Origin of the sequence: Rathayibacter sp. VKM Ac-2759 (assembly GCF_009834225.1) — a bacterium.
Classification (GTDB): domain Bacteria; phylum Actinomycetota; class Actinomycetes; order Actinomycetales; family Microbacteriaceae; genus Rathayibacter.
In genome coordinates, this window is sequence record NZ_CP047176.1 from 904406 (window position 1) to 959212 (window position 54807).

Here is a 54807-nt window from a genome sequence, read left to right on the forward strand (position 1 = left end):
CGAGGACACCGCGGTGCCGACGGCGAAGAGCAGGCCCAGGCCGAGCACCTTGCCCGCGTCGATCGGCGCGGCCTCGCCGAGCTCGAAGCGCCCGCCCGCGAGGTAGCGCGCGACGAGTGCGAGACCGGCGAGCAGGCCGCCCGCGAAGCCTCCGCCCGGGGTGTTGTGGCCGGTGAAGAGCAGGTAGACCGAGACGATCATCGCGGGGTGGAACAGGAGGCGCACCAGCACCTCGAGCACGATCGAGCGGTTCTCGGGGCGCAGCGTCCGCCCGGCGACGAGCCAGGAGCCGCGGTCGCCGCTCTGCGCGGCGTCCTCGGCCGGTGCGGTCAGGTCGAGTGCCCGCTCGGCCCGGTCGGCCGCGCTCTGCGACTCGAGGCGGGGAGCGCCTCCGGCCCTGCTGGAGAGGAAGATCAGGCTCGCGACGCCCGTGGCGACCACGACCAGGACCGAGATCTCGCCCATCGTGTCCCAGGCGCGGATGTCGACGAGCAGGACGTTGACGATGTTGCGGCCCTTGCCCTCCTCGTAGGCGAGGCGGGGGAGCTCGGCCGAGATCGGCACGGCGGTGCGGGCGCCGAGGGCGATCGCCGCGACGACGGCCATCACCGCGCCGACCGCGATCCCGATGACGGCGCGCAGGCGCTTGCGCATCGGCTGGTGCTTCTGCGCGATCCGGGTGGGGAGGCGGCGCAGGACGAGCACGAAGACGACCAGGGTCACCGTCTCGATGAGGGCCTGGGTGAGGGCGAGGTCGGGTGCGCCCTGCAGGGCGAAGAGGGCGACCATCCCGTAGCCGGTGCCGCCGGCGAGCAGCACCGCGGCCACGCGGTTGCGGGCGACGGCGCAGAGGATCGCGGCGACGATCATCACCGCGGCGACGGCCAGCTGGCCGGGGCTGTCCCAGACGACGAGCTCGCTGGGCCAGGTGCGGTTGAACGCGGCCGCGCCGCCGGCGCCGACCACGAAGACGGCGAAGATCACCGTCAGGTAGCGGGGGAGCGAGCCGCGCTGCACGAACTCGGTGACGGTGCTCGAGACGCGGTCGAGCCAGCGGACGGTCGCCCAGTAGCCCTCTGCCGAGTCGATGCGGTTCGGCAGCATCGACTGCGCCTTCGCGACGGCGACCCGCTTGGCGAAGAGGAGCAGGCCGATCGCGATGACGAGCGCGCTGAGGCCCAGGGCCGGCTCGAGACCGTGCCAGAGGGCGAGGTGGTAGGTGCCGTGCTCGGCCAGGGCCTCGGCGGCGAGGGCGGGGTCGGCGTCGGCCGCCGCGAGGGGCAGCGTGTCGGCGTAGACGGCGATGAGCGGGTCGATGGCCGACGCGGCGACGCCTCCGACGAGGCTCGCCGCTGCGAGCACGACGGGAGCGGCGGTGAAGGTCCACGGCTCGGCGTGCAGGTGCGTGTCCTCGAGGCCCTTCTTGCGGGCGAACGCTCCCCAGAAGAAGCGGGCCGAGTAGGCGACGGTGAGGATCGAGCCCAGGATCAGCCCGACCAGGGCGATCCAGCCCCAGACCGAGCCCTGCTCGCCGGCCTCGAGGAGGCTCGTGAAGACGGCCTCCTTGGCGACGAACCCGAGCAGCGGAGGGATGCCCGCCATCGAGAGCACGCCGAGCAGCGCGGCGGCCGCGAGCACCGGGGCCCGACGGCCGATCCCGCTGAGCTTGCGGAGGTCGCGGGTGCCGGCGCGGTGGTCGACGATGCCGACGACGAGGAAGAGCAGGGCCTTGAAGAGCGCGTGGCCGAGCAGGAGCGTGAGGCCCGCGAGGGCGGCGTCGCGCGAGCCGAAGCCGACGGCGACCGTGAGGAAGCCGAGCTGGCTGACGGTGCCGTAGGCCAGCACGAGCTTGAGGTCGTACTGCCGCAGCGAGCGCCAGCCGCCGACGAGCATCGTCCACACTCCGACGGAGACGATGACGGGCAGCCAGACGGAGTCGTCGGCGAAGCCGGGCGCGAGGCGGGCCACGAGGTAGATGCCGGCCTTCACCATCGCCGCCGCGTGCAGATAGGCGCTGACCGGGGTGGGCGCGGCCATCGCGGCCGGGAGCCAGAAGTGGAACGGCACGAGAGCCGACTTCGAGAACGCCCCGAGCAGCACCAGCACGAGGGCGACCGACACGATCGGGCCGGACGGGGCGGCGGCGATGATGCCCTCGAGGCTCGTGGTGCCCGCCTGGACGATCAGGATCACGATGCCGACGAGCATCGCGAGCCCGCCGAGGGTCGTGACGAGCAGCGCCTGGAGGCCGGCTCCGCGACTCTCCTTGCGGCCGCTGTAGTGGCCGATGAGCAGGTAGGAGAGGACGCTCGTGGCCTCCCAGAAGACGAAGAGGATGATCACGTCGTCGGCGGTGACCAGCCCGTACATGACGCCGGCGAAGGCGAAGAGCAGGGCGGCGAACCGCCCGAGCGACGGCTCGTCGCGGCGGAAGTAGCTCGCGCAGTAGGCCAGGACGAGGGCGCCCACTCCGCTGACCACGAGGGCGAGCACCATCGAGAGCGCGTCGAGCCGGAACGAGAGGGCGATGTCGAGAGAGGGGATCCACTCCACCCGCTCGCGGATCTCGCCGCCCTCGAGGACCGTGGGCAGCGCGGCGGCCGTGGCGACGAAGGTGCCGGCGGGGACGAGGGCGAGGCCGTAGAAGGCCTTCGGCCCGACGCGGTCGACGATCCAGGGCGTGACGACCGCGAGCGCGAACGTGATCGTGAGGATGAGGAGCATCACATGTTCCTCTCAAGTCGTACCCAGCGCAGTCGTGAGTAAAGGGTACTGGAGGCCCCACAGGGAGAACCTGAGTGGCGGCAGGCTTGACGACGTACTTTTGACGCATGGCCCGATCGCTCCTGCCCCGTCAGCTCTGCCGTCTCCGAGTGCACGACGTCGCCACCGGGGTCGCGACCACAGTGTTCGAGTCGGACACCCTGCTCGTCGAGGCGCCGAACTGGTCGCCCGACGGCTCGTCCCTCGTGGTCAACGGCGACGGCGGGCTCTTCCGCCTCCCGCTCGACGGCGCGGGAGCGCTGGAGCCGATCGCCCTCGACGGCGTGCCCGAGGAGCTGAACAACGACCACGTGCTCGCCCCGGAGGGCGGCACCGCGTACGTCTCGGCCCGTGACGGGCACCTCTACGCCGTCGCGCTCGACGGATCGGCGCCCGCCCGGCGCCTGACCGAGGAGCCTCGTGGCGCCCGCTTCAAGCACTACCTGCACGGCGTCTCGCCCGACGGCTCGCTGCTCGCGCTGATCGGCGGCGGCGAGGACGCCTCCGGTGAGTGGCGGACGAACGTCTACACGATGCCGGCCCAGGGCGGACCGCTCACCGCCCTCACCGACGACGAGCACCCCGACGACGGGGTCGACTTCGCACCCGACGGGCGGTCCGTGTACTTCAACTCCGAGCGCGGGGGCGGGGCTGCGCAGATCTTCCGGATGTCCGTGGACGGCTCCGGGCTCGAGCGCGTCGTCGAGTCGGACACCGTCGACTGGTTCCCGCACGTGTCGCCCGACGGTGCGCACCTGCTCTACCTGGCGTACCCCTCCGGGACCACCGGTCACCCCGAGAACCTGCCGGTCGAGCTGCGGCTGATCGACCTCCCCGCCGGCACCGCGCCCGGCCGGGTGGTGCAGCGCCTCGTCGGCGGGCAGGGCACGATCAACGTCGCCGGCTGGTCTCCCGACTCGACGAAGTTCGCCTACGCCGACTATCCGCTGGCCGACTGACGCGCTCGGGACGACCCCGGCTCGTCGGATCGAGTCGTGGTGGCACCTTCGGCTCGTCGGATCGTGCTCGGCTCGCAGAATCCGCGGGATCTCGCGAGCCGGAGGTGATTCTGCGAGCCGGAGGTGCATGCACCTGAGTGCTTGCCGCACATGACGGGGACGGGGGTCTCGCGCGCCTGCGCTCAGGGGTTGAATCGGACGATGACGATCGACAGCGCAGCCCCGGCCCACGACTCCTCCACCCGCGCACCGCTCGGCGACTCCGGGATCGAGGTGTTCCCGCTCTCGCTCGGCGGCAACGTCTTCGGCTGGACCTCGGGCCGGCAGACCTCGTTCGACGTGCTCGACGGCTACGTCGCCGCGGGCGGGAACTTCGTCGACACCGCCGACTCCTACTCGGCGTGGGTGCCCGGCAACAGGGGCGGCGAGTCCGAGACGATCATCGGCGAGTGGCTGAGCCGCCCCGGGACCTCGCGCGATGACGTCGTGATCGCGACGAAGGTGAGCCGCCACCCGCAGTTCACCGGTCTCGCCCCCGCGAACGTCCGTGCCGCGGCGCGCGCCTCGCTCGAGCGCCTGCAGACCGATCGCATCGACCTCTACTACGCGCACTTCGACGACGACGCCGTGGCGCTCGAGGACATCGCGCGCGTCTTCTCCGAGCTCGTCGACGAGGGGCTCGTGCGTGCGATCGGCGTCTCGAACTTCAGCGCCGAGCGCATCTCGGGCTGGCTGCGGATCGCCGCGGAGGAGGGGCTGCACGCCCCCGTCGCGCTCCAGCCGCACTACAACCTGGTCGAGCGCGGCATCGAGGCCGACCTGCTGCCGCTCGCGCGCGAGGCGGGCCTCGCCGTGGTGCCGTACTACGCGCTGGCGTCCGGCTTCCTGACCGGCAAGTACCGCGACGGAGCGACTCCCGACAGCCCCCGCGCCTCCGGAGCCGCGCAGTACCTCGACGCCCGCGGCCGCCGGGTGCTCGCCGCGCTCGATGCGGTCGCCGAGGCCCACGGGGCCGAGGTCGCGACCGTCGCGCTCGCGTGGCTCCGCTCGCAGCCCGGTGTCGTCGCTCCGATCGCGAGCGCCCGCGTGATGGAGCAGCTGCCGGCGCTCGTGGCCTCGGCGTCGCTCGAGCTCGACGCCGACGAGCTCGCATCGCTCGACACGGCGAGCCGCTCGTAGGCGGCAGGCGGCGAGCGGCAGGCGGCGAGCGGCGGCGTGCACCGCGCAGGCCGGCGCTCCCGCACCCCGCCCCGACCGCGGTCGGTGACGCCCCTGCGGGGTGCTATTGTCTAACGGTGCCAAATCGCGGGCACGCCCCGAGAGGGGCGACGAAGACCCGCAGGTGCGCCCCCTTAGCTCATTGGTAGAGCACTTCCTTGGTAAGGAAGAGGTAGTGGGTCCGATTCCCACAGGGGGCTCCGTTCCCGGCAGGCCAGGCCTCCGGAGACGCGCGGCGGGGTAGCTCAGGTGGTTAGAGCACACGGCTCATAATCGTGGTGTCGCGGGTTCAAGTCCCGCTCCCGCTACATCAGGCCCGGATCTCCACGGATGTCCGGGCCTTCGCCGTCCCCCTCGAGAGCGGGCCAGGGCCGCGGCGCGGTCGCCTCAGTCCGCCTCCGTCACGAGGGCCGGCGAGTGGCGACGGGCGACTCGCCGGGCAGCGGCAGCGAGCCGCACGTTGCCCGATCGGTCGGCGGCGTCGATCGCTGCCGCGAGCGCGGCGCGCATCTCCTCCGTCCTCCCCTTCGCCGCGGCGACCCGTGCCCGCGCGAGATCGAGCGAGGCCTCCGAGTGCGGTTCACCGCTCGCCTCGACGACGGCCGCACCCGCGGCGAGCAGCGCCTCGACCTGCGGAACGGGACGGCCTGCGATCAGCAGCGCCTCGACCTGCGCGTCCACGAGTGCGCCGTAGGCGGTCCTCGCTCCGAGCGCCGTGTAGCGGGCGAGCCCGTCGTCCATGTCGGCGAGTCCGGTGTCAGGATCGCCCGATACCGCCGCGGCCCAGCCGGAGTAGAAGGTCGACGACGCGGCGAACATCCCCAGGCGTTCCTCCACGCGCCCGGAGAACCCGTGGCGCGCGTTCCAGGCGAGGAGCCGGGGAGCGTCGCCGGCGACGAGCGACGAGTAGCCCTGGAAGTTCCGCACCGCCACGGCGGCGTCGCTCCCGGGGAAGCAATCGATCAGTCGGTCGAACCGGTCGTCGGCGTCGTCGACGGCGCCGGCGAGGTCGAGGACGTGCGTGGCGAACGCGCCGAAGAGCGCCGGGCAGTCGTAGGCGCCGAGGCGCTCGAACTCCTCGTCCGTGAACCGCTCCAGCAGCGACCACGACTCGCACATCTCTGCCGCTCCCTCGCGCAGTCTCGCGAGGTGCCAGCACTGCACGCCCCACGCATGGTGCGCGACCACCCTCACCACCGGATCCCGGTCGCTCCGGCCGAGCGCGAGCATGCGGCCCGCGACGGCCGTCGCCTCGGCCACGTCGCCGCCCGTCGCCGCCGCGCCCCACTGCAGATGGAGGAGCGCCATCACCAGATCCGACCGGTCGAGCGTCGCGGCCACCTGCTGCGCCCGCTCGAACGGCACGCTCTCGAACGCCGCGCGGTACCCGAACCGAGGCCGGAGCAGGCCCGCCATCCGCAGGATCGTGCCGACCTCCGCCTCACGAGCCCCCGGGCGCAGGGACTCGCTCGCGGACCGGCGAGCCGCCACGGCCCGCTCGAGGAGCACGTCCGCCCGTTCGTACGCGGTGCGCGCCGACGCGACGGCCGCCGCGCGCTCGAGTGTGTCGGCGACCTCGCCCGGATCGACGACGACGCTCGCCGACCAGAGGTGGCCGGCGATCGCCTCGATCTCCCCGCCCGCGGCCTGGAGCGCGCGCGCCACGCGCAGGTGGATCCGGGCCGCCCTCAGGGACGAGCACTCCGCGATCGCCGCCTCGTCGACCAGCGCATGCGCGAAGCGGAAGCGACCGGGGACCTCGGGGTCATCGAGCAGCACCCGGTGGACGAGCGCTGGTTCCAGTGCGTCGAGGCAGTCCTCCGCAGGCTGATCGGACGCGGCGATGAGGAGCGGCAGATCGACCGCCCTCCCGATCACCGACGCGACCTCCAGCAGCGATCTGGTCGCGGGCGGGAGGGCGGACAACCGGCGACGGACCACGTCGCGCACCGCCGTCGGCACGCGCGCCGTCTCGACCGCCGCCGGATCGTCGAGGAGCCCGTCGGCGGCCAGCAGGCGGGCGAGCTCACCCATGCAGAACGGGTTCCCCCCGCCCCGGCGGTGGATCGCCTCCGCCACCGCCGGATCGACAGCGCGGTCGGCGACCTCGGCCAGCAGCGCCTCGGACGCGGCGGGTGGCAGCGGGCGCAGGACGATCCGTCGGCTCCCGGCCCGCCGGACGATCGCCGACACCGCGGAGGCGACGGCGTCTGCGCGTCCGAGCGCGAGCTCCCGCATCGTCACCACCACGAGCACCGGGACGTCCTGCAGGCGCGCAGTGAGATGCGTCAGCAGCTCCGCCGTCGCCGTGTCGGCCCAGTGCAGGTCCTCGAGCAGGATGACCAACGAGGAGTTCTGCGCCGCCGAGGCGACGGCGTCCGCGGCCCGGTCGAACACGCGGAACCGCCGCTCGGCCGACGCCTCCTCCTCGAGCACGGAGCGCGACGGCGGGGAGTGGGCGGGATCCGCCGGGATCGCCGTGCCGCGTCGTTCGAGCTGCCGGAGCAGGTCGGTCCAGGGTGCGTAGGCGGGGACGGACTCCGCGTCCGCGCACCGCCCCCACACCGTCGCCGTGCCGATGGACGCGCACCACTCGGCGAGCGTCTCGAGCAGACGCGTCTTCCCGATGCCGGGCTCGCCCTCGATCACGGCGAAGCGGGGGTGCCCTCCCTCGATCTCCGTCGCGAGTGCCCGGAGCTGCGCGAACTCGGCGTCGCGGGCGATCGGGACGGACGCCGTCCGCTCCGTCCGGACCAGGGGAGGCGCAGGCGGGGGCAGGAGGCGGCCGTCCTGGTCGAGCATCGCCGTCTCGAGCTGCTGCAGCGCCGCCGACGGGTCGATGCCGAGCTCGTCGGCGAGCGTCCGCCGCGCTCGGCGGAGCAGCGCCAGAGCCTCTGCCTGCCGCCCGTCGCGGTACTGCGCGAGCGCGCCGAGCACCCACAGCCGTTCGCGGAAGGGGTGCGCCTCGATCAGCGGGGGGACCTCTCCGGCGACGATCGCGTGGCGCCCGAGGGCGAGCAGCGCGTCCGCGCGCGTCTCGATCGCGACCAGTCGCAGCTGCTCCAGCCGTTCCCGCTCTGCGGCGATGTCCTCGGCGTCCGGCGCGCCGGCGTACGCCCCGCCCCGCCACAGCGCGATCGCCGCGTCGGCGTGGGCGAGCGCGTCCTCCGCGCGGTCCGACGAGAGCGCGGCGACGGCGTCGTCCGTGGTGCGCTCGAACACCTCGGCATCGAGCGCGTCCACGTCGGGGTGGAGGGCGTAGCCGAGACCGGTGGTGACGAGCAGCCGGGAGACGCCCCGCGGTCCGCGGCCGGGGTCCAGCTGGCTGCGGAGGCGCGAGATCGCGACCTGCAGGGAGGGGGCGGCCGTGGCGGCCGCGTCGACGCCCCACACCGCCTCGAGCAGGCGCTCCGCGGGCACGGCCTGCCGACGCGCGGCGAGCAGCATCGCCAGCACCGCTCGTTCGCGTCGCCCGCGGATCTGCACCGCACGCCCGCCGACGAGCGCGCCGATCTCTCCGAGCACGACGAAGGCGGTCCCTACCACGGTGCCGAGGCTAGGAGGGGCGTCGCCGGCGGGGGAGGGCCGAAGGTCCCGTGAAAGTCGGCGGCAACCCGCGCGATCCGTCCGGTAGGTGCGCGGGAAGAGGTGTCCAGCAGGATCGCTCCATCACCCCGATCCGACGACTGGAGACCCCATGACCATCACCTCGCAGGCCGGTTCTGCGACCTCGCTCAGGAGCCTCTGCGGGGGCTCCGTCCACCTGCCGGGCGACCCCGGCTACGACGCCGCGCGGATGCCGTGGAACGTCGCCGTCGACCAGCGGCCGGCGGCCGTCGCGTACCCGGCCGACACGGCGGAGGTCGCGGAGCTGGTGCGCGCCGCCGCGAAGGCGGGCCTCCGCGTCGCCGCCCAGGGCACCGGCCACAATGCAGGGCCCCTCACCGGACTCGGCGACGCCGTCCTCCTGCGCACCGATGCCATGACGGGCGTCACCCTGGGCGAGGGCACGGCCACCGCACGCGGTGGAACGCTCTGGCTCCCGGTCGTGGAGGCGGCCGCGGCGGCGGGGGTCTCCGTGCTGCACGGCTCGTCGCCGGACGTGGGCGTCCTCGGGTACTCCCTCGGCGGTGGCGTCGGCTGGTACGCCCGCCGGCTCGGCCTGCAGTCCACCAGCATCGTGTCGGCGGAGGTCGTGCTCGCCGACGGGTCCGTCGTGCGAGCGGACGCCGACCACGAGGAGGACCTGTTCTGGGCGCTGCGCGGCGGTGGCGGGAACTTCGGCGTCGTCACCGAGCTCGAGTTCCGCACCTACCCGTTCACGTCGGCCTACGCCGGGATGCTCCTGTGGGACTGGACCCGCGCGCCCGAGGTGCTCCGCCGCTGGACCGACTGGGCCGCGACGGCGCCGGACGAGGTGACGACGGCGTTCCGCATCCTGCAGCTGCCGCCCCTGCCCGAGCTCCCGGAGTTCCTCCGCGGCCGCTCACTGGTGGTGATCGACGGGGCGGTGCTCGCCGAGGACGACCGGGCCGAGGCGATCCTGCGACCGTTGCGGGAGCTGCGCCCCGAGATCGACACGTTCGGCCGCACCCCGTCCTCCGCCCTCGCCCGCCTGCACATGGATCCGGAGCAGCCGACGCCGGGGCTGTCGGCCACGACGATGCTTGACGAGCTGCCCGATGCCGGCATCGAGAAGCTGCTCGAGGCCGTGGGACCGGGCTCCGGCTCCGTGCTGCTCTCGGCGGAGCTGCGGCAGCTCGGCGGCGCGCTCTCGAGGCGGGCGGAGGGGGCCGGAGCTCTGGCCTCGCTTCCGGGCGCGTACCTCGCCTTCGGGGTCGGGATCCCGTTCGCGCCGGACGCGCCGGTCCAGCAGCACGCCGACCGGATGATCGCCGCGCTCGAGCCGTGGTCGATCCCTGGTCGCTACCTCAACTTCGTCGAGCAGCGTCACGACGCCTCGGCCGGCTTCGACCCGGACACGTGGGACCGCCTGCGCTCGATCCGACGGGCGGTCGATCCGGCCGGCGTCTTCCTGGCCAACCACGAGATCCCGGTGTGAGTCGCGCGGCGGCTGCACGATCGCTCCGTCTCCCGCTCGTCGATCGAGCGTGGAGCGCCGGGTCGATCGTGCCGTCGCCCGCTCAGACGGCGCAGCCCGCGAAGAGCACGTCGTCGGAGGAGACGAGGTCCTCCAGGGTCAGGAGCCGATCGAGGTCGTGGCCGGCCGCCAGGGCGTTCGCGCGCTCGAGGGCGGTCTGCGGCGCGAGCCGCCCCTCCATCACGCCGCCGAGGGCGCGCACCGCGCAGGCGGCGACGACTCCCTCCGGGGTGCCGCCGATGCCGAGCACGAGGTCGACCCGGCCGGAGGGGTCCGCGGCCTCGATCGCGACCGACACGTCGCCCTCGCCGCGAAGCTCGAGCGCGACCCCCGCGGCCCGCAGCGCCGCGACGAGCCCGGCGTGCCGCGGCTTGTCGAGGACGGCGACGACGAGCTCTCCGAGAGGCTTGCCGAGCGCCCGCGCCAGCCGCTCCGCGTTCTCGGCGGGCGCGAGATCGAGCGAGACGACTCCGGCGCCCGCGGCCGAGCAGACGAGCTTGTCCATGTAGAACACGTCGCGCGGGTCGAGCATCGTGCCGCGCGGCGCGAGCGCGATGACGCAGACCGAGCCGGGGATCCCCTCCGCCGTCAGCCGCGTGCCGTCGAGCGGGTCGACGGCGACATCGCACGCCGGCGATGTCGCCCGGCCGAGCCGCTCGCCGTTCGCGAGCATGGGCGCGTCGTCCTTCTCGCCCTCGCCGATCACGACGACGCCGTCGAACGGCGCGTCGGCGAGCACCGCCCGCATCGCCGCGACTGAGGCCGCATCGGCCGCGACCTTGTCGCCCCGGCCGTACCAGCCGCGCGCCGCCTCCGCCGCCGCGCGGACGCTCGCGGCCACCGCCTCCCGCAGCTCGGCGGAGTAGGAGGGCGACGCGATCAGGCGGACGTCGCTCACGCGCGGGCCGGCTGCGAGGTCGCCGTGCGCACGAGGCGCTCGAGCGTCCGCAGCCCGTCCGAGGACAGCACCGACTCCAGGTGCCCCTGCACCGAGGCGATCCCCTCGCCGCGGAGCGCGTTCACGACTCCGGTCGCCGGGTCGCCCGACACCTCGAGATCGAGCAGCGGCGTGCGCGTCGTGCCCTCGCCGGCGACGGAGGAGAAGGTGTTGTAGAAGCCGATCGCCGCGTCCTCGCCGAACACGTCGACCGCCAGGCGCACTCCCTGGCGCGGCGCGGGCAGCGGCTCGACCGGGAGGCCCGCGAGCAGCGACAGCATCTGGTGGCTGAGGCAGACGGCCAGCATCGGGCGCTCGGAGTCGAGCCGCTCGGTCATCAGGGCGCGCAGGCGCGCGATCCGCGGCTCGGAGTCGTCGCGCGGGTCGCCGGGACCGGGGCCGAACACGACGAGGTCGTCGCTCAGCACGTCCTCGACGCTCGACCAGCGCTCGACCCGGGCGTCCATGCCGAGGTGGCGCAGCTGGTGGGCGAGCATCGTCGTGAACTGGTCCTCGTTGTCGACGATGAGGGCGGTGTGCCCGGCGAGGCCCTCGATGTGCTCGGGGGCCTGCGGCCGCAGCCAGAACGAGGCGAGGCGCTCGTTGCGCGCCTCGAGTGCCTCCTGGACGCCCGGCTGTGCATTGAGGTCGATCGCCGGCGGGATGTCCCGGCCCGGCAGGAGCCCCAGCGCCGAGAGCACGCCCGACGCCTTCGCGCGCGTCTCGGCGACCTCGCCCTCGGGGGTCGAGTGGCGCACGAGGGTGGCGCCGGCGGGGACCGTCAGCCGACCGTCCTCGCGGAGGTAGGCGGTGCGGATGAGGATCGGCGCGTCGACCGTGTAGCCGTGCTCCTCGGGCTCGAACAGGGCGAGCACTCCCGAGTAGTAGCCGCGCGGCTCCTTCTCGTACTCGGCGATGACGGCGCACGCGTTCTCCATCGGCGAGCCGGTGACGGTCGGCGCGAACATCGTCAGGCGCAGCACCTCGCGCACGTCGAGGTCGGTGCGGCCCTCGAGCAGGTACTCGGTGTGGCTCAGGCGCGACATCTGCTTGAGGAAGGGCCCGAGGATGCGTCCGCCGTTCGGGCAGACCGCGCTCATCATCTTCATCTCCTCGTCCACCACCATGAAGAGCTCCTCGCTCTCCTTCACATCGGCGAGGAACGCGAGCACCCCCTCGCCGGTGGGGCCGGTCGCCGGGTGGCGGAAGGTGCCGCTGATCGGGTTCATCATCGCCACGCCGTCCCGCACCGAGACGTGCCGCTCGGGGGTGGCTCCGACCGCCGTGACCGTCGGGGCGCCGCCGGTGCCGGGGGTGTGGATCGCGAAGGTCCAGTAGGCGCCCGACTCGTCGGTCAGCAGGCGGCGGAACCAGGCCAGCACGGCCTCGACGGCCGGGGCGTCGGTCTGCGCGACGAAGGCGCGGTTGATGACGAAGTTGGCGCCCTCGCCGCGGCCGATCTCGTCGTCGATCACGCGGCGGACGATCTCGGCGTACTCCTCGTCGGGCACGTCGAAGCCGCGCTCCTCGACCGGGATCTCGCGCTCGGGCAGCAGCGCCAGCACCTCGGCGAGCGGCACGCTCTCGCGCTCGCGGACGACCAGGTTGCGCAGCGGCGCTCCGTCGTCCTTCGCCGCGAAGCCGCGCTCGCGCACCTGGCGGTAGGGCACGAGGGTGAGCACGTCGTCGCCGTGGAGCGGGATGTCGGCGAGCCCGTCGACGTCGACGACGTCGCCGGTGAAGACGTCGACCTCGGCCCGGCCCTGACGGAGGACGACCGCGAACGGCAGCGAGCCGTCGGAGGCGAGGATGCGGGAGAGGAGCGAGGTCATCGTGGTCCTTGGGTCGGGGTGTCCCTCACCCGGGCCCCGACATGCAGAACGACCGCCCGGTCGAGGCGGTCGTGTGCGAGAGGAGTCTGCGCGTCGGCCTGCCTAGGAGGCGGGCCACCAGGAGCGGCGGAGGGTCGACGGGCGCATGGGGGGAGTCTAGGGGACGCGCCGTCAGGGGGCCAAGGTCGTCGCGACCCGCTCGGTCGACTCGCCGCGCAGGGTCCGGAGCAGGAGGGTCGCGCCGGCCGTCGCGGCGGGGGTCGCGACCACCGCGCCTCCCGGCACGAGGAAGGCCAGGTAGACCGCGATGCCGAAGCCGAGAGACACCGCGCGGTGCTCGCCGAGGAGCCGGCGGCGCTCGCCGAGGCTCATCCCGCGCGCGTCGCCGGCGAACCCGGTGAGCTCGAGGGCGAGAGCGCGGCCGCCGACGAGGGCGCCGGCGATCAGGCCGACGATCTGCCCGACGACGGGAACGAAGCCGAGCAGCACGAGGACGACACCGAGGGCGAGCGAGGTGGCCACCAGCACTCCGGAGTCGCGGACGCCGCGTCCGAGTCCGCGCCAGAACCCCGTCTCGTGCTCGTCGGGCACGCCGCCGAGCTCGTCCTCGACCCCGCGCCAGATCCGCTCGTAGAAGGGATCGCCGACCAGCAGGGTGACCGCGGCGAAGAGCACGACCCCGAGCGCGACGAGCGCGCCGACCGCCGCGATCGCGAGCAGGAGGCGCGCGGTCGAGGCCGCCGCGTGGCTCCAGCCGTCGAGGAACGGCGTCAGCGCCACCACCACCCCGTCGATCCGGGTGATCACGAGGACGAGGACGGCGACGAAGACCGCGCCGACGATCAGCGGCGGGATCGCGCCGAGGAGCATCGCCCGGGGCGAGCGGCCCCAGGCGCCGAAGCCCCGCCCGAACAGCCGTGCACCGAGCGCCAGGTCGCGGAGGATCGCCATTCCTCGATCCTCGCAGACCTGCCGGCGGCTCAGGCGAGCTCGAACGGAGCGAGCATCCCCGCCATGGCCTTGGTGCGCGGCCGCGCGAACTCGTCGCGGCGCGACGTCGTGACGCCCATCGCCACGAGGCCCTCGACCAGCCGGACCGCCGAGACGACCCCGTCGATCACGGGCACGCCGAGCTCGCGCGAGAGGTCCCGGCAGAGATCGGCCATGCCCGCGCAGCCGAGCACGATCGAGTCGGCACCGTCCTCGGCCAGCGCGACCCGGCATTCCGCGAGGATCAGACGGCGCGCGTCGGAGCGGGGGTCGTCGAGCTCGAGGACGGGCACGTCGCAGGCGCGCACCTCGCGGCACGCCTCCCCGAACCCGGCCCGCCGGGCGATGTCCCACGCGCGACCGCTGGTGCGCGACAGCGTGGTGACCACGCTGAAGCCCCGGCCGACCAGCGTCGCCATGTGCATCGCCGCCTCCGCGATGCCGATCACCGGACCGCTCGCCACCTCGCGGGCGGCGTCGACCCCCGGGTCGCCGAAGCAGGCGATGACGGCGCCGTCGCTCCCCGCCGCCTCTGCCCGCGCGATCTCGTGCAGCACCCCGGGCACCGCGAGGGCCTCGTCGTAGTGGCTCTCGATCGAGACCGGGCCCATCGGGGGCGTCACCGCGGCGATCTCCGTCCCGACCGAGGCGACCGAGCGCGCGGCGCGCCCGATCGTCTCGGTCATCGAGGCGCTGGTGTTGGGATTGATGACGGTGATGAGCACGGTGTCCTCGATCGGGGTGGGGGAAGAGAGGGGAGGGGCCCCTCCGGGATCAGACGAGCGCGCCGTCGCTGACGTTCTCGAGGTCGTCCTCGAGCCGCCCGATGCGGGGCGCCCGGCGCTCGAGCGCCGCCATCGCGACGAAGCCGAGCCCGCAGCCGATGAACCAGCTGTAGTCGCCGAGCCAGGTGAACGAGGCGCCGCCCGCCTCCTCCACCCAGCGCGGCAGGAGGACCGAGAGGACGGAGGGGACGCCGCCGATGACGGTCGCCCAGACGGCGTTGGGGTTGAACCCCTTCGAGAACCAGTAGCGGCCCGTCTCGCTCATCGAGTAGAGGTCGTCGACCCAGACGCGCTGGCGGCTGATCAGGTAGTAGCCGGCGATGAGCACGCCGAACAGCGGGCCGATCAGGGCGCCGAGGATGCCGAGCGTGTAGTGGATCGCGGTGTCGTTCGAGTACCAGTTCCACGGGGTGAGCAGCACTGAGCCGACGGCGGCGATCATGCCGCCCATCCGCCAGCTGATCTTCTTCGGGTTCACGTTCGAGAAGTCGAAGGCCGGCGAGATGAAGTTGGCGACGATGTTGATGCCGATCGTGGCGATCACGAAGGTGAGCCCGCCCAAAAGGACGGCGAACCAGGTGTCGATCCGCTCGACCGTCTCGATCGGGTCGGTGATGAGCTCGCCGAAGACGGGCACGGTCGCGGAGGCGGTGATGACGGTGAGCAGCGAGAAGAAGAGGAAGTTGATCGGCAGGCCGAGGAGGTTGCCCTTCTTCACCGCCCTGTAGCTGCGGGCGTAGCGCGAGAAGTCGCCGAAGTTGAGCATCGGGCCCGAGAAGTAGGCGACGACCAGCGCGACGGCCGAGATCATCACCGGGATCGACGCCGCGAAGTCGAGCGGCTCGCCCGAGCCGAGGTTGAGCGAGATGTTCTCCCAGCCCGCCTGCGAGACGAGGTAGATCGCGAGGATCAGCATCACGACGTAGACCGCGGGGCCGGCCCAGTCGATGAAGCGGCGGATCGACTCCATCCCGCGCCAGAACAGGGCGGCCTGGGCGACCCAGAGGATCGCGTAGGAGAGGTAGCCGAGCGCCGAGAGCCCGAGGAAGGAGGCCTCGGGGGTGTTCCAGGAGGCGAGGTCGGGGAAGAACTTGAGGAAGACGATGTTCAGCGACTGCGCCGCGAGGTAGGTCTGCACGCCGTACCAGGCGATCGCGATGAGGCCGCGGATGATGCCCGGGATGTTCGCGCCGCGGATCCCGAAGATCGCCCGGTTGATCACCGGGTAGGGGACACCGGTGACCTGGCTCGGCTTCGCGACCAGGTTGCAGAAGATCTGCACGATCACGATGCCGACCACGAGCGCGACGAGGACCTGCCAGCCGGCGAGACCGAGCGCGAACAGCGAGCCGGCGGTGACGTAGCCGCCGACGCTGTGCACGTCCGACATCCAGAACGCGAAGATGTTGTAGCTCGACCAGCGCTGCTTGGCCAGGGGCGCGAGGTCGTCGTTGGCCAGGCGGTCGTCGTAGCCCGGCTTGATCAGCGGGGCGCCGGCGGGGAGGTCGGCGTCGATCGACACCGCGGAGTGCGGGTCGGTCCGGGCGGCGGTGGCGCGGTCGGTCATGGTGGATCCACCTCTCGGGCGGTCGTGCGGCGGTCGCACGGATGGGATGTGTCAGGGTGGTCGCGGCGGGCCGACGGGGTCGGTCGCGGCCGCGGGGTTCGTGGAGCAGCGAGCAGCGTGTGAAGTCATCGCTTCACGAGATGTCAACCTACGACTCCACCGACCGCGGTTCGTTTCGGCTCCGTTACGGGTGCGTGACGATCACTGAGGAAGGACGACCGGCGATGCTCTCCGACAGCTCCGCGGGCGATCGCGGCTCGGCCGGGACTCCCGGCGCCGCCGACGAGAGGGCGCTCGCCGCAGCGGTCGGCGACCGCGAGCGGCTCGGGGCGCGCCTGCGCGAGCTGCGCCTGGCCTCCGGGATGTCCCTCCGCGCCCTGGCCGGCGACCTCGGGATCTCGGCGAGCGCGGTGTCGCAGATCGAGCGCGGCGCGATGCAGCCCTCGGTCGGCCGGCTGATCGCGATGGTCGGGGCGCTGGGCGTCCCGCTGTCCGCCGTCTTCGACGAGTCGGCGCCCGAGCCCGCCCTGATCGAGACCGCAGTCGTCCGCGCGGGCGAGGTCGCGCCGGTCGTGCTCGACGGAGGGGTCCTCTTCCGCCGTCTCGCGCCGGGGCCGGTCGACGCCGTCGACTTCTTCGAGTCGACCTACCCGCCGGGGTCGACGTCGACCGCGCACCGGCAGTTCCTGCGGCACGACGGCTTCGAGGTCGGGACCGTGACGCTCGGCGAGCTGACCGTCGAGTTCGAGGACGAGGTCGTGGTTCTCGCCGCGGGTGACGCCATCACGTTCCCGTGCGAGCGTCCGCACCGGATGATCAATCGCGGTGCGGCGACCGCCGTCGCGACGTGGCTCATCGTGCACCGCTGACTCCCGAGCGGAATGCGCCGCCCCCTCGGGGGAGCCATCCCCGTATGGGATCCTGATCGCGCTCCTCCACAGCGGGGGTGAGGCGGGATCCTGTCCACACCCCGCCCGGAATCAGGCGGGAGACCCGCCTCGATGTCGGTGCCGCCTGATGGGCTGGGCACCTCGAGCGATTGGTGCGGAACGTGGATGGATGCAAGGACGACAGGCGCGGCGACGGATGTCCGCGGTGGTGTGCCGAGGAGCACGACGAGCTCTCGACGGCGGCCGATCGGCTGCACCGGTCGGCGGCGCGATCGCTGCCGGTGGTGCTGTGGTGGCGAGGGGACGCGGGGGAGGAGCCGGATGCGGCGACGGCTCATGTCTCGCTGTGCCGGCCGGGCTCGGCGGGCGAGGACCGGCTGCGCCTCGAGGCCGACGGTCTCGGAGTGCTCGATCTCGACCTCAGCGCGGCCGCCCGTCTCGCCCGCGGAGTGGAGCGGACGCTCGAGCTACTCGGCCAGGCCTCGTGAGGCGCGGGGCGGGTTCGGCGGCAGCAGGTCCGTCAGCTCGAGATCGAGCGCCTCGCAGAGGGCGAACAGGGTGCGCAGAGTCGGGTTCGCGGGTGAGCCGGGCTTCGACTCCCCCTTCTCGAACTTCTGGTAGGTGTAGCCGGCGAGCCCCGCGGCGTGCGCGATGCGCTCCTGGCTCTCGCCCTTGGCGATGCGGGCGCGGTGCAGGTTGGTGCCGAGCTCGCGGGCGTACTCGGCCCAATCGCGTTCGGGTGAGGGAGTCGACATCCGGCCAGCTTCCGAGAAGAAGCCTCGCGGGTCAGCCATATGCAGATGGGAAATTCGCTGTGGGCATACTCGGGTGCTCGATCCCGACGGTGGTCGGGCATTCGGGGGGTAGTCGTGCACCGCCTAAGATGGCCGGGTGCCAGTGAATCCCCAACTCGTCGGGCGCGTCTTCGCCCCCACCGAGCCCTACCAGGTGGGGCGGGAGAAGGTGCGCGAGTTCGCGCGCGCCGTCTTCGCCCTGTCGCCTCTCCACCACGACTCCGAGGTCGCTCGTCGCGCCGGATACTCCGACGTGATCGCCCCGACGACCTTCCCCGTCGTGCTGCAGGAGTTCACCATCGCGCAGATGCTGGCCGAACCCGATGCCGGCATCGACTTCAGTCGCGTCGTGCACGGCGACCAGCGCTTCATCTACAGCCGCCCCATCGTCGCCGGCGACGAGCTCACCGCGACGCTGTCGATCGCGAGCGTGAAGCAGCTGGGCCCGCACTCCATGATCACGATCGAGTCGGCCATCGCCGACGTCCACGGCGAGCACGTCACCACCGCCGTGTCCACCCTCGTCGTCAGGGGGGACGAATGAGCACCGAGCGCACCGCTCCGGCCGGAGTCGTCGTCGACGACGCTCCCGCGGGCCGCCCCGTCCTCTCCGACCTCGCCGTCGGACAGGTGCTCGCCGAGCGCCGCTTCCACTTCGAGCGCGACACCCTCGTCCGCTACGCGGCGGCGTCGGGCGACTTCAACGCCATCCACTACCGCGACGACGTCGCGGCCGAGGTCGGGCTCCCCGGCGTCCTCGCGCACGGCATGCTCACGATGGGCACCGCCGTGCAGGTCGTCGTCGACTGGGTCGGCGACCCCGGCCTCGTCGTCGACTACCGGGTCCGCTTCACCCGCCCGATCGTCGTCGATCCCCGCGAGGGAGCCGATGTCGACGTCGTCGCGAAGGTGGGCGAGATCGACTCCGACGCCGGTGCGGCTCGGATCGACCTGACGGTCACCGTCGCAGGCCAGGCCGTGCTGGGGAAGGCCCAGGCGCGCGTCTCGCTCGTCTGACGACGCCACGATGACCAGGTCCTCCCTCTCGGCGCTGACGACCCTCCGCGTCGGCGGTCCGGCCGAGCGCCTCGTCGAGGCCCGGACCGAGGCCGAGCTGGTCGCGGTGCTCGCGCAGCTCTGGGCCGACGACGAGCCCTGGCTGCTCGTCGGCGGCGGCTCCAACCTCCTCGTCGGGGACGACGGCGTCGAGGGCGCGGTCGTCCTGGTGCGCAGCTCGGGGATCGAGCGGCTCGAGGCGGCGCGACCGGGAGCCGTGCACCTCCGCGTCCAGGCCGGCGAGAACTGGGACGGCCTCGTCGCCACGACGCTCGAGCGCGGATGGGCGGGGCTCGAGGCCCTCAGCGGCATCCCCGGCACCGTCGGAGCGTCGCCCGTGCAGAACATCGGCGCCTACGGCCAGGAGCTCTCGGACACGCTCGTCGCGGTGACGTTCCTCGACGAGGGCGCTCGCGAGCCGGTCCGGCTGACGGCGGCGGAGCTCGGCCTCGGCTACCGCACCTCGGTCATCAAGGAGGGTCGCCGCGGGGCGGTCCTCGCGGTCGAGTTCCTCCTCGAGGAGGCGGGGGAGGGCGGAGTCGGCTCTCCCGTCGCCTACGCCCAGCTCGCATCGGCGCTCGGAGTCGCCCTCGGCGACCGCGTACCGCTCGCCGAGGTGCGCGAGACCGTGCTGCGGCTGCGCGCCTCGAAGGGCATGGTCCTGGATCCGGCCGACCCCGACACCGCCAGTGCCGGCTCCTTCTTCACCAACCCGCTCGTCACGACCGCCTTCGCCGGCGGCCTCCCGCCCGCCGCGCCGCGCTGGTCGGTCGAGCCCGCGCACGAGGCCGAGGTCGTCACTCCGCTCGCGGCCGTCGAGGCCGGAGCGCCGATCGGCGTGCCCGCGCCCTCGGCCCCCGGCGAGCTCGTCAAGCTCAGCGCCGCCTGGCTGATCGAGCACTCCGGAGTCTCGCGCGGCTTCGCCCTGCCCGGCTCGCGCGCCGCCGTGTCGAGCAAGCACACGCTCGCGCTGACCAACCGGGGAGGCGCGCGCGCGGAGGAGATCGCCGAGCTCGCGCGCTACGTGCAGGGCCGCGTGCTCGCCGAGTTCGGCGTCCTCCTGCACCCCGAGCCCGTCGTGGTCGGCACCACCGTCTGACGCGGTCGCCGCGGCGTCAGGAGTCGCGGCGGATCCAGCGGAAGGTGAGCCGGCAGGCGACGAGGCCCACGACGAGCCAGACGCCCAGCACGAGGGCCACGCCGCCGAGATCCCACGCGCCGTCGACCTCGAGCTGTTCGAAGTCGGACGGGAGGAAGACGGCCCGCATCCCCTGGGCGATCCACTTGAGCGGGAACACGCTCGCGACGTTCTGCAGCCAGTCGGGCAGCGTGGTGAACGACAGGTACGAGCCCGAGATGAACTGCAGCACCAGCAGCGGCGGCACGATCACCGCCGTCGCGCTCTTGCCCGAGCGGGGGAGCGCCGAGACGGCGATGCCGAGGATCGCCGACGTCGCGACTCCGCCCAGGTACACCCAGGCGAAGGTCGCCCAGCGCCCGCTGTCGGTGGGGAGCTCGACCGAGAAGACCGTGGCGGCGACGACCAGGAGGAGCGCGGTCTGCGCGAGGCTCGTCACGAGCACCTGGCCGAACTTGCCGAGGAAGTAGCTCAGCACCGGCAGCGGCGCCCCGGCCAGGCGCTTCAGAGTGCCGTCGCTGCGCTCGACCGCGATGTCGACGCCGAGGTTCTGCACCCCCGAGAGCAGGATCCCCGCTGCTGCGAGCCCCGGCACGTAGTACTCGGCCATCGTGATGCCCGGGTCCTGCGGGTCGGCCTGCATGACGGCGTTCTCGCCGAAGGCGACCGAGAAGATCGTCAGCAGCAGCACGGGGAAGAGGAACGTGAAGAAGACCTGGTCGGGCGCGCGGAAGTAGGAGCGGACCTCGTACCGGGCGCGGGCGGCGCCGAGGCGAAGGGTGCGGGCGGGGCCGTAGCGGGCCGGTCCCACGCGGATCGGGCGGTCGATCGCGGCGGTCATGCGGGCTCTCCGATGCGGTCGAGGGCGTCGCCCGCGCGGTCGTCGCGGATGAGGTCGAGGTAGATGTCCTCCAGGCTCGGCCGGACCACCTCGAGGGCTGAAGGCTCGCCGAGGCGCTCGCTGAGCTCGGCGACCACGCGCGCGGGCTCGGAGGAGCGGATGCGCCGCAGCGCTCCGTCCTCCTCCCACTGCACGATCGGCACCCGCGCCTCGTCGCCGCCGATCTCGCTCACCGGGCCGATCGCGAGCAGGCGGCCGCCGGCGATGACGGCTGCGCGGTCGCCGAGCCGGGCGGCCTCGTCGAGGTAGTGAGTGGTCAGCAGGATCGTCGTGCCCTCGCTCTTGAGGAGGGCGACGAGCTCCCAGAAGGAGTGGCGCGCCTCCGGGTCGAAGCCCGTGGTGGGCTCGTCGAGGAACACCAGCTCGGGGCGCCCGATGATGCCGAGGGCCACGTCGACGCGGCGGCGCTGGCCGCCCGAGAGCTTGCCGATGCGCGAGCGGGCCTTCGCGGTGAGGCCGACCGCCTCGATCGTCTCGTCGACGTCGCGCGGATGCGGGTAGAGGCCGGCGAAGTGCGCGATCTGCTCGCGGACCGTCGCGTTGCCGGATTCGCCGCTGGACTGCAGCACGATGCCCAGGCGCGACTTCCAGGCGAGGTCGCCGTGCCGCGGGTCGACGCCCAGCACCGTCGCCTCGCCGCCGGAGCGGTCGCGGTAGCCCTCGAGGATCTCGATCGTCGTCGACTTGCCGGCGCCGTTCGGGCCGAGGAGGGCGAACGTCTCGCCGCGGTGGATGTCGAACGTGATGCCGGAGACGGCCGGCGCGCCCCCGTAGTCCTTCCGCAGATCGCGGACTCGGACGGCGGGCTCGAGGCTCATCGTCCCAGCGTGCACGTTCCCCGCCCCCAGCGACAGTGATTGCGCCGATCCCCCCGCATCCCCTTCGGATCGGCAGCGCGCGTCGCGCGGGGGAGCCGCCGTCGCACCGCAGCGCCGAGAGCGACGGGGACGCGGACCGCAGGACCGGTGGTCGTGCTGCCTCCCTCCTGGCACAGGCGGGTCTCGATACGCCCCTCCGGGGCTACTCGACCAGCAGGCAGGCGAGCCCTCGTGCTCGCGCTCGCACCCCGCTCTCTCCGACGCACTCGTCTCGGAGAACCGACTGCGCCGATAGAAGGATGGCGGAACGGTCGAGCGCAACCGGCGATCCGCGTCCCAGCGGATCGTCGTGCGCGGTCGCACCCCGCTCTCTGCTCCGCAACCGCCTCGAAGAGCCGACCGCGGCCGTTCGACGACGAAGGAGGAGAACGGCTTAACGGAACAGCGCCTGCAGGCGCTTCACGCCTTCGAGCAGGGCATCGTCGCCGAGTGCGTACGACAGCCGGAGGTATCCGCTCGGGCCGAAGGCCTCGCCGGGGACGGTGGCCACCTCGGCCTGCTCGAGGATGAGGTCGGCGAGCTCGAGCGAGGTCGTCGGGGTGACGCCGCGCCATTCGCGGTTCAGCAGGCCCCGCACGTCCGGGTAGACGTAGAAGGCGCCTCCGGGGGTCGGGCACTCGATGCCGTCGATCGCGTTCAGCTCGGCGACGATGGTGCGGCGGCGGCGGTCGAAGGCGCGGCGCATCTCCTCCGCCGGCTCCTGCGGGCCGGTGAGGGCGGCGATCGCCGCGCGCTGCGAGATGTTCGACACGTTGCTCGAGAGGTGCGACTGCAGGTTCGCGGCGCCCTTGATCGCGTCGGCCGGGCCGACCATCCATCCCACGCGCCAGCCGGTCATCGCGTAGGTCTTGGCGACTCCGTTGACGAGGATCGTGCGGTCGCGCAGGGCGGGCACCGCCTCCACGATCGACGTGGCGCTCTCGAGCGGTGCGGCGTCGTCCTGCCCCTCGGCCGCGTAGACGAGGTTCTGGTAGATCTCGTCGGCGATGACCCACAGGCCGTGCTCGTCGGCCCACTGGCCGATGGCCGCGGTCTGCTCGGCGGAGTAGACCGCGCCGGTGGGGTTCGACGGCGAGACGAACAGCAGGACCTTGGTGCGCTCCGTGCGCGCCGCCTCCAGCTGCTCGACCGTGACGAGGTAGCCCTGGTCGGCCCCCGCGAAGACGTCGACCTGCACGCCGCCGGCGAGCTTGATCGCCTCGGGGTAGGTGGTCCAGTACGGGGTGGGGACGAGCACCTCGTCGCCGTCGTCGAGGAGCGTCTGGAACGCCTGGTAGACGGCCTGCTTGCCGCCGTTGGTCACGACGACCTGCGAGGGGTCGACGGCCCAGCCGGAGTCGCGCGCCGTCTTCTCGGCGATCGCGGCGCGGAGGTCGGGGAGGCCCGCGGCGGGGGTGTACCGGTAGTTCTTGGGATCGAGCACCGCGGCGGACGCGGCCTCGACGATGTGCTGCGGAGTCCGGAAGTCGGGCTCGCCCGCGGCGTACGAGATGACAGGGCGCCCCTCGGCCTGGAGGGCCTTCGCCTTCGCGTCGACCTTGAGGGTCGCGGACTCGGCGATGGCGGCGATGCGGGCGGAGATGCGCGTGGGGGAGGACACGATCTTCAGCGTATCCTCTGCGCGCGGGGGCCTCCATCCGCCGCCCGGCGCTCGGCTGGACACGTCCCACGGGTCCACGTACACTCGTCCGAGGTAGTCGAACTCTGCCCCGATCCGCAGCGCCCGAGAGGGTCCGCGAGCAGCGGGCAGGGGTCCGATTCCTCCTCGGATGTCCGCAACGGCATCCATAGGGCGGTGGCTCAATTGGTAGAGCAGCGGTCTCCAAAACCGCAGGTTGCAGGTTCGAGCCCTGTCCGCCCTGCACATCGATGCCCGTCGCACGCGGTCCCCGCGATGCAGCGGACATCGGTCCAGGGCCGCCCGGTGGGCGGCCGGCCACACCGGAGGTTCCGGTGCGGGAAAGGTGCGTGCAGGTGGCCGGGAAAGCAGTCGACGAGCCGAGCGAGGACGTCGTCGCGATCGCGAATCAGCAGCGAGCCGCGCGGCGCAATCCGTTCGCGAGGATCGCCCTCTTCATCCGGCAGGTCATCGCCGAGCTGAAGAAGGTCGTCACGCCGACCCGCAAAGAGCTGGGCAACTACGTCGTGGTGGTGCTGATCTTCGTCGTCATCATGATGGCGCTGGTCTCGTTCCTCGACTGGGTGTTCGCGCTGGCCGTGACCTACGTGTTCGGCACACCCGCCACCTGAGCCCGGAGGCGTCCGCGATCGCGAGAGCGGCGGACGCCGGCGACAGCGGTGCGCGACCCGACGGGTGCGCACCGGATCGAACGAGAGAGAGTTGTGACGAGTGTCTGACAGAAACCGCGACGACGTCGACTGGGCGACGGCTGCAGAGCAGTCGTCGGAGGTCGACGAGGCGCAGGAGGGCGGGACCCTCGCCCAGGCTGAGGACGCCATCGAGCCCGCCGAGGAGGGCGCGCTGAGCGTCGTCGACGAGAACGAGTCCGAGGACGACCTCGCCTCCGACCTGGAGGCCGCGCTCGACGCCATCGGCTCGGTCGACGACCCCGAGGCCGACCAGGCCGTCGACGAGGCCGCGCACATCGACACCGTCGAGGAGGCCGAAGCGGCCCTCGAGGCCGTCGAGGACGAGGCCGAGGTCGCCGCCGAGGACGCGGAGGACGCCGGCGAGGACGTCGCCGACATCGACCCCTACGAGGCGTTCCGCACGGAGCTCCGCGGCAAGCTGGGCAAGTGGTACGTCATCCACTCCTACGCCGGCTTCGAGAAGCGCGTGAAGTCGAACATCGAGAACCGCAAGGTCTCCCTCGAGGCCGAGGACTACATCTTCGAGGTCCAGGTCCCCATGGAGGACGTGGTCGAGATCAAGAACGGCCAGCGCAAGATGGTCACCCGCGTGCGCATCCCCGGCTACGTGCTGGTGCGCATGGACCTCAACGAGGACTCGTGGTCGGTCGTCCGCCACACCCCCGGCGTGACCGGCTTCGTGGGCAACGCCCACAACCCGACTCCGCTGCGCTTCGAGGAGGCCTTCACGATGCTGAAGAGCCTCGTCGAGATCAAGGACGTCGCTCCGTCCAAGGCCCCCGGCGCGAAGGGCCAGAAGCAGGCGCAGCGCGTCCTGCCGGCCGAGGTCGACTTCGAGATCGGCGAGACGATCACGATCAAGGAGGGCTCGTTCGCGGGTCTGCCCGGATCGATCAGCGAGATCAAGCCCGAGAGCGGCAAGCTCACCGTGCTCGTGTCGCTGTTCGAGCGCGAGACCCCGGTCGAGCTGTCGTTCGACCAGGTCACCAAGCTCTGACGCTCGCCGTCCCGCTCGAACGCCCCCTCCGCAGTGCCGGAGGGGGCGTTCGGCGTGGAGGGCCCGGGGAGCCGCCCTGTCGGTACCGGCCCGCAGCGTGTAAGCTCGTAGGGGTTTTCGTGTCGGCGCCCCACTGCGTGCGCGCCGGCCGACCCTCCTCCACCGCGATCCGGCTCCGTCGGATGCGCGGGAGAGCGGCCGGGAACCCCCGACCGCTCGAACCCTGAGAAAAGGAATCCTGAATGGCCCCCAAGAAGAAGGTCACCGGCCTGATCAAGCTCCAGATCAAGGCCGGCGCGGCGAACCCCGCGCCCCCGATCGGACCGGCGCTCGGTCAGCACGGCGTCAACATCATGGAGTTCTGCAAGGCGTACAACGCGCAGACCGAGTCGCAGCGCGGCAACGTCATCCCCGTCGAGATCACCGTCTACGAGGACCGTTCGTTCACGTTCATCCTCAAGACCCCGCCCGCCGCGGAGCTCATCAAGAAGGCCGCCGGCGTCGCCAAGGGCTCGTCGACCCCGCACACCGTGAAGGTCGCCAAGCTGACCCGTGCACAGGTCCGCGAGATCGCCGAGGCGAAGCAGGTCGACCTGAACGCCAACGACATCGAGGCCGCGGCCAAGATCATCGCCGGCACCGCACGCAGCATGGGCATCACCGTAGAGGGCTAGTCCTCTCGCCCTTCCAGAACTCAACACCCGTGGGAGAGCCCGCCAGGCTCTAGAACCACATTCTCGTTTCAAGGAGAAACAACATGGCACAGAAGTCGAAGGCCTACCGGGCCGCCGCGGCCAAGCTCGAAGAGGGCAAGTACTACACCGCCGAGGAGGCGGTCGCGCTCGCTCGCGAGACCGGTTCCGCCAAGTTCAACAGCACCGTCGAGGTCGCCCTCAAGCTCGGTGTGGACCCCCGCAAGGCCGACCAGATGGTCCGCGGCACGGTCATCCTCCCCCACGGCACGGGCAAGACCGCCCGCGTCATCGTGTTCGCGACCGGCCCCGCGGCCGAGGCCGCGATCGCTGCGGGCGCCGACGAGGTCGGCGGCGCCGAGCTCATCGAGAAGGTGGCGGGCGGCTACACGTCGTTCGACTCCGCCGTCTCGACCCCGGAGCTCATGGGCCAGGTCGGCCGTCTCGGAAAGGTGCTCGGCCCCCGCGGCCTCATGCCCAACCCGAAGACCGGCACCGTGACCCCGGACGTGGCGAAGGCCGTGACCGAGATCAAGGGCGGAAAGATCGAGTTCCGCGTCGACAAGCACGCCAACGTGCACCTCGTCGTCGGCAAGGCCGCGTTCACCCCGGAGCAGCTCCAGGAGAACTTCAAGACGGCTCTCGACGAGATCAACCGCCTCAAGCCCTCCTCCTCGAAGGGCCGCTACATCCAGAAGGCCGCCGTCTCGACGACCTTCGGCCCCGGCATCCCGCTGGACGTCAACGTCCTCGCCTGAGCCTCGGCACAGCACTGACAGGGAGGGGGTCCGCTTCGGCGGGCCCCCTCCTTCGTCGTCTCCGGTGGCGTGCCGCGCGGCGGGCATACTGGTCGGCGTGTCCGATCCCACCCCCTCGCCCGTGACGGTCCGCCGCGCCGTCGCCTCCGACGCCGAGGCGCTCTCGTCCGTCGCCGCGATCACGTTCCCGCTCGCCTGCCCGCCGCACACGACCCCGGAGGCGAAGGCCGACTTCATCCGCACGGTGCTGTCGGTCGAGCGGTTCCGCGAGTACCTGGCCGACGCGGCCCGGGTGCTGTTCGTCGCCGAGGACGAGACCGGGATCCTCGGGTACACCATGCTGATCCGCGGGGAGCCGACCGACGCGGACGCCGCCGCCGCGATCACCCGCAGGCCGAGCGTCGAGCTGAGCAAGTGCTACGCGCTGCCCGCCCGGCACGGCTCGGGCGTCGCCGCGCGGCTGATGGCCGCGAGCACCGACGATGCCCGGGCGAGCGGGGCGCGCGGCGTCTGGCTCGGCGTGAACCAGGAGAACGAGCGGGCGCGCCGCTTCTACGCGAAGCACGGCTTCGAAGTCGTCGGCACGAAGCGGTTCCTCGTCGGCGGTCGCCACGAGGACGACTTCGTGCTCGAGCTCGCCCTCTGAGCGCTGCGGGTCAGCCCTCGGCGACGGTCAGGACGATCTTGCCGCGGGTGTGGCCGGTCTCGAGCTGCTCGTGCGCCTCGCAGGCGCGGGCGAGCGGGAAGATGCCGTCGATGAAGACGCGGACGTCGCCCGACTCGAGCAGGCGCGAGACGACGGCGAGCGTGGCCCCGTCGGGCGCGACCTTGTAGGTGGAGGCGCGGACCCCCGCCGCCGCCGCCTCGGTGAAGAACTCGGGCCAGCTGCCGGTCGGAGCGTTGACGATCAGCCCGCCGGGGCGCAGGACCTTCAGCGACCGCGAGCCGGTGCTGTCGTGCACGTTGCCGACCAGGTCGATGACGACGTCGACGCCCTCGAGGAGGTCGTCGAACCGCTCCGCCGTGTGGTCGATGACCTGGGAGGCGCCGAGCTCGCGCAGCCACTGCAGGTTCCGCGTGGATCCGGTCGCGATGACCGAGGCGCCGAAGTAGGCGGCGAACTGCACCGCGAAGTGGCCGACGCCTCCGGAGCCGGCGTGGACGAGGATCCGCTGGCCCTCGTGCGCCTTCGCGAGCTCGACCACCATGCCCCAGGCGGTGAGCGCGGCGAGCGGCACGCCGGCGGCCTCGACGTGCGAGAGCGTCGAGGGCTTCCGGGCGATCGAGACGCTCGGCACGCTGACGTACTCGGCGTACGAGCCGGAGTAGCGGGGCACCATCACGAAGCCGTAGACCTCGTCGCCGGGCCGCAGCGAGTGGGCGGGGTACGGGCTCGAGACGACGACTCCCGAGAAGTCGTGGCCCAGCACGGCCGGGTAGGAGGCGATCTGCGAGGCGACTCCGCGGCCCGCGCGCGTCTTCGCGTCGAGCGGGTTCACTCCGGCCGCGATCACCTTGACGGTGAACTCGGCGTTGATCGCCGTCGGTGTGGGAACCGTCGCGAGGTGGAGGACGGAGGCGTCGCCGGGAGCGTCGATGACGGCCGCCGTCATGGTGTCCGGCAGGACGACCTCCTCCGGGATCTCCCCGATCGCGAGGCCGTGCCCGAGCGCACTGTTGTGCATCATCGCCCTTCCTGTTGCGCCCCGGTGATGCTTCGAGCGGGAGGGGACGACGGAATCCCGCCCCCGGACCCCGCTTCCGAGTGCCGCGCTCAGTCAATCGAGGTAATGAGTCCGGGCTGTTACGGCGGTGTCACCCGCCCGAGAAGATTCCCACTGTGACCCCCGGACGGGAGGGGGTGGGGTTCGCCGAGCGGCCGTCTGGCACGATGAGGGGATGCAGCGACGACGAGCACGGTGGCCGCTGCTCGCGTCCGGCTCGCTCCTCGTCCTGGCCGGGCTCGCGCTCCTCCTCGCCGCCCGGGTGAGCATCGGCACCAGCCGCTGGGTCTACGTCAGCGAGATGGGCGCGCCCGATATGGCGACGGCCGGGACCTTCCGCGTCGCTCTGCTCCTGGTCGCGCTCGGCGGCCTCCTGACGGCGATCGGCGCGTGGGGAGTGCGGGCGCGTCTGCTGCGGAGGCTCCGACCGGCCGCGATGATCCTGCTGGCCGCGGGCTGCTTCGCCCTCGCCTCGCAGGTGACCTGCACGGCGGGCTGCCCGCTGCCGGTCGGGCCGACCTTCAGCTGGCAGGACCTGATCCACACGTCGGCCGCGGTGCTCGGCTTCGCCGCGGCGTGCATGGCGATGCTGCAGCTGGCGACGGCGCGCGAGCGCCCGGGCGTCGCGCGGCTCTCGCTGGCGGCGGGCGTGACGGTCGCGGTCGTGGCGGGCGCCGGGGCGATGCTGTCGCTCCTCCGGGTCTGGATGGGCGTCGGCGGCACCCTCGAGTTCGTCGCCACCGCGATCGCCGTGCTCTGGCTCGCCGTCGTCGGCCTGGTGCTCTCGGCCGAGGAGCTCAGCGCTGCGCGAGCCAGTCGCGGACGTGCCCGCGGATCAGCTCCTGCTGCTGCGCGAGACCCGCGTCGCGCGCCGGGACCCGCGCTGATGCCGCGTCCGGAAGAGCCCTAGCCCACTGCTCGGCGACGGCGACCGGATGCACCGGGTCGCGGTCGGCCGCGATGACCAGCGTGCGCGCGATCACCCCGGCGAGCTCGCCCGAGTCGCGGTAGGCGGAGTTGCGGGGGATCTCGGCGAGGCGGATGGCGCGTTCCTCGGCGCGCGGGGCGCGGAACTGGGCGACCAGCGCCTCCGCCGACGCGGGCGAGACCTCGGCGGCGCGCTGGAACAGGCCCGAGGCGCGGAACATCCGCTCGCCGCGCTTGGCCCCGTGATCGTGCAGGAGCTGCGCGATGACCGGGAACACCGTCAGGTTCTCCGGCAGCGGCTCGGCGGTGAAGGCGGGGCGGATGAAGACGGCCCGGTCGATCGGCAGCACCTTCCTGCTGGCCAGGCGGAGCGCGATCGCGGCCCCCATCGAGATGCCGAGGACCGTCAGCGGCTTGTGCGCTGCTCCGGCCCGGACGACCTCCTCGGTGATCTCGTCGGCGAGGGAGTCGAGCGAGAAGTCGCCGGACGAGCCGATCTCGTCGGAGGCGCCGTGGGCGCGGACGTCGGGCGCGATCACCTCGGCGCCGGCCGGCAGCGCCGCGCGCAGGAGTCCGAGCGGCTGGGAGCGGTCGCCGCCCAGGCCGTGGAGGAGCAGGACGGTCACCGCCGGCCCGCGCGCGTTCTCTCGTGCAGCTCGGCCATCAGCATTCCGGCGAGGCGGACGAGCATGTGGATCTCGTCCTCGTCGCGATCGACCCAGCGGCACTCGGGATCGGCGTCCAGCGGGACGAAGTCGCGGTGCTGCTCCCAGACCACGAGCGTGCGCTCCGCGCCCAGGACGTACTGCTGCCAGAAGACCTGGCGCAGGTAGTGGCGCGGGATGCTCTTCCACGGCTTCGTGGTCGTCTTGATCTCGCACAGCTCGAGCCGGCCGTCCTCGCGGAGGCCGATGCCGTCGGGCGTGGCGAGGTGGCGGCGCTCCTGGCTGGCGTGGAAGAGGGTGCTGCTGGGCTCGATCGCGTGCTCGCGGCGGACCCAGGCGGCGATCTCGGGTTCGCGGGCCCGGCCGTGGTCGGTGAAGGCGTTGCCTCCGAATCCCGTGCCGTAGAGCTTGTCGAGCGCCGCCTTGTCGATGGCGGCGGGGGAGGAGAGGCGGGCGACGTCGGTCGCGGTGATGCCGCGCGAGCGGGCGCGCAGCCAGGCGACGCGGTCGGACGAGTCGGCGACGATGCGCTTCAGGTGCGGCGGCTCGGCCTCCACGAAGACGGGCTGCGTCTCCCAGGGGAACGAGAGCTGCAGATCGGGCACCGATAAAGTCTGCGCCCGTCTCGGCCTCGCGCCGAATCGGCACGCCGGGCTCCGGTGTTCGCTGCGCGCGAGATCCCAGTCGCGCGCAGAAGGAGCGGGGCCGGGAGGACAGGCCTAGGGTCGGCGGAGGATCGGGAGAGGGAGTCGACGATGGATGTGGTCTTCGTGCACGGCGCGCTGGTGCGCGATGGGGCCTGGTGGTGGCGGCGGGCGGCGGAGGCGATCGAGGAGCGCACCGGGATCGGGAGTCGCGCCGTGGCGCTGCCGTCCTGCGGAGAGGCGGCGTCCGAGGCTCGCGGGCTGGTCGCCGACGCCGCGGCGCTCCGAGCCGTGCTCGACGAGGTCGACTCCGCGATCGTGGTGGGCCACTCCTACGGCGGCACGGTGATCGCCGAGGCGGGTGCGCACCCGGCCGTCGCGCACGTCGCGCTCGTGTCGTCGTACCTGCCGGAGGTCGGCCGGTCGCAGGGCGAGATCATGAGCGGGGAGGTCGATCCGGTGTCGATCGGAGATGCAGGAGCCGGCTCGATCGCCGTGACCGGGTACGACGAGCGGTCGTTCGCGGACCGATTCCTCCAGGACGCGGACGCGGCGGCGCAACGCGGTGGGTGGGAGCGGGTCACGGCCCAGCACCTCGAGTCGTTCACGACTCCGACGACCGCGGCGGGGCGGCCGGGCGTCGAGTCGACCTACCTGGTCTGCGCCGAGGACAGGAGCACCTCGGTCGGGCTGCAGAGGCTCCACGCCGCGCGCGCGACGCGGTCGGTGGAGCTGCCGACCGGGCACCACCCGTTCCTGTCACGGCCCGACCTGGTCGCCTCCGAGCTCGAGGTCGTGCTCGGCCGACTGTGACCGGAACGGGTGGTGCCCGGTGCGCCGGGCCGTCGTGTCCCTCCGCTCAGAAGGTGCGGATCGCGATCTCGGCGGGAGCGGCGAGCAGCTCCTTGATCTCGTCGTCGAGCTTGACGAGCGTGATCGAGGCGCCGGCCATGTCGAGCGAGGTGCAGTACTCGCCGACATAGCTGCGGACGGGCCGGATGCCCAGCGCGGTGAGCTTCTCGTGGGCGATGCCGTAGAGCAGGTAGAGCTCCGAGATCGGGGTGCCGCCCAGGCCGTTGATCATCAGGGCGACCTCGTCGCCGTCGGAGTACGGCAGGTCGGCGATGATCGGGTCGAGCAGGAGGTCGACGATGTCGTTCGCAGGCACGATCTTCTGGCGGGCGCGACCCGGCTCGCCGTGGATGCCGACTCCGAGCTCGATCTCGTCCTCGCCGAGCTCGAAGAGCGGCGAGCCCTTCGACGGCGGCGTGCAGGCGGTGAGGGCGACGCCCATCGTGCGGGTGACGGAGTTGACCTTCTCGCCCACGCGGACGACCTCGTCCAGCTCCGCGCCCGCCTCGGCCGCGGCTCCGACCGCCTTGATCACGAAGAAGTTGCCGGCCACACCGCGGCGGCCGATCGTGTAGGTCGAGTCCTTCACGGCCACGTCGTCGTCGATGAAGAGCGTCCTGACCTTGATCCCCTCGGCGTCGGCGATCTCCTCCGCCATCTCGAAGGCCATCTTGTCGCCGGTGTAGTTGTTGACGAGCAGCAGCACGCCCTTCGCGCTGTTCACCCGGCGAGCGGCCTCGGTCACGTAGTCGGTGGGCGGCGCCGCGAACACGTCGCCGGGGCAGGCCGCGTCGAGCATCCCCTTGCCGACGACCATCACGTGGGCGGGCTCGTGGCCCGAGCCGGAGCCCTGCACGATCGAGACCTTCGCGTCGTTCGGCGCGTCGCTGCGCATCACGAGGTTGTACTCCGGGTCGTAGACGAGCGTGTCCGGGTTCGCGAGCGCGAGGCCCTTGAGCATCTCGGGGACGAACGCCTGCGGGTCGTTGACGAACTTCTTCATGGGTGGTTCCTCACTTCATCGTGGGTCGGGGAGTCGGGGGAGAGATCGCCGTGGCGGGGTCACCAGGTGTCGGCGATGCGCTCGGCCAGCACGGCCATCGCGATCGCGCCGGGATCGGGCGAGCCGATGCTGCGCTCGCCGGTATAGGAGGCGCGGCCGCGGCGGGCCTGGAGGGTCGAGGTCGCCTCGGCGGCCGACCGCCCGACGTCGGCGACGTGGCGGGCGATCTCGGCGGCGGGCCTGCCCTCCGCGGCGTCGGCCTCGATGGCGTCGGTCATGGGCACGAGCGCGTCGAGGAGGGTCTTGTCGCCGAGATCGGCGCCTCCGCGCTTCTTGATGCCCTCGATCGCGGCGCGGAGCATCGCGACGACGTCGGCGGGCTCGAGAGCCTGCTTGCCCTTGATCGTGATCGCGGCGCGGAGGAACGCGGTGCCCAGATCGGACCGGAGGTGCCGCCGATCCGGCCGCTCATCGTCGTGGCGACCTTCTGGAGGAACGCGCCGAGATCGGAGCGGTCGAACGTGTCGAACTCGGCGAGCACGTTCTCGAAGCCGCGGGCGAGGGAGTAGCCGAAGTCGCCGTCGCCGGCCACGGCGTCGAGGTCGCAGAAGTACCTCTCGTTGTCGACGCAGGTCTGCGCGATCAGCCGGACGGTGGACTCGAGCCGGGGTTCGGTGTCAGTGGTCATCGTGGTTCCTCGGATCGGTGCGGTCGGCGGGTGAGGAGGGAGGTCAGGGTGCCGAGGTCGACACGGTCGCCGACCGCGATGCCGCCCGGGTTCTGCAGCACGCGGGTCGGCTGCGAGGGAGGGTCGCCGAGGCTGTCCACGACGAGCGACGCCCCGGAGAAGTCCTCCCGGGCGGTGAAGCTGCTGACGGTGACGACGGTGGTGAGCCCGGCGGCGACGGCCGCCCGGAGCCCGTTGGCGCTGTCCTCGACCACGACGGCGTCGGACGACTCCACTCCGAGCGAGGCGAGCGCGAGCTCGTAGATGTCGGGAGCGGGCTTCTTCCGCGGGACGACATCGCCCGCGAACACCGCGAAGCGCTCGGCCGTCCCCGTGCCGACGGCGTGCTCGAGCACGGCGCGCACCGACGCCTCCGCCGAGGTGGAGGCGACGGCCAGGAGCCAGCCCGCGTCGAGCGCCTCGGCCACGATCCGTGCGATCCCCGGCCGGCCGGGCATCCGGCCGGAACGGACCATCGCGGTGTAGCGGCGGGTCTTCTCGGCGTGCCACTGCCTGATCAGCGCCTGCTGCTCCTCCGGGCTCTCGGGCAGTCCGGCCCGCCGGACGAACTCCGGGGTGAGGAGGGAGGCGAGGCGCTCCTTGCCGCCGCCGATGCGGAGGACCTCGGCGTAGTCGTCCTCGCTCCACCGGACGGGGAGCCCTTCGTGCTCGAAGGTCTCGTTGAAGGCCGGCAGGTGCCCGTCGCGCTCGGTGTCGGCGAGGACGCCGTCGCAGTCGAAGATCAGGGCGCGGGTCATCGGGAGCCGCCCCGGCCGTCGGCGCCGAACCACGCGATGTGCTCGGCGATGGTGTCGGTGACGGCGGTCGAGATCTCGGCGAACAGCTTCGGCGGATCCCAGGAGTCGGCGGCGCGCGCCCTCTCGAGGTGCGCCAGCGACGCCTGCATGTAGGCGTGCTTGACCGCCGTCGAGATGTTGATCTTCGACACCCCCGCGTCGATGAACGCGCGGAAGCCGGTCTCGGTGAGCCCGGTGCCTCCGTGCAGCACGATCGGCCGGTCGGTCAGGGCCGCCAGGGCGGCGGCGCGCTCGGGGAGGATCTCGGGATCGGCCTTGTAGAGCCCGTGGCTGGTGCCGAGCTGGGGGGCGAGCAGATCGGCGCCCGTCCGCTCGCCGACCTCGGCCAGCTGCTCGACGGAGTAGGCGTGCTGCGCGTCGTCGCTGCCGACGCCGTCCTCGACTCCGAGGATGTTCTCGATCTCGGACTCGACGTCGACCCCGGCGGCGTGGGCCTGCTCGACGACCTCCTCCGTCTCGCGGACGGCGTCGTCGAAGCCGCGGTCCGACGCGTCGAAGAGGACGGAGGACCAGCCCGCGGCGACGACCTCGTCGATCACCGCGCGGTCGGGGCAGTGGTCGAGGTGGAGCGCGATCGGCACCGGGGCGTCGCGGGTGAGGGCGCCGAACAGGGCCGTGACGAAGGCGCAGCCGGCCGTGCGCACGGTCTTGGTCGAGATCTGGACGATCAGCGGCGCACGGGTGCGCTCGGCGGCCGCGATGACGGCCCGCATGCTGATCTCGTCGAAGACGTTGACCGCGGGGACGGCGTAGCCGTCGCTCCGTGCGGCGCGGGTGAGAGTGCGGGTGGAGACGTCCACGGGGTGCGTTCCTCACTTCCTCGTGAGTGGTGCTGCGCGGCAACGGCGCGGCGCATGCGTACGGACCATACCTGCCTATACCGCCCTATACAAGTACGATTGCGCTTGACTGGCTGAGAACGACGGACAGGAGACGGAGCATGGCCGACCTCATCGATCGGAACTCCGCCGTCCCGATCTACCAGCAGCTCGAGGACATCCTGCAGGCCCGGATCGCGAGCGGCGAGTGGGCGGACGGCGGACGCGTGCCGTCCGAGAACGAGCTGAACCGCGAGTACGGGCTCAGCCGCATGACGGTCCGCGGAGTGCTCAACAAGCTCGCCGCCGACGGGCTCGTCGTGCGGGTGCCCGGCAAGGGCACCTTCGTCTCCCCGGAGAAGATCAGCGCGGTCTCACCGGCGTACCGCGGCATCCGCGAGCAGCTCGAGGTTCTCGGCTACGCCATCTCGACGCGGCTCGTCTCGCTCGCCCGCGGAGCCGCTCCCGCCCGCGTGCAGAAGCGGCTCGGGCTGACGTCCGACGACGAGGTCTTCGCGATCGTGCGCCTGCGCTCGGTCGACGGCAAGCCGCTGAGCGTGCACCGGTCCTTCGTGCCCGCGGCCCTCGCGCCGACGCTCGACCGCCTCGACGTCGTGGACGAGCAGCTGTGCGTGGTTCTCGAGGACCACTTCTCCCTCGACATGCACGACGTGTCGGAGGGTCTCGAGGCCGTGGCGGTCGCCGAGGCGGACGCCGCCCTGCTGGGACTGCACCGCGGTGATCCGGCGCTGCAGCTCACCGATGTGATCTCGAGCAGAGCCGGTGTCGCGTTCGAGTACTCGACGATCGTGTTCCGCGGCGACCGGATGCGCCTGCAGTTCGACTACACCCGGCCCTAGGACGCGAGGAACGCGTCGACCTGCGCGGGGGAGAGCAGGTGGCGGCGCACCATCAGGGCGGCGCCGCGGGCGCCCGGCGCACCGCGGGGCGAGGAGGGGACGATGTCGAGGGAGCGTGTCGCCAGCGGCAGGGAGCGGCGGTAGACCACCTCGCGGACGCCGGCGAGGACCTCGTGGCTCGCCTCCGCGATGCTGCCGCCGATCACGATGACGGAGGGGTTCAGCAGGTTCACGCAGGTCGCGAGCACCTCGCCGATGTCTCGTCCCGCCGCGCGGGTGAGCTCGACGGCGGAGGCGTCTCCCGCGTGCAGCAGGGCGACCACGTCGGAGGTGCTCGAGACGCCGAGACGGCGGGCGAGGGCCGAGCCGCTCGCGATCGCCTCGAGGTCGGCCTCGCCCCGGTCGCCGGGCACCTGCACGTGGCCGAGGTCACCGGCTGCGCCGAGGGCGCCGCGCTGGAGGACGCCTCCGCTGACGATGCCGGCGCCGATGCCCGTCGACACCTTCACGTAGAGGAGGTCGTCGACGTCGCGGTAGTGGTCGGCGTGCTCGCCGAGGGCCAGGAGGTTCACGTCGTTGTCGACGAGGACGGGCACGGCGAATCGGCCGCCGACGAAGGCGGGGATGTCGAAGCGGTCCCAGCCCGGCATGATCGGCGGCTTCACGGGGCGGCCCGTCGCGTGCTCGACGGGGCCCGGGACTCCGACGCCGACTCCTGCGAGCGGCGCGTCGCCGGGGATCCCGGCGAGCAGGGCGTCGGCGACGTCGAGGGCGTGCCCGAGGACGGCGAGCGGGCCGTCGGCGATCGCGATCGCCTCGCGCCTCTCGTCGAGGACCCGTCCGTCGAGGTCGGTGACGGCGATCGTCGCGTGCGCCGCGCCGAGGTCGATGGCGAGCAGCCGGCGGGCCGTGGCGTCGAAGGCGATCCGAGCGGCGGGGCGGCCGCCGGAGGAGGGGGCGTCGTCGCGGCGGACGACGAGACCCGATCCGGCCAGGGCGTCGAGCTGGGCCGAGACGGCGGCGCGGTGGGCGCCGGTCTCGGCGGCGACGTCGGCGCGGGTCCGGGCGGCGCCGTCCGAGAGGAGGAGCAGCAGCTCGCCGGTCGCGCTGAGAGCGGGTCGGCGGCGGGGCGGCATGGCGAGAGTCAACCACAGCGCCGCGGGCTTCTGCTCGGGTTGCCGTGACTTCATGCCGAGTATCACTCTGGTTTTGCTTGTCTCTCGACAGAAGTCGCCGTAGGGTCGGGACCACCATCCTTTCGACGTCGAATCAGGAGCACTCCCGGTGGCCTCACCCACAGACCTCTCCGTCCAGCTGTACTCGGTCCGCGAGCCCCTCGCCGCGGATCTGCCCGCCACCCTCGACCGGCTCGCCGGCATCGGCCTCACGAAGGTCGAGCTCTTCGACTTCGTGAACCTCGCCGAGGGCTATCGTTCGGCGCTCCCCGCCAGCGGGCTCACCGCTCCGAGCGCCCACGCGCGCCTGCTCGGACCGCAGGAGGGCACCTCCGTCGACGAGATCCTCGACATCGCCGCCTCGCTCGGCGTGCAGACCGTCATCGACCCCCACGTCGACCCCGCCCGCTGGACCACCGCCGATGACGTGAAGGCGATCGCCGACGAGCTGAACGCCCTGGTCGACTCCGCCGAGTCGCGCGGACTGACCCTCGGCTACCACAACCACTGGTTCGAGTTCGAGAACCGGGTCGACGGTCGGAGCGCCTACGAGCACCTCGCGGGCCTGCTCGACCCGCGCATGCTGCTCGAGCTCGACACCTACTGGGCCGCGGTCGGCGGTGACGATCCGGTGGAGGTGCTCGGCCGGCTCGGCGACCAGGTCCGCTTCCTGCACATCAAGGACGGACCGGTCTCGAGGGACACCGAGGCCCAGCAGCCCGCCGGCGCGGGCGCGATGGACATCCCCGCCGTGCTCGCCGCGGCACCGCAGGCGCTCCCCGTGCTCGAGTTCGACGCCTACGCGGGCGACATCTTCGAGGGCCTCACCACCGCCTACTCCTACGTCACCGGGATCGACGCATGACGGGCTCGGGCCGCGCCGGCGTCGGCGTCATCGGTGCGGGCAACATCAGCACCCAGTACCTCACGAACCTCACGACCTTCCCCGACCTCGAGGTGCTCTTCGTCGCCGACATCGACCTCGAGCGAGCGAAGGCCCAGGCCGAGGCGTTCGGCGTCCCCGGCTCCGGATCGGTCGACGAGCTCCTCGCGCACCCCGGCATCGAGATCGTCGTCAATCTGACGATCCCGGCCGCGCACGTCGAGGTCGCCCGTCGCGCCGTCGAGGCCGGCAAGCACGTCTGGACCGAGAAGCCCTTCTCGCTCGACCGCGACAGCGGAGTCGAGCTGCTGGCTCTCGCGAAGGAGAAGGGGCTGCGCGTCGCCACGGCGCCCGACACCTTCCTCGGCGCGGGTCTGCAGACCGCGCAGCGCGTCATCGAGAGCGGAGCCATCGGCACGCCGCTCTCGGCGATCACCCTGTTCCAGGGCCCCGGCCCCGAGGGCTGGCACCCGAACCCCGAGTTCTTCTTCACCGAGGGCGGCGGACCGCTGCTCGACATGGGGCCGTACTACATCACGACCCTCGTGCAGAACCTCGGACCGGTCGAGAGCGTCACCGCGGTCTCGTCGCAGGCGCGCGCCACCCGCGTCGTCGGCTCCGGCCCCAAGGAGGGCACCGAGTTCCCGGTGACCATCCCGACGCACATCGGCGGGCTGCTGCGCTTCGAGTCGGGGGCCTCGGCGCAGGGCGTCTGGAGCTTCGAGTCGAGCATGCTGCGGATGGGCTTCGTCGAGATCAACGGCTCGGAGGGGACCCTCGTGCTGCCGGACCCGAACATGCACGACGGCGAGATCACCCTCTACCGACGCGGAGAGAAGGAGCCGGAGGTCATCCCGGCCACGGGGTCGACCGCCTCGCGCGGCACGGGCGTGCTCGAGCTGGCGCGCGCGATCCGCGCCGACCGGCCCGAGGCCGCCTCCGGTGATCTCGCCTACCACGTGACCGACGTCATGCTGTCGCTCCTCGAGGCCGCGGAGACCGGCGAGAAGGTGCTCGTCGAGAGCACCGTCGTGCCGCGCCCCGCGCTGCCCGAGGGCTGGGACCCCACGGAAGCGACTCTGGTCCGATGAACGCGGCTCTCCGCGTCGGCGTGCTCGGCGGAGGCTTCATGGCCGCCGTGCACAGCCGCGCGGCCCGCAGCGCCGGGGCGGTGCTGGCGGGCATCGCCTCCTCCAGCCCCGAGAAGGGCGAGAGGGCGGCGAGCGAGCTCGGGGTCGAGCGCGCGTACCCCGACGCCCGGTCGCTGATCGAGGACGACGACATCGACCTCGTCCACGTCTGCACGCCGAACGCCTCGCACGCCGAGCTCGCCCTCGCGGTGATCGCGGTGGGCAAGCACGTCGTCTGCGAGAAGCCGCTGGCCGCCACGGTGGAGGAGGCGCGCTCGCTCGCGCGGGCCGCCTCCGCCGCCGGGATCGTCGCCACCGTGCCCTTCGCCTACCGGTTCCACCCGATGGTCCGCGAGGCGCGGGCCAGGGTCGCCGCGGGCGAGACCGGGCGACTGGTGACCGTGCGCGGCAGCTACCTGCAGGACTGGCTGCTGGGCGCCTCCGACGACAACTGGCGGGTCGACCCCGCCGCCGGCGGGCGCTCGCGCGCCTTCGGCGACATCGGCTCGCACCTGGTCGACCTGCTCGAGTTCGTGACGGGGGAGCGGATCGAGTCGCTCGCCTCGGTCACGAGCACGGTCCACGCCGAGCGCGGCGGCCGGCCGGTCGAGACCGAGGACGTGGCGGGCGCGATCGTGCGCCTGGCCGGCGGCGCGGTGGGCACCCTCCTGGTCTCGCAGGTGACCGCGGGGCACCGCAACGAGCTGGTGCTCGAGGTGTCGGGGCTCGAGGAGTCGCTGCGCTTCGAGCAGGAGCTGCCCGAGACGCTGTGGGTGGGCCGGCGCGACAGTGCCGTGCTCGTCCCGCGCGACGGCGCGATCCTCGCTCCGGACGCGGCGCGGCTCTCGATCGTGCCGAGCGGGCACCCGATGGGCTACCAGGACGCGTTCACCGCGTTCGCCCGCGACACCTACGCCGCCGTCGCGGGGGCCGAGGTGGAGGGTCTGCCGACCTTCGACGACGGCCTCCGCGCGGCGCTGATCACCGAGGCCGTGCTCGACGCGGCCGACTCCGGCGCCTGGGTCACCGTGCCCGACGACGCTCGCTGACGCGAGGGAACCCCGGACCGTCGAGGGAGCCTGCAGGTGCAGGCGGCCTCGACGGTCCGGGGTTCCCTCGGTGCAGGAGTCGCTACTCGGCGGTCTTCGCCGCGCGCTCGGCCTTGATGCGCGCCTGCTCGCGGCGCACCTCGGCGTAGCGGTTCTGCTCGACGCGCAGCCACTCGGGCACCTCGTCGAGCAGCGCCTGGATCTCCTCGGTGGTGAGGGCGTCGGTGACGCCTCCGCGGGCGAGCCCCGAGATCGAGACGTTGAGCCGCGAGGCGATCACGGGGCGCGGGTGCGGCCCGGTCTCGCGCAGCTGGGTCAGCCAGGCCGGAGGGTTCTCGACGAGCTCGTCGTACTGCTCGCGCGTGATCGCCGACTGCTGGAACTCCTCCGGAGTCGCGGGCAGGAAGATCTGCAGCTTCTTCGCCGCGGTCGCAGCCTTCATCGTCTGTGTCGCCTTGGCCATGCGGCAACCCTACCGGCGCCCGGTCGACCGCCTACCCTGGAGCGATGAGCGACGAGCCGGAGACCACCGATCACGAGGCGGCCTCCGAGCCCGACGACGCGATCGACGCCGGCCCCGTGCTCGCCGTCTCCCTCGTCCCCGGCGTGACGCCGACCAAGTGGACCCGTGTCTGGGGTCAGCGCCGCCCCGAGCTGCCGCTGCGCATCACCGTGATCGGCGAGCACGAGCAGGAGGAGGTGCTGCGCGACGGCCGCGCGACGCTCGCCTTCGTGCGCGGCGACCTCGCCTCCGCCGCCGTCAGCTCGATCCACCTGTACGACGAGCAGCCCGTGGTGGTGCTCTGGCGCGAGCACGCCCTCGCCGACGCGGAGGGCGTCGAGGTGGCCGACCTGGCCGACGAGCACCTCCTGCAGGACCCGGCGCAGGTGCCCGAGTGGGCGGCGCTCGCCGTCGAGGTCGCCGACGGCTCGCGACGGCCGCTGCCGGAGCTCCGGACGCTGGACGACGCGGTGGAGCAGGTCGCGGCGGGCGTGGGCGTGCTGATCCTCCCGCAGTCGGTCGCGCGCGTGCACAGCCGCAAGGACGTGGTCGCCGTCCCCGTCGAGGGCGTCGCGCCGACGGCGGTCCGCCTCGCGTGGCTCACGGAGGAGAAGACCGACGACATCGAGGACTTCATCGGCGTGGTCCGCGGCCGCAGCGCCACGACCACGCGCGGCACCGCCGCGACGCCGAAGGTCGAGTCGCGGGCCAAGGCCGCGAAGGCGAAGGCGCGGGAGGCGCGCGAGGCGGCCGAGAAGGCGGGCGGCGGCAGGAAGAAGCCCGCGCGCTCCAGTGCCCCGAAGGCGGTCGTGCGGCGGACCCGGAAGCCCCGTGGCCGCTGAGGTCCTGCTGCGCCCGGCCGCTCTCTCGGACGCGGCCTGGATCGCCGAGCTGCGCGCCGTCGTGATGCGCCCCGACCTCGAGCGGCTGGAGCGCTACGACGCGCAGCGGGTGCGGCGGCGCTTCCTCGACGGCTACCGGCCCGAGCGCACCCGCGTCATCGAGCTCGACGGCGAGGCGGTCGGCTGCATCGCCGCGCGGGTCGAGGACGACGCCGTGTGGATCGAGCACTTCTACCTCGACCCGTCGGTGCAGGGGCGCGGCATCGGCGGCGCGGTGCTCGCGCAGGTGCTGCGGGAGGAGGCGCTCGGCGACCGGCCGTTCCGCCTCGACGTGCTGCGGGGGAGCGGTGCGCGGAGGCTCTACGAGCGGCACGGGTTCCGCTACGAGCGGCCGGAGGGGGAGTGGGACGAGATCCTGGTGACGCAGGGGTCCGGCTCGTAGGAGGGGTCGAGGCGGCCCCGCACCGTGGATAGCATGAGCGCGATCACCCCCTCCGCCTCCCGCTCGTCCGGGACCGTTCGAAAGGGCACTCCGCCGTGTCCCTGCTCTCCCTCCGATCGGCCGCGGCAGCGGTCCTCGTCACCGTCCTCGCGCTCGGCGCGGCTCCTCTCGCCGCGGCGGAGCCGCTGCCCGGGGCGCCGCTGACCGCCGCGGCCGACACGATCACCGCGCCGGCGCAGGCGATCGTGCCCGAGGGCGAGGAGCCGTGGGAGCCCAGCGCCACCACGCCGCTGCCCGAGGTGACCGCTGCCCCTGCCGCCCGGTCCGCGGCGGGCGCCGCGGCCTCCGCGAGCGCCGCGGCGAGCATCTCGGGCACGGTCAGGGTCGAGGAGGCGGACGGCTCCGTCGCCTCGACGATGCCGAGCGACGCCTCGCTCTCGGTCGAGGTCTGGACGCCGGACGGCACCTCCCTCGGGCTGTGGCCCGTCGCCGCCGATCTCACCTTCACCGCCGGCGGGCTCGAGGCCGGCCGCTCCTACTACCTCCTCCTCCGCGACGACATCTCGCCGAGCTACGCGTCCACCTGGTACGGAGGCAGCATCGTCGCGGTCGGCGCCGTCCCGCTCCAGGCACCGGCCTCGGGCGTCGAGATGACCACGTCGCGGGTCGGCTCGATCTCGGGCACCATCGGCGGCGTCTCCGGTGATCGCCGGATCGACATCTGGTACCGGTACCCGACGACCGGGAGCTACTACCTGATGGACTCGCAGGACATCCGCGTGTACTTCGGCGACCCGTACACGTTCCCCGCCGTCCCCGCGGGCGACTACCTCGTCAGGGCCTCGACCCAGTACGGCAGCATCGACGACACCTACTGGGACCACGTCCGCCGCTCCGGCGAGGCGAGCGACGTGCCGGTCGCGGTCGGCGGCGCGGTCAGCGGGATCGACCTCGCACTCGACGACCAGTTCCTCTTCTACACCGGGCGGCTGGCCGGGTCCGACCGGTACGCGACCTCGGTCGCGGCGACCAGCGCCGTGTTCTCGCCCGGCATCCCCGTCCTCTACCTCGCGAGCGGGGCGAAGTGGCCGGACGCGCTGAGCGCGGCCCCCGCGGCGGCGGCTCAGGGCGGCGCGCTGCTGCTCACCGACCCGGACCGCCTCCCTCCCGTGGTCGCCGACGAGATCCGCCGGCTCGATCCGGCCAGGGTCGTCGTCGTCGGCAGCGACCTGAGCGTCAGCCCCGCCGTCTTCGGCGCGATCCGCTCCCTGGTCCCCGACACGAGCCGCATCGGAGGCGGCGACCGCTACGACACGTCCCGCAGGATCGTCGCGGACGCCTTCGGCACCGGTCCCTACGAGGAGGTCTTCCTGGCGACCGGGACCAACTTCCCGGACGCCCTGTCCGCCGCTCCGATCGCCGGCTGGCGCGGTGAGCCCGTGCTGCTGGTCGACGGGGCGACCTCCCGCGTCGATGCGCCGACCGCGGCGACGCTGCAGGACCTGGATCCGGAGCACGCCGAGTTCGTCGGCGGCACCCCCTCCATCTCGCAGGCCTACCAGGACGACGTGACCCGCCGCGGCTTCGCCGACACGGTGTCGCGGATCGCGGGCTCGAACCGCCACGACACGAGCGTCGAGCTCAACCGCGCCTACCCGCAGTCGCTGCTGCAGGACACGGTGTTCTTCGCCGCGGGGGACTCGTTCGCCGACGCGCTCTCGGGAGCGACCAGCGCCGCCGCGATCGGCTCGTCGGTGCTCCTCACGGAGCGCGACTGCGTGCACGACTACACGGTCGACTTCATGGGCACGAGCTCGAAGAACTACGCGTTCCTCCTCGGCGGCGAGCCGACGCTCACCTCGGACGTCCAGAACCTCGTGGTCTGCGAGTACCGCTGACGGGCGCGCAGGCTGCTGTCGGCGGTCGCGGCTAGGGTTCCCGACATGCCCACGAGCGACGAGACCTGGACCCTGGCCGACCACGACGTACCCGTCTACCGCAGTGGGGACGGCGAGCACGCGCTCATCGTCATCCACGAGGTGTGGGGAGTGGACGGGCACATCCGCTCGGTCGCCGACCGCTACGGGGCCGAGGGGTTCCGCGTCGTCGCGCCCGAGCTGCTGGCCGAGAGCGGGCTGCTCGAGCAGCTCGACACCGAGCAGCGCGCCGACTACGACCACCCGGTGCGGCGGCTGCCCCGCCAGGTCGAGCTGCGCACGTTCTTCGCGCCGGTCTTCACCCCCGCGCACGCGAAGCGCTCGGTGGCGATCCTGCAGGCGCTCGTGAGCCGGCTGCTGAGCGAGGAGGGCGTGCTCAGCGTCTCGGTCACCGGGTTCTGCTACGGCGGCACCTTCAGCTACGCGCTGGCGCTGGCCGAGCCGCGCCTCGCCTCCGCGGTGCCGTTCTACGGTCACTGCACCGCCTCCGACGAGGAGCTGGCGGCGCTCGAGGTGGCGGTGCTGGCCTTCTACGGCGACCAGGACGCTCCGCTGATGGAGCAGGTGCCGCGGATCCGCGAGGCCACCGCCGGCAAGGACGTCGAGCTCGTCGTCTACCCGGGTGCGGGGCACGCGTTCTTCAACGACTCCAACGCCGGCACGTACGACGAGGCGGCGGCGACGGACGCCTGGCCGCGCGCGCTCGCGTTCCTCCGGGCCCACGCGATCTGACGCGCTCGATCCGTCGCCACTCGCTGGTCGAGTAGCCCGGCAGGGGCGTATCGAGACCGACCGGCGTCAACAGAGGCTTCTGAAGTCCCTCTCTCCTGACGCCGGTGGATCTCGACACGCCGCGCTTCGCGGGCTACTCGATCAGCAGGCTGGTGAGCGGAGCCGTCGTCAGGCGACGTCCTTCACGTGGCCGCCCTTGATGTGCAGGCGGCGCTGGGCGCGGCGAGCGACGGCGGAGTCGTGGGTCACGATCACCAGGGTCAGGCCGAGGTCCTTCCAGAGCGTCTCGAGCAGCGTCATGATGTCATCGCGCGTGTCCTCGTCGAGGGCGCCGGTCGGCTCGTCGGCCAGCAGCACCTTCGGGTTCTTCACCAGAGCGCGAGCGATGGCGACGCGCTGCTGCTGACCGCCCGAGAGCTCGGCGGGCAGGTGGTCGAGGCGGTCGGCCAGCCCGACGGAGGCGAGGGCCTCCCTCGCCCGCGAGGCCCGCTCGGCCGCGGGGACGCGCTGCGGCGCGAGCGCCGTCTCGACGTTCTCGAGCGCGGTGAGCGTCGGGATCAGGTTGAAGCTCTGGAAGACGATGCCCACCTCCTTCGCCCTGACCGCCGCGAGGCGCCCGTCGCCGGCCGAGGAGATCTCGTCCTCGCCGAGCACGACGGTGCCCGAGGTCGGCCGGTCGAGCGCGCCGAGCATCTGCAGCAGCGTCGACTTGCCGCCGCCCGTGGGCCCCTGGATGGCGACCATCTGGCCGTCCGGGATCGAGAGCGTGACGTTCTTCAGCGCCGTCACCGTGGTCTTGGCTCCGTCGTAGCTCTTGCTGACGTTCGTGAGGGTGTACATGTCGGTGTCCTTCGGTCGGGGGTGGGCCGGCTCAGCCGACGGAGCGGAGGGCGGCGGCGGGGCGGAGCCGGGCGGCGCGCCAGCCTCCGACGGATCCGGCGAGCAGGCCGCCGAGGACGGCGAGGCCGACGGCGAGCAGGATCACGGGGACGGTGATCGGGAGCGACAGGGCCACTTCGGTGGCGGTCGCGGTCTGCGCGCCGGGGCCGCCGCCTCCGAAGCCTCCGCCGGGGCCGGCCGCGGCGGTCGTCGTGGCGGAGCTCCCCGAGAGGGTCGGCGCGATCATGTTGACCACCGCGACGCCGATGAGCCCGAGCACGATGCCGGCGGCGCCTCCGATCAGGCCCTGGACCACGGATTCGCCGGCGACCTGGCGGACGATCGAGCCGTTGGTCCAGCCGATCGCCTTGAGGGTGCCGAACTCGCGGGTGCGCCGGGTGACGCCCGAGATGGTGAACAGAGTCGCGATCAGGAACGCGGCGGCGAGGACCAGCAGGGAGAGCCAGGTGCCGAGGCTGGCGACCAGGTCGCCGGCGGTCGAGAGCGAGCCCGAGACCGAGGAGGCGAGGTCGGACTGCGTGGACACGGTGGCGTCGGGCAGAGCGGACTGGATGTCGGTCTGGATCTGGGTGATGTCCTCGGAGGACGCGGCCTGCACGTAGACGGACGAGACCATGCCGGCCTGGCCCGAGAGCGTCTGCGCGACGTCGAGGGGGATGTAGGTGTCGGAGGCGGTCGACGCGTCGGTCGAGTCGGAGGTGACGATGCCGATCACGCTGAACTCGGTGCCGCCGATGTCGAGGGTCGAGCCGACCGAGAGCTCGGCGGTGGTGGCGTACGAGGAGTCGATCAGGACCACGTTCTGGCCCGCGTCCTCGGCGGTGAAGGTGCGGCCGTCGGTCAGGCTCACATCGGCCAGGGGGCCGATCGCGGAGCCGGCCGGGTCGAGTCCGAGGACCGAGAAGGAGTCGACGTCGAACGAGGATCCGCCCGCGCCGTCGGGGCCGCCGGTGGGCATCTCGCCGGTCGTGCCGGCTCCGGGCGCGGTGCCGGTGCCCATCTGGCTCATGTCGGGCAGCTCGCCGTTGAAGGTCGTGTTGGTCAGCGACAGCACGCCGATGGCGTTCTGCACGTTGTCGACTCCGAGCACGGTGTCGACGGCTCCGGCGTCGAAGGTGGTCGTGCCGCGGTCGGCCTCGAGGCGCGACTGGCTGACCGAGGTCGTGCCGTCCTCCGTCGTGCCGTCGGTCGAGCCGAAGTCGAACTGCTGGCCGGGTCCGCCCTCGGTCGGCGCCTCGGCGGCCTGGGTCACGGTGATGTCGGTGCCGACTCCGTAGACGGATTCGAGGACCGAGGCCTGGGCGTTCTGCACGCCGGCCGAGAACGAGTTGACGAGGATCACCAGCGCGATGGCGAGCGCCATCCCGGCCGAGATGATGACGGTCTGCCGTCGCCGATTGGTGAGCTCTCGCCTGAGGTAGGTGGCGAACATGGGTTCCTTCGATCGGAGGTGGATGGGCCTGTGGCAGTGACGGTAGGCAGCCGGGCTATGCGGGGCGTCTCCGGGTCCTATGCGTTCCCGATGCGAAGGGGTTCCCCGGGGGAGGTGCCGGGGCCTAGGCTCGCGGCCACCCGGACCGAGCTGACGGAGGCGCCGATCATGACTGCGACGAGCGACACGACGACCGCCCCGCCCGAGCTGAAGCGGGTCCTCGGCCCCAAGCTCCTGCTCCTGTTCGTCGTCGGCGACATCCTCGGCACCGGCATCTACGCCCTCACCGGGCAGGTCGCGGCCGAGGTCGGCGGCGCCGCCTGGCTGCCGTTCCTGATCGCGTTCGTCGTCGCGACGCTCACCGCGTGCTCGTACCTCGAGCTCGTCACCAAGTTCCCGCAGGCCGCGGGGGCCGCGCTCTACGCGCACAAGGCTTTCGGGATCCACTTCGTCACGTTCCTGGTCTGCTTCACGGTGATGGCGAGCGGGATCACCTCGGCGAGCGCCGCCTCCGGAGCGTTCGCGAGCAACTTCGCCATCGGGTTCGGGCTGGGCGACGGCGCGGGGACCCGGCTGAGCATCGCGCTGGTCTTCATGGTCTGCATCGCGCTCGTGAACCTGCGCGGAGTGGCCGAGAGCGTGGGGCTGAACGTCGTGCTGACCCTGATCGAGCTCTCGGGTCTGCTGCTGGTGATCTTCGTCTGCTTCTTCGCGGTCTTCGGCGGCGGCGCCGACTTCTCGCGGGTCGTCGCGTTCGAGAGCCCCGAGGACAAGTCGCTCCTGCTCGCGGTCAGCACCGCGACCTCGCTGGCGTTCTTCGCGATGGTCGGCTTCGAGGACTCGGTGAACATGGCGGAGGAGACGAAGGAGCCCAGCCGCATCTTCCCGAAGGTCATGCTGACCGGGCTCGGCATCACCGCCGTCGTCTACGTGCTGGTGTCGACCCTCGCCGTGGCGATCGTGCCGGTCGGCGAGCTGGCCGGCAACGACACTCCGCTGGTCACGGTCGTCGAGACCGCGGTGCCGGACTTCCCGATCTCGACGCTGCTGCCCTTCATCTCGCTCTTCGCCGTCGCCAACAGCGCGCTGATCAACATGATGATGGCCAGCCGCCTCCTCTACGGCATGAGCAGGCAGGGTGTCCTCCCGCCGTTCCTGGGGAACGTGCTCGCCGGCCGGCGGACGCCATGGGCGGCGATCCTCTTCACGACCGTGATCGCGCTCCTGCTCACCGCGTACGTCTCGCGCGACCCGTCCGACCCGATCGCGGTGCTCCTGGGCGGCACCACGTCGCTCCTGCTCCTCGCCGTCTTCGCGGTGGTGAACGTCGCGGTCCTCGTGCTGCGGAGGCAGCCGGTCGAGCACGCGCACTTCCGGACGCCCACCGTGCTGCCGGTCCTCGGCGCCGTCGCGTGCGTCTACCTGGTGCTCCCCATCACCTCGGGGCGCGACATCGCGCAGTACGAGATCGCCGCGGTGCTGCTGGTGATCGGCGTCCTGCTGTGGTTCGCGACCTTCATCGACCGCCGGGTGCGCGGCTACGCGCGGTCGGCGTCGGTGGAGGACATGGAGTCGGCGGACCCGGCGAAGGAGGGCTGACCGCCTCCGGGTGCCCACAGGGACCGCATCGGGTGGTCATAGGCTGTTCATAGGAACATGCCGATACTGAGGAGACATGAGCATCCCGGCCCCCTCGAAGCACGTCGCCTCCGCGCAGCGCACCCGCCTCAAGCGCGCAGACGGATCCCCGATCCGCGTCCTCGTCGTCGACGACGAGAGCACCCTCACCGACCTCCTGCAGATGGCGCTCCGCTACGAGGGCTGGGAGGTGCGCACCGCAGCGGAGGGACGCGCCGCGATCTCGATCACCCGCGAGTTCCGCCCCGACGTGATCGTCCTCGACGTGATGCTCCCCGACATCGACGGTCTGCAGGTGCTCCAGCGGGTCCGCGCGGACGGCAGCGAGACCCCGGTGCTGTTCCTCACCGCGAAGGACGCGCTGGACGACCGCATCGCCGGGCTCACCGCGGGCGGCGACGACTACGTCACCAAGCCGTTCTCGCTCGAGGAGCTCGTCGCCCGGATGCGCGGCCTCATCCGCCGCTCCACGCTGCTCGCGAACGACGTCGACGACCCCGAGGTCGTCGTGGGCGACCTCGTGCTCAACGAGGACAGCCACGAGGTGCGCCGCGGCGACGCGGAGATCGAGCTCACCGCCACCGAGTTCGAGCTGCTGCGCTTCCTGATGCGCAACCCGCGCCGGGTGCTGAGCAAGGCGCAGATCCTCGACCGGGTCTGGTCGTACGACTTCGGCGGCAAGTCGAGCGTGGTCGAGATCTACATCTCCTACCTCCGCAAGAAGATCGACGCCGGCCGCTCGCCGATGATCCACACGGTGCGCGGCGCCGGCTACATGCTGAAGCCCGCGGAGTAGTGGCTCGCCCGCGCCCGACCCTGGGCGACTTCGCGACCCGCTCGGCGCTGCGCCGCTCCCGGGACGCCCCGAGAGCGCCGTGGACCCTCCAGAGACGGATGGTCGTCGCCGTCGTCGCGATGGTGGCGATCACGGCGGGCATCGTGGGAGCGGTGAGCGTGCTCTCGCTGCAGGGGATCCTGCTGCAGCGCGCGGACCAGCAGCTGAACCAGTCGCTGCAACGGCTCACCGAGTTCGACGGGCCGAGTCAGTTCGCGGACGCGAGCCCGGTCGAGCGCGCGACCAGCTGCCCCTCCGGCCCGTTCGGCGGCGGGCCGAACCAGAACATCAACACGATCACGGCGCTCCAGCGCTCGGACGGCACCTACGTCGGCACGTACGTCGACGTCGACAACGACTGCCAGGAGTTCGCCGAGCCGGCCGACTCCGTGCTCGCGCAGGTCGCGACGGCCTCCGATGCCGTGACCGTCGATCTCGGCGGTCAGCTCGGGCAGTACCGGGCCGAGGCGACCGTCGTGGACGGCGCGGTCGTCATCGTCGGAGTCCCGCTGAGCGACGGGCAGAGCACGCTGCGCTCCCTCACCGTCGTCGTGGTCATCGTCGTGCTCGCCGCGATGCTGCTCGTCGCTCTCATCGCGACGGCGATCATCCGCGTGGCCCTGCGCCCCCTGGGCCGGGTCGAGGCCACGGCCACGCGCGTCGCCGAGCTCCCCCTCGAGCGCGGCGAGGTCGAGCTGGTCGAGCGTGTCGCGGAGCGCGACGCCGACACCCGCACCGAGGTGGGCCGGGTCGGTGCCGCGTTCAACCGCATGCTCGACCACGTCGGCGGTGCTCTGGAGGCGCGCCAGGCGAGCGAGAACAAGGTGCGGCAGTTCGTGGCCGACGCCTCGCACGAGCTGCGGACCCCGCTCGCCGCGATCCGCGGCTACGCCGAGCTGCCGCGGCGCGGCGACGCCGAGCTGCCCGAGTCGGCGACCTACTCCCTCGACCGGATCGAGTCGGCCGCGACCCGGATGACCTCGCTGGTCGAGGACCTCCTCCTGCTCGCACGGCTCGACGAGGGCCGCGATCTCGAGAAGGAGCCCGTCGACCTGACGATGGTGCTGATCGAGGCGGTGTCGGACGCGCACGTCGCCGGCCCCGACCACGAGTGGGATCTCGAGCTGCCGGAGGAGCCCGTCGAGATCCGCGGCGACGGCTTCCGGCTGCACCAGGTGGTGGCGAACCTGCTCCGGAACGCCTCGGTGCACACGCCTCCGGGCACCCGCGTCGTCGCGGCGCTGTCGGAGGGGCGCGACGACCGCGGACGGCCGATCGCGGTCGTCGAGGTCACCGACTCCGGGCCCGGGATCGACCCGGCGCTGGTGCCGGTGCTGTTCGAGCGGTTCGCGCGCGGCGACTCCTCGCGGGCGCGCACGACGGGCTCGACCGGGCTCGGGCTGGCGATCGTGGCGGCGGTGGTCGACGCGCACGGCGGCCGGGTGCTGGTCGAGTCGGCGCCGGGGCGGACGCTCTTCCGGGTCGAGCTGCCGGCGGGGGAGCGCTAGACCGACACCCCGAGGCGGCGGCGGGCGTCGTCGAGCGTCCGGACGACCTGCACGACCTCGTCGAGCGGGTGCAGCGGCGACTCGGTGCGCCCCTCCGCCACGTACTGCGCGAGGTGCAGCGCCTCCCAGGCGAGTCCCTCGCCGCCCTGCAGGGGCGACTCGTCGCTCCAGCTGCCGCTCTCGGAGCCGCGGGTCAGCGTCACGCCGCTCGGGCTCCAGAACGACGGGTGCACGTCGATCCGCCCCTCGCCGCCGGCCACCCAGGCCGCCTGCGGAGTGTCGGCCAGCACGGTGGACGTCGCGATCGACTGCACACCGTCCGCGTGGCGTCCGACGATGGTGGCGGTGGCGTCGACCCCGGTCGAGGTGAGACTCCCCGACACCTCGGTGCTCTGCGGCGTGCCGGCGATCATCGAGACGAACGAGGAGGCGTAGACACCGACGTCGAGCAGGCCGCCGCCCGCGAGCGCCGGGTCGAAGATGCGGCTTCTCGGGTCGAAGGGGAACGCCGCGCCGAAGTCGGCCGACACCAGCGCGAGCGGGCCGACGGCGCCGTCGGCGACGAGCTGCCGGACCACGTCGGTGTGCGGCAGGTAGCGCATCCACATCGCCTCCATCGCGAAGACTCCGGCGTCCCGCGCCGCGTGCACGATCATCTCCGCCTCGCCGGGCGTGGGCGCGAAGGGCTTCTCGACCAGGATGTGCTTGCCCGCCGCGATGGCGAGCAGGGCCTGGCGGGCGTGCTCGGAGTGGGGAGACGCGATGTAGACGACGTCGACCTCGGGGTCGTTCACGACCGCGTCGTAGCCCGCGGAGGCGCGCTCGATGCCGAAGCGCCGGGCGAACCGCTCGGCGCGCTCGAGCGAGCGCGAGCCCACGGCGACGACGCGCTGGCGCGTGTGCTTCTGCAGGGCCTCGACGAAGCTGCCGGCGATCCCGCCCGGGGCGACGACCCCCCACTTCAGGACGGGCGAGTCGAGGAGGGAGGGGAGCCGGGGTTCCGGGAGCGTCAGTGCCATCCGTCCACGCTATCCCGTGCGCCCGCGGGGGCCGCCACCCCCTAGTGTGTGACCGCGCGCGGAGCGGTGATCGAGGGGGAGGGCACATGCCCGAGTGGTACACGCTGGGCGTCGTCGGCCTCGTGATCGTCGTCGTGGTGGTGGCGATCGTCCGCTTCCGTCAGAACCCCGTGCTCGTGCTCGCCGTCGGTGCCGCCGCGATCGGGCTCCTCACCGGGCTCGGCCCCGTCGACACCGTCTCGACGATGACCCGCGGCTTCGGCGACGTGATGATGGAGGCCGGACTCCTGATCGGCTGGGGCGTGCTGATCGGCGCGATGCTCAACGAGATGGGCGCCGTGGTGCGGCTCGTCGAGGGCCTGATGCGGATCTTCGGCCGCCGCGGGATCCCCTACGCGCTCGGCCTCTCGTTCGCCACGTACCTGCAGACGATCTTCGTCGACGCGCTGATCGTCATCGCGGCGCCGCTCGCGCGGAGGATCGCGCCGCGGCTCGGGCGGGAGGGCACCGGCATCGTCGCCGTGACCTTCGCCGTGGGGCTCGAGATGGGCATCGTGATGATGGTCCCGGGCTTCGCCGCCGTCGCGCTGGCGGGGCTTCTCGGCGTGCCGCTCGGCGTGATGATGCTCGGCGGCTTCGCGGTCGTGGCGCCGACGGTCGTGGTGACGATCCTCCTGATGTCGCTCGCGTTCCGGCTGGGCTTCTGGGATCCGGCGCGCGACGAGCAGGTCGTGCTGCGCGACGAGGCCCCCGTGCTCGTGGCCGCGTCGGCCGGTGCGGCCCGACCGGCCAGCCCCGACTTCTCGGCCCCGGGGCGCGCCGCCGTCGAGACCGCGGACGCGTCGGACGCGCCGCGTGAGCGCCCCCTCCTGCTGCTCTTCGCCCCGATGCTCCTCGCGCTGCTGCTGATCGCCTCCGAGGCCGTGCTGACCGTGGCCGGCGTCGAGGTGCCGGTCCTGCAGTTCCTCGGCGATCCCGTGATCGCCCTGCTGATCGCGGTGATCGCGACCGGAGCCGTGGGCCGCTCGGTCGTGGGCGCGAAGCGGATCGAGAAGGCGGTCGCGAAGGGGTTCCAGGACGGCGGACAGATCTTCCTGCTCACAGGAGTCGGCGGCAGCCTCGCGGCCGTGATCGCGGAGGGCGACCTCGGTGAGCTGCTCGAGGGCTACTTCTCGGCGTCGGCGACCGCGCCGCTGCTGCTCGTCTGGCTGATGGCCGCCGTGCTGCACATCGCCGTCGGCTCGGTGACGCTCTCGGCGATCACGGCCGCGGGAGTGGTGGCGCCGGTCGCGGCGACGCTCGGCCTCGACCCGCTCCTGGTCGCGCTGGCCGCCGGCTCGGGCGCGCTCTTCTGCATCCACGTCACCTCGAACACGTTCTGGCTGCTGCAGAGCTTCCTCGGCCAGTCGGTGCGGGGTGCGCTCAAGTCGGTCACGGTCGGCGTCTCGCTGGCCTCCGTCCTCGCTCTCGGCATGACGCTGCTGCTCTCGCTCGTCCTGCGCTGACCGGCTTCAGGGCAGGATGGCGGCATGCTGCGCGCGACTGAGCTGCCCTGGGACCGGATCCGCGACGAGGCGCCCGCGGTCGCGCTGCTGCCGTTCGGCGCACTGGAGGCCCACGGACTGCACCTCCCGCTGTCGACCGACACGATCGTCGCCGAGGCCGTCGCCGAGCGGACGGCCGAGCGGCTCGGCGCGCTCCTGCTCCCCGCGATCCCGTACGGAGCTACGGCCGGCACCGCGGGCTACCCCGGCACGGTGTCGCTCGCGGCGGCCACCGTCACCGCGATCACGGTCGACATCGCCCGGGCCCTCGACGCCTCCGGGACGATGCTCGTGATCGTCAACGGCGACTGGGGCAACCGCGCCCCGCTGCGGGCGGCCGTGGATCTGCTGGCCGCCGAGGGCGTCGAGGCGCTGCAGCTCGACTACCCGGGCTTCGAGGAGGCGGCCGGGCAGGTCCGCGAGTCGCGGCCGGCCGCTCCCGGGCTGGCGCACGCGGAGGAGCTCGAGACCTCCCTCGTGCTGGCGCTCGCACCGGAGCTGGTCCTGCCCGAGCGCTACGTCGTCTGCTACCCCGTGTTCCCGCCCGAGTTCGGCACCGTCGAGATGCCGCTTCACCCGTTCTCGGAGTCGGCGGTGTTCGGCGATCCGACGACCGCCGCTGCGGCCAAGGGGGAGGCGATCCTCGACGCGGTCGTCGAGGCGTCGGTCGCGGCGGTCCTCCGGGCGAGGGGCTGAGCCTCAGACCCGCGCGACGGCCGTGGCGCGCGCGGTCGTCGAGCGCACCACCAGCTCGACCGGGAGCTTCTCGCGCACCCGGGCGGTCGAGGGGTCGGCGAGGGCGTCGAGCAGGAGGCGTGCCGCGCGCGATCCGATCGCCACCGCCGGCTGGCTGATCGAGGTGAGGCCGATGAGCGACGCCGCCTCGATGTCGTCGAAGCCGATCACCGAGACGTCGCCGGGCACGTCGATCCCCGCGGCGCGCAGCCGACCGATCGCTCCGATCGCGAGCTCGTCGTTGCCCGCCGCGATCGCCGTGAACGGAGTGCCGCTGCGCAGCGCCTCGTCGGCCAGCGCCGCGCCCGACTCGGTCGAGAAGTCGCCGTTCAGCATCAGCGCGTCGGGGAACGACTCGCGGAGCCCGGCGGCGCGATCGCGGGTCGACACCAGCGCGCGGGGCCCGGCGATGATCAGCACGCGCTCGTGTCCGAGGGCGGCGAGGTGCTCGCCCGCCAGGCGCCCGCCGTGGCGGTTGTCGGAGGTGACGACCGTGACGTCCTCGAGGGAGGGGAGCTCCTCGTCGGCGAGGACGAGCGGGTAGTCGGCGGCGAACGGCCGCAGCTCCTCGGCGTCGACGGGGGAGTCGCTGGCGACGTAGACGAGCCCGTCGACGGTGCGGTTGCGCAGCAGGTCGAGGTAGCGGCGGCTGCGCTGCCCGCCGATCGAGGTGCTGCAGAGCAGCACGCCGTAGTCGACGGTGGCGGCGACGAGCTCGACGCCCTTCGCGATGCGGCTGAAGTACGAGGTGGTGATGTCGGGCACCGCGACCGCGAGCAGCATGCTCCGCCCCGACTGCAGGGTGCGGGCCGCCGACGCGGGGACGTACCCCGACTGGCGGATGATCGCGAGGATCCGCTCGGCGGTCCGCGGGTTCAC

General features: G+C 72.6%; 52 protein-coding genes, 3 tRNA genes and 1 pseudogene (2 of these 56 only partly in view). 31 read left to right on the forward strand and 25 right to left on the reverse strand.

Annotated elements, in window-relative coordinates:
* A protein-coding gene (locus GSU68_RS04155) for a Na+/H+ antiporter subunit A (protein WP_159905834.1) crosses the window boundary here: on the reverse strand, positions 1 to 2724 show its 5' portion. It extends 330 nt beyond the left edge of the window; the window shows 2724 of its 3054 coding nt (coding positions 1–2724); it begins with the start codon at positions 2722 to 2724; the stop codon falls past the left edge of the window.
* 107 nt (positions 2725 to 2831) lie between these two features.
* Between GSU68_RS04155 and GSU68_RS04160 the strand changes: the two genes are divergently transcribed.
* The 4 genes from GSU68_RS04160 (at position 2832) to GSU68_RS04175 (ending at position 5248) form a co-directional block, all read left to right on the forward strand.
* Positions 2832 to 3722, forward strand: a complete 891-nt coding sequence (locus GSU68_RS04160; protein ID WP_159905835.1) for a PD40 domain-containing protein — start codon at positions 2832 to 2834, stop codon at positions 3720 to 3722.
* A gap of 201 nt (positions 3723 to 3923) precedes the next feature.
* Positions 3924 to 4901, forward strand: a complete 978-nt coding sequence (locus GSU68_RS04165) for an aldo/keto reductase (RefSeq protein WP_159905836.1) — start codon at positions 3924 to 3926, stop codon at positions 4899 to 4901.
* Between the two features lie 167 nt (positions 4902 to 5068).
* A tRNA-Thr gene (locus tag GSU68_RS04170) sits at positions 5069 to 5140 on the forward strand.
* Between the two features lie 34 nt (positions 5141 to 5174).
* A tRNA-Met gene (locus GSU68_RS04175) sits at positions 5175 to 5248 on the forward strand.
* Between the two features lie 79 nt (positions 5249 to 5327).
* On the opposite strand, the gene GSU68_RS04180 is transcribed toward GSU68_RS04175, so the two are convergent.
* On the reverse strand, positions 5328 to 8486 hold the full coding sequence (locus GSU68_RS04180) for a BTAD domain-containing putative transcriptional regulator (protein WP_159905837.1): 3159 nt from the start codon (positions 8484 to 8486) through the stop codon (positions 5328 to 5330).
* 151 nt (positions 8487 to 8637) lie between these two features.
* Here GSU68_RS04180 and GSU68_RS04185 point away from each other — a divergent pair, with 151 nt between their 5' ends.
* Complete coding sequence (locus GSU68_RS04185; RefSeq protein ID WP_159905838.1) at positions 8638 to 10002, forward strand: FAD-binding oxidoreductase; 1365 nt, start codon at positions 8638 to 8640, stop codon at positions 10000 to 10002.
* 82 nt (positions 10003 to 10084) lie between these two features.
* Here the strand turns inward: GSU68_RS04185 and GSU68_RS04190 are convergent, their stop codons facing one another.
* The 5 genes from GSU68_RS04190 to GSU68_RS04210 all read right to left on the reverse strand — a co-directional run bounded on the left by GSU68_RS04190 (position 10085) and on the right by GSU68_RS04210 (position 16152).
* Positions 10085 to 10939, reverse strand: coding sequence for a fructose-bisphosphatase class II (locus tag GSU68_RS04190; protein WP_159905839.1), 855 nt, complete (start codon positions 10937 to 10939; stop codon positions 10085 to 10087).
* Positions 10936 to 12810, reverse strand: a complete 1875-nt coding sequence (locus GSU68_RS04195) for a chorismate-binding protein (protein ID WP_159905840.1) — start codon at positions 12808 to 12810, stop codon at positions 10936 to 10938. Before GSU68_RS04195 ends, GSU68_RS04190 begins: the two co-directional genes overlap by 4 nt.
* A 171-nt stretch (positions 12811 to 12981) precedes the next feature.
* Positions 12982 to 13761, reverse strand: coding sequence for an EI24 domain-containing protein (locus GSU68_RS04200; RefSeq protein WP_159905841.1), 780 nt, complete (start codon positions 13759 to 13761; stop codon positions 12982 to 12984).
* Between the two features lie 29 nt (positions 13762 to 13790).
* Positions 13791 to 14525, reverse strand: a complete 735-nt coding sequence (locus tag GSU68_RS04205; RefSeq protein WP_159905842.1) for an aspartate/glutamate racemase family protein — start codon at positions 14523 to 14525, stop codon at positions 13791 to 13793.
* Positions 14526 to 14574: 49 nt separating this feature from the next.
* Positions 14575 to 16152, reverse strand: coding sequence for an NCS1 family nucleobase:cation symporter-1 (locus GSU68_RS04210; RefSeq protein ID WP_159905843.1), 1578 nt, complete (start codon positions 16150 to 16152; stop codon positions 14575 to 14577).
* 224 nt (positions 16153 to 16376) lie between these two features.
* Between GSU68_RS04210 and GSU68_RS04215 the strand changes: the two genes are divergently transcribed.
* On the forward strand, positions 16377 to 17021 hold the full coding sequence (locus tag GSU68_RS04215) for a helix-turn-helix domain-containing protein (RefSeq protein ID WP_159905844.1): 645 nt from the start codon (positions 16377 to 16379) through the stop codon (positions 17019 to 17021).
* A 182-nt stretch (positions 17022 to 17203) separates the two neighbouring features.
* Complete coding sequence (locus GSU68_RS04220; protein WP_159905845.1) at positions 17204 to 17530, forward strand: hypothetical protein; 327 nt, start codon at positions 17204 to 17206, stop codon at positions 17528 to 17530.
* On the opposite strand, the gene GSU68_RS04225 is transcribed toward GSU68_RS04220, so the two are convergent.
* Positions 17510 to 17836, reverse strand: coding sequence for a helix-turn-helix transcriptional regulator (locus GSU68_RS04225; RefSeq protein ID WP_244259386.1), 327 nt, complete (start codon positions 17834 to 17836; stop codon positions 17510 to 17512). The genes GSU68_RS04220 and GSU68_RS04225 overlap by 21 nt on opposite strands.
* Before the next feature lie 97 nt (positions 17837 to 17933).
* Here GSU68_RS04225 and GSU68_RS04230 point away from each other — a divergent pair, with 97 nt between their 5' ends.
* Genes GSU68_RS04230 through GSU68_RS04240 form a run of 3 tightly spaced genes read left to right on the forward strand, consistent with a single transcriptional unit; the run spans position 17934 to position 19991 of the window.
* Entirely contained in the window at positions 17934 to 18380 is a 447-nt protein-coding gene (locus GSU68_RS04230; RefSeq protein ID WP_159905847.1) for a MaoC family dehydratase N-terminal domain-containing protein, read from the forward strand.
* Positions 18377 to 18853 carry a MaoC/PaaZ C-terminal domain-containing protein gene (locus GSU68_RS04235; RefSeq protein WP_159905848.1) on the forward strand — a complete coding sequence of 159 codons (477 nt, stop codon included), beginning with the start codon at positions 18377 to 18379 and terminating at the stop codon, positions 18851 to 18853. The genes GSU68_RS04230 and GSU68_RS04235 overlap by 4 nt, the downstream gene beginning before the upstream one ends.
* Positions 18854 to 18863: 10 nt before the next feature.
* Positions 18864 to 19991: a UDP-N-acetylmuramate dehydrogenase gene (locus GSU68_RS04240; protein ID WP_159905849.1), complete on the forward strand. Its 1128-nt coding sequence runs from the start codon at positions 18864 to 18866 to the stop codon at positions 19989 to 19991.
* Positions 19992 to 20007: 16 nt separating this feature from the next.
* On the opposite strand, the gene GSU68_RS04245 is transcribed toward GSU68_RS04240, so the two are convergent.
* The 3 genes from GSU68_RS04245 to GSU68_RS04255 form a co-directional block, all read right to left on the reverse strand.
* The gene (locus tag GSU68_RS04245; RefSeq protein WP_159905850.1) at positions 20008 to 20871 is read right to left on the reverse strand and encodes an ABC transporter permease; all 864 of its coding nucleotides are present in this window, start codon (positions 20869 to 20871) and stop codon (positions 20008 to 20010) included.
* Positions 20868 to 21749, reverse strand: coding sequence for an ABC transporter ATP-binding protein (locus GSU68_RS04250; protein ID WP_159905851.1), 882 nt, complete (start codon positions 21747 to 21749; stop codon positions 20868 to 20870). Before GSU68_RS04250 ends, GSU68_RS04245 begins: the two co-directional genes overlap by 4 nt.
* A gap of 433 nt (positions 21750 to 22182) precedes the next feature.
* Positions 22183 to 23409: a pyridoxal phosphate-dependent aminotransferase gene (locus GSU68_RS04255; protein ID WP_159905852.1), complete on the reverse strand. Its 1227-nt coding sequence runs from the start codon at positions 23407 to 23409 to the stop codon at positions 22183 to 22185.
* Between the two features lie 189 nt (positions 23410 to 23598).
* Between GSU68_RS04255 and GSU68_RS04260 the strand changes: the two genes are divergently transcribed.
* From GSU68_RS04260 to GSU68_RS04285, 6 genes are all read left to right on the forward strand, one after another.
* A tRNA-Trp gene (locus GSU68_RS04260) sits at positions 23599 to 23671 on the forward strand.
* 112 nt (positions 23672 to 23783) lie between these two features.
* Positions 23784 to 24059 carry a preprotein translocase subunit SecE gene (secE, locus tag GSU68_RS04265; protein WP_056041554.1) on the forward strand — a complete coding sequence of 92 codons (276 nt, stop codon included), beginning with the start codon at positions 23784 to 23786 and terminating at the stop codon, positions 24057 to 24059.
* Positions 24060 to 24159: 100 nt separating this feature from the next.
* Positions 24160 to 25137, forward strand: coding sequence for a transcription termination/antitermination protein NusG (gene nusG / locus GSU68_RS04270; RefSeq protein WP_159905853.1), 978 nt, complete (start codon positions 24160 to 24162; stop codon positions 25135 to 25137).
* Positions 25138 to 25379: 242 nt separating this feature from the next.
* Positions 25380 to 25811: a 50S ribosomal protein L11 gene (gene rplK / locus GSU68_RS04275; RefSeq protein WP_159905854.1), complete on the forward strand. Its 432-nt coding sequence runs from the start codon at positions 25380 to 25382 to the stop codon at positions 25809 to 25811.
* An 83-nt stretch (positions 25812 to 25894) separates the two neighbouring features.
* On the forward strand, positions 25895 to 26587 hold the full coding sequence (gene rplA, locus GSU68_RS04280) for a 50S ribosomal protein L1 (protein WP_159905855.1): 693 nt from the start codon (positions 25895 to 25897) through the stop codon (positions 26585 to 26587).
* A 97-nt stretch (positions 26588 to 26684) separates the two neighbouring features.
* Entirely contained in the window at positions 26685 to 27233 is a 549-nt protein-coding gene (locus tag GSU68_RS04285; RefSeq protein ID WP_208544645.1) for a GNAT family N-acetyltransferase, read from the forward strand.
* 10 nt (positions 27234 to 27243) lie between these two features.
* Here GSU68_RS04285 and GSU68_RS04290 read toward each other — a convergent pair whose 3' ends face one another.
* Entirely contained in the window at positions 27244 to 28200 is a 957-nt protein-coding gene (locus tag GSU68_RS04290) for an NADP-dependent oxidoreductase (protein ID WP_167305293.1), read from the reverse strand.
* A gap of 286 nt (positions 28201 to 28486) precedes the next feature.
* Between GSU68_RS04290 and GSU68_RS04295 the strand changes: the two genes are divergently transcribed.
* The gene (locus GSU68_RS04295) at positions 28487 to 29221 is read left to right on the forward strand and encodes a DUF998 domain-containing protein (RefSeq protein ID WP_159905856.1); all 735 of its coding nucleotides are present in this window, start codon (positions 28487 to 28489) and stop codon (positions 29219 to 29221) included.
* Here the strand turns inward: GSU68_RS04295 and GSU68_RS04300 are convergent.
* Both GSU68_RS04300 and GSU68_RS04305 read right to left on the reverse strand, forming a co-directional pair.
* On the reverse strand, positions 29109 to 29864 hold the full coding sequence (locus tag GSU68_RS04300; protein WP_159905857.1) for an alpha/beta hydrolase: 756 nt from the start codon (positions 29862 to 29864) through the stop codon (positions 29109 to 29111). The genes GSU68_RS04295 and GSU68_RS04300 overlap by 113 nt on opposite strands.
* Positions 29861 to 30499: a YqaJ viral recombinase family protein gene (locus GSU68_RS04305; protein ID WP_244259454.1), complete on the reverse strand. Its 639-nt coding sequence runs from the start codon at positions 30497 to 30499 to the stop codon at positions 29861 to 29863. The genes GSU68_RS04300 and GSU68_RS04305 overlap by 4 nt, the downstream gene beginning before the upstream one ends.
* A gap of 159 nt (positions 30500 to 30658) precedes the next feature.
* Between GSU68_RS04305 and GSU68_RS04310 the strand changes: the two genes are divergently transcribed.
* Positions 30659 to 31360 (forward strand): alpha/beta hydrolase, encoded by a 702-nt coding sequence (locus tag GSU68_RS04310; protein ID WP_159905859.1) that lies wholly within the window; start codon positions 30659 to 30661, stop codon positions 31358 to 31360.
* 46 nt (positions 31361 to 31406) lie between these two features.
* Here the strand turns inward: GSU68_RS04310 and dhaK are convergent, their stop codons facing one another.
* The 5 genes and pseudogenes from dhaK to GSU68_RS04330 all read right to left on the reverse strand — a co-directional run bounded on the left by dhaK (position 31407) and on the right by GSU68_RS04330 (position 34747).
* Entirely contained in the window at positions 31407 to 32402 is a 996-nt protein-coding gene (gene dhaK, locus GSU68_RS04315) for a dihydroxyacetone kinase subunit DhaK (protein ID WP_159905860.1), read from the reverse strand.
* Positions 32403 to 32461: 59 nt separating this feature from the next.
* Positions 32462 to 32839, reverse strand: coding sequence for a DAK2 domain-containing protein (locus tag GSU68_RS19825; RefSeq protein ID WP_348272520.1), 378 nt, complete (start codon positions 32837 to 32839; stop codon positions 32462 to 32464).
* Positions 32840 to 32892: 53 nt separating this feature from the next.
* A pseudogene (locus GSU68_RS19830) lies at positions 32893 to 33090 on the reverse strand (dihydroxyacetone kinase subunit L); the annotation flags it as partial.
* On the reverse strand, positions 33087 to 33887 hold the full coding sequence (locus GSU68_RS04325) for an HAD-IA family hydrolase (RefSeq protein ID WP_159905861.1): 801 nt from the start codon (positions 33885 to 33887) through the stop codon (positions 33087 to 33089). The gene GSU68_RS04325 and the pseudogene GSU68_RS19830, both read right to left, overlap by 4 nt.
* Entirely contained in the window at positions 33884 to 34747 is an 864-nt protein-coding gene (locus tag GSU68_RS04330) for a class II fructose-bisphosphate aldolase (RefSeq protein WP_159905862.1), read from the reverse strand. Before GSU68_RS04330 ends, GSU68_RS04325 begins: the two co-directional genes overlap by 4 nt.
* A 140-nt stretch (positions 34748 to 34887) precedes the next feature.
* Here GSU68_RS04330 and GSU68_RS04335 point away from each other — a divergent pair, with 140 nt between their 5' ends.
* Positions 34888 to 35625 carry a GntR family transcriptional regulator gene (locus GSU68_RS04335; protein WP_159905863.1) on the forward strand — a complete coding sequence of 246 codons (738 nt, stop codon included), beginning with the start codon at positions 34888 to 34890 and terminating at the stop codon, positions 35623 to 35625.
* On the opposite strand, the gene GSU68_RS04340 is transcribed toward GSU68_RS04335, so the two are convergent.
* The gene (locus tag GSU68_RS04340; protein ID WP_244259387.1) at positions 35622 to 36815 is read right to left on the reverse strand and encodes an ROK family transcriptional regulator; all 1194 of its coding nucleotides are present in this window, start codon (positions 36813 to 36815) and stop codon (positions 35622 to 35624) included. The genes GSU68_RS04335 and GSU68_RS04340 overlap by 4 nt on opposite strands.
* A gap of 94 nt (positions 36816 to 36909) precedes the next feature.
* Here GSU68_RS04340 and GSU68_RS04345 point away from each other — a divergent pair, with 94 nt between their 5' ends.
* Genes GSU68_RS04345 through GSU68_RS04355 form a run of 3 tightly spaced genes read left to right on the forward strand, consistent with a single transcriptional unit; the run spans position 36910 to position 39862 of the window.
* Entirely contained in the window at positions 36910 to 37665 is a 756-nt protein-coding gene (locus GSU68_RS04345) for a sugar phosphate isomerase/epimerase (protein WP_159905864.1), read from the forward strand.
* A complete protein-coding gene (locus GSU68_RS04350; RefSeq protein ID WP_159905865.1) occupies positions 37662 to 38774 on the forward strand; it encodes a Gfo/Idh/MocA family oxidoreductase in 1113 nt (370 codons plus the stop codon). The genes GSU68_RS04345 and GSU68_RS04350 overlap by 4 nt, the downstream gene beginning before the upstream one ends.
* Positions 38771 to 39862, forward strand: a complete 1092-nt coding sequence (locus tag GSU68_RS04355; RefSeq protein ID WP_159905866.1) for a Gfo/Idh/MocA family oxidoreductase — start codon at positions 38771 to 38773, stop codon at positions 39860 to 39862. The genes GSU68_RS04350 and GSU68_RS04355 overlap by 4 nt, the downstream gene beginning before the upstream one ends.
* 82 nt (positions 39863 to 39944) lie before the next feature.
* Here GSU68_RS04355 and GSU68_RS04360 read toward each other — a convergent pair whose 3' ends face one another.
* Complete coding sequence (locus GSU68_RS04360; protein WP_159905867.1) at positions 39945 to 40325, reverse strand: DUF5997 family protein; 381 nt, start codon at positions 40323 to 40325, stop codon at positions 39945 to 39947.
* 44 nt (positions 40326 to 40369) lie between these two features.
* Between GSU68_RS04360 and GSU68_RS04365 the strand changes: the two genes are divergently transcribed.
* From GSU68_RS04365 to GSU68_RS04380, 4 genes are all read left to right on the forward strand, one after another.
* Positions 40370 to 41206: a LysR substrate-binding domain-containing protein gene (locus tag GSU68_RS04365; RefSeq protein WP_159905868.1), complete on the forward strand. Its 837-nt coding sequence runs from the start codon at positions 40370 to 40372 to the stop codon at positions 41204 to 41206.
* A complete protein-coding gene (locus GSU68_RS04370) occupies positions 41196 to 41648 on the forward strand; it encodes a GNAT family N-acetyltransferase (RefSeq protein WP_244259388.1) in 453 nt (150 codons plus the stop codon). Before GSU68_RS04365 ends, GSU68_RS04370 begins: the two co-directional genes overlap by 11 nt.
* Before the next feature lie 95 nt (positions 41649 to 41743).
* Positions 41744 to 43546 carry a cell wall-binding repeat-containing protein gene (locus GSU68_RS04375; RefSeq protein ID WP_159905869.1) on the forward strand — a complete coding sequence of 601 codons (1803 nt, stop codon included), beginning with the start codon at positions 41744 to 41746 and terminating at the stop codon, positions 43544 to 43546.
* A gap of 45 nt (positions 43547 to 43591) precedes the next feature.
* Positions 43592 to 44317 carry a dienelactone hydrolase family protein gene (locus tag GSU68_RS04380; protein ID WP_159905870.1) on the forward strand — a complete coding sequence of 242 codons (726 nt, stop codon included), beginning with the start codon at positions 43592 to 43594 and terminating at the stop codon, positions 44315 to 44317.
* 168 nt (positions 44318 to 44485) lie between these two features.
* On the opposite strand, the gene GSU68_RS04385 is transcribed toward GSU68_RS04380, so the two are convergent.
* The gene (locus tag GSU68_RS04385; protein ID WP_159905871.1) at positions 44486 to 45157 is read right to left on the reverse strand and encodes an ABC transporter ATP-binding protein; all 672 of its coding nucleotides are present in this window, start codon (positions 45155 to 45157) and stop codon (positions 44486 to 44488) included.
* A 31-nt stretch (positions 45158 to 45188) separates the two neighbouring features.
* A complete protein-coding gene (locus tag GSU68_RS04390; RefSeq protein ID WP_159905872.1) occupies positions 45189 to 46649 on the reverse strand; it encodes an FtsX-like permease family protein in 1461 nt (486 codons plus the stop codon).
* 168 nt (positions 46650 to 46817) lie between these two features.
* On the opposite strand from GSU68_RS04390, the gene GSU68_RS04395 reads away from it, so the two are divergent.
* The 3 genes from GSU68_RS04395 (at position 46818) to GSU68_RS04405 (ending at position 50630) form a co-directional block, all read left to right on the forward strand.
* A complete protein-coding gene (locus GSU68_RS04395) occupies positions 46818 to 48248 on the forward strand; it encodes an APC family permease (protein WP_159905873.1) in 1431 nt (476 codons plus the stop codon).
* A gap of 76 nt (positions 48249 to 48324) precedes the next feature.
* Positions 48325 to 49083 carry a response regulator transcription factor gene (locus GSU68_RS04400; RefSeq protein WP_159905874.1) on the forward strand — a complete coding sequence of 253 codons (759 nt, stop codon included), beginning with the start codon at positions 48325 to 48327 and terminating at the stop codon, positions 49081 to 49083.
* Positions 49083 to 50630 carry a HAMP domain-containing sensor histidine kinase gene (locus tag GSU68_RS04405; protein WP_208544646.1) on the forward strand — a complete coding sequence of 516 codons (1548 nt, stop codon included), beginning with the start codon at positions 49083 to 49085 and terminating at the stop codon, positions 50628 to 50630. The genes GSU68_RS04400 and GSU68_RS04405 overlap by 1 nt, the downstream gene beginning before the upstream one ends.
* On the opposite strand, the gene GSU68_RS04410 is transcribed toward GSU68_RS04405, so the two are convergent.
* Positions 50627 to 51649: a Gfo/Idh/MocA family oxidoreductase gene (locus tag GSU68_RS04410; protein WP_159905875.1), complete on the reverse strand. Its 1023-nt coding sequence runs from the start codon at positions 51647 to 51649 to the stop codon at positions 50627 to 50629. The two genes, GSU68_RS04405 and GSU68_RS04410, sit on opposite strands and share 4 nt — an antisense overlap.
* An 86-nt stretch (positions 51650 to 51735) precedes the next feature.
* Here GSU68_RS04410 and GSU68_RS04415 point away from each other — a divergent pair, with 86 nt between their 5' ends.
* Both GSU68_RS04415 and GSU68_RS04420 read left to right on the forward strand, forming a co-directional pair.
* Entirely contained in the window at positions 51736 to 53154 is a 1419-nt protein-coding gene (locus tag GSU68_RS04415) for an SLC13 family permease (protein ID WP_159905876.1), read from the forward strand.
* 24 nt (positions 53155 to 53178) lie between these two features.
* Complete coding sequence (locus tag GSU68_RS04420) at positions 53179 to 53889, forward strand: creatininase family protein (RefSeq protein WP_159905877.1); 711 nt, start codon at positions 53179 to 53181, stop codon at positions 53887 to 53889.
* A 3-nt stretch (positions 53890 to 53892) separates the two neighbouring features.
* Here GSU68_RS04420 and GSU68_RS04425 read toward each other — a convergent pair whose 3' ends face one another.
* Positions 53893 to 54807, reverse strand: the 3' portion of a protein-coding gene (locus GSU68_RS04425) for a LacI family DNA-binding transcriptional regulator (protein ID WP_159905878.1). Its footprint extends 93 nt past the window's final position; 915 of the gene's 1008 nt are visible here — the last part of the coding sequence; its start codon lies off the right edge, out of view; it ends in the stop codon at positions 53893 to 53895.

Excerpts from the sequence above, each read along its gene's own strand:
- GSU68_RS04380 (WP_159905870.1), top strand. The coding sequence starts at position 43,592 with ATGCCCACGAGCGACGAGACCTGGACCCTGGCCGACCACGACGTACCC.
- GSU68_RS04335 (WP_159905863.1), top strand. The coding sequence starts at position 34,888 with ATGGCCGACCTCATCGATCGGAACTCCGCCGTCCCGATCTACCAGCAG.
- GSU68_RS04390 (WP_159905872.1), bottom strand. The coding sequence starts at position 46,649 with ATGTTCGCCACCTACCTCAGGCGAGAGCTCACCAATCGGCGACGGCAG.
- GSU68_RS04200 (WP_159905841.1), bottom strand. The coding sequence starts at position 13,761 with ATGGCGATCCTCCGCGACCTGGCGCTCGGTGCACGGCTGTTCGGGCGG.
- rplK (WP_159905854.1), top strand. The coding sequence starts at position 25,380 with ATGGCCCCCAAGAAGAAGGTCACCGGCCTGATCAAGCTCCAGATCAAG.
- GSU68_RS04415 (WP_159905876.1), top strand. The coding sequence starts at position 51,736 with ATGCCCGAGTGGTACACGCTGGGCGTCGTCGGCCTCGTGATCGTCGTC.
- GSU68_RS04215 (WP_159905844.1), top strand. The coding sequence starts at position 16,377 with ATGCTCTCCGACAGCTCCGCGGGCGATCGCGGCTCGGCCGGGACTCCC.
- GSU68_RS04410 (WP_159905875.1), bottom strand. The coding sequence starts at position 51,649 with ATGGCACTGACGCTCCCGGAACCCCGGCTCCCCTCCCTCCTCGACTCG.
- GSU68_RS04165 (WP_159905836.1), top strand. The coding sequence starts at position 3,924 with ATGACGATCGACAGCGCAGCCCCGGCCCACGACTCCTCCACCCGCGCA.
- GSU68_RS04360 (WP_159905867.1), bottom strand. The coding sequence starts at position 40,325 with ATGGCCAAGGCGACACAGACGATGAAGGCTGCGACCGCGGCGAAGAAG.
- GSU68_RS04325 (WP_159905861.1), bottom strand. The coding sequence starts at position 33,887 with ATGACCCGCGCCCTGATCTTCGACTGCGACGGCGTCCTCGCCGACACC.
- GSU68_RS04365 (WP_159905868.1), top strand. The coding sequence starts at position 40,370 with ATGAGCGACGAGCCGGAGACCACCGATCACGAGGCGGCCTCCGAGCCC.
- GSU68_RS04240 (WP_159905849.1), top strand. The coding sequence starts at position 18,864 with ATGACCAGGTCCTCCCTCTCGGCGCTGACGACCCTCCGCGTCGGCGGT.
- GSU68_RS04160 (WP_159905835.1), top strand. The coding sequence starts at position 2,832 with ATGGCCCGATCGCTCCTGCCCCGTCAGCTCTGCCGTCTCCGAGTGCAC.
- GSU68_RS04395 (WP_159905873.1), top strand. The coding sequence starts at position 46,818 with ATGACTGCGACGAGCGACACGACGACCGCCCCGCCCGAGCTGAAGCGG.
- GSU68_RS04245 (WP_159905850.1), bottom strand. The coding sequence starts at position 20,871 with ATGACCGCCGCGATCGACCGCCCGATCCGCGTGGGACCGGCCCGCTAC.
- GSU68_RS04355 (WP_159905866.1), top strand. The coding sequence starts at position 38,771 with ATGAACGCGGCTCTCCGCGTCGGCGTGCTCGGCGGAGGCTTCATGGCC.
- GSU68_RS04310 (WP_159905859.1), top strand. The coding sequence starts at position 30,659 with ATGGATGTGGTCTTCGTGCACGGCGCGCTGGTGCGCGATGGGGCCTGG.
- GSU68_RS04290 (WP_167305293.1), bottom strand. The coding sequence starts at position 28,200 with ATGACGGCGGCCGTCATCGACGCTCCCGGCGACGCCTCCGTCCTCCAC.
- dhaK (WP_159905860.1), bottom strand. The coding sequence starts at position 32,402 with ATGAAGAAGTTCGTCAACGACCCGCAGGCGTTCGTCCCCGAGATGCTC.
- GSU68_RS04235 (WP_159905848.1), top strand. The coding sequence starts at position 18,377 with ATGAGCACCGAGCGCACCGCTCCGGCCGGAGTCGTCGTCGACGACGCT.
- GSU68_RS04400 (WP_159905874.1), top strand. The coding sequence starts at position 48,325 with ATGAGCATCCCGGCCCCCTCGAAGCACGTCGCCTCCGCGCAGCGCACC.
- GSU68_RS04185 (WP_159905838.1), top strand. The coding sequence starts at position 8,638 with ATGACCATCACCTCGCAGGCCGGTTCTGCGACCTCGCTCAGGAGCCTC.
- GSU68_RS04340 (WP_244259387.1), bottom strand. The coding sequence starts at position 36,815 with ATGAAGTCACGGCAACCCGAGCAGAAGCCCGCGGCGCTGTGGTTGACT.
- GSU68_RS04295 (WP_159905856.1), top strand. The coding sequence starts at position 28,487 with ATGCAGCGACGACGAGCACGGTGGCCGCTGCTCGCGTCCGGCTCGCTC.
- rplA (WP_159905855.1), top strand. The coding sequence starts at position 25,895 with ATGGCACAGAAGTCGAAGGCCTACCGGGCCGCCGCGGCCAAGCTCGAA.
- GSU68_RS04350 (WP_159905865.1), top strand. The coding sequence starts at position 37,662 with ATGACGGGCTCGGGCCGCGCCGGCGTCGGCGTCATCGGTGCGGGCAAC.
- GSU68_RS04210 (WP_159905843.1), bottom strand. The coding sequence starts at position 16,152 with ATGACCGACCGCGCCACCGCCGCCCGGACCGACCCGCACTCCGCGGTG.
- GSU68_RS04225 (WP_244259386.1), bottom strand. The coding sequence starts at position 17,836 with ATGGCTGACCCGCGAGGCTTCTTCTCGGAAGCTGGCCGGATGTCGACT.
- GSU68_RS04385 (WP_159905871.1), bottom strand. The coding sequence starts at position 45,157 with ATGTACACCCTCACGAACGTCAGCAAGAGCTACGACGGAGCCAAGACC.
- GSU68_RS04195 (WP_159905840.1), bottom strand. The coding sequence starts at position 12,810 with ATGACCTCGCTCCTCTCCCGCATCCTCGCCTCCGACGGCTCGCTGCCG.
- GSU68_RS04420 (WP_159905877.1), top strand. The coding sequence starts at position 53,179 with ATGCTGCGCGCGACTGAGCTGCCCTGGGACCGGATCCGCGACGAGGCG.
- GSU68_RS04250 (WP_159905851.1), bottom strand. The coding sequence starts at position 21,749 with ATGAGCCTCGAGCCCGCCGTCCGAGTCCGCGATCTGCGGAAGGACTAC.